54 protein-coding genes, 2 tRNA genes and 1 riboswitch (2 of these 57 running past the window's edge) are annotated in these 56,883 nt (G+C 57.1%); of the genes, 16 read left to right on the top strand and 40 right to left on the bottom strand.

What is annotated here, in order from left to right:
- The 3 genes from moaC to moaA all read right to left on the bottom strand — a co-directional run.
- Positions 1–203: the 5' portion of a cyclic pyranopterin monophosphate synthase MoaC gene (gene moaC, locus C6A40_RS02185; protein ID WP_021240990.1), read on the bottom strand. The gene continues 283 nt to the left of window position 1, outside the view; 203 of the gene's 486 nt are visible here — the first part of the coding sequence; it begins with the start codon at positions 201–203; the stop codon falls past the left edge of the window.
- Positions 204–206: 3 nt separating this feature from the next.
- Positions 207–719: a molybdenum cofactor biosynthesis protein B gene (moaB, locus tag C6A40_RS02180; protein WP_023292963.1), complete on the bottom strand. Its 513-nt coding sequence runs from the start codon at positions 717–719 to the stop codon at positions 207–209.
- A gap of 24 nt (positions 720–743) precedes the next feature.
- Positions 744–1,733 carry a GTP 3',8-cyclase MoaA gene (moaA, locus tag C6A40_RS02175; protein WP_045336681.1) on the bottom strand — a complete coding sequence of 330 codons (990 nt, stop codon included), beginning with the start codon at positions 1,731–1,733 and terminating at the stop codon, positions 744–746.
- A riboswitch (molybdenum cofactor riboswitch) is annotated at positions 1,721–1,855 on the bottom strand. (Overlaps the previous gene by 13 nt.)
- Positions 1,856–2,080: 225 nt before the next feature.
- Here moaA and yvcK point away from each other — a divergent pair.
- On the top strand, positions 2,081–2,989 hold the full coding sequence (gene yvcK, locus C6A40_RS02170) for a uridine diphosphate-N-acetylglucosamine-binding protein YvcK (RefSeq protein WP_023326942.1): 909 nt from the start codon (positions 2,081–2,083) through the stop codon (positions 2,987–2,989).
- A gap of 88 nt (positions 2,990–3,077) precedes the next feature.
- Here the strand turns inward: yvcK and uvrB are convergent, their stop codons facing one another.
- On the bottom strand, positions 3,078–5,093 hold the full coding sequence (gene uvrB, locus C6A40_RS02165) for an excinuclease ABC subunit UvrB (protein WP_008501138.1): 2,016 nt from the start codon (positions 5,091–5,093) through the stop codon (positions 3,078–3,080).
- A gap of 751 nt (positions 5,094–5,844) precedes the next feature.
- On the opposite strand from uvrB, the gene C6A40_RS02160 reads away from it, so the two are divergent.
- On the top strand, positions 5,845–6,567 hold the full coding sequence (locus C6A40_RS02160) for an ABC transporter ATP-binding protein (protein WP_008501137.1): 723 nt from the start codon (positions 5,845–5,847) through the stop codon (positions 6,565–6,567).
- Here the strand turns inward: C6A40_RS02160 and bioD are convergent.
- The 4 genes from bioD to bioB are packed head-to-tail and all read right to left on the bottom strand — an operon-like array spanning position 6,530 to position 10,157.
- Entirely contained in the window at positions 6,530–7,231 is a 702-nt protein-coding gene (gene bioD, locus C6A40_RS02155) for a dethiobiotin synthase (RefSeq protein WP_072204952.1), read from the bottom strand. The two genes, C6A40_RS02160 and bioD, sit on opposite strands and share 38 nt — an antisense overlap.
- A complete protein-coding gene (gene bioC / locus C6A40_RS02150; protein WP_045336678.1) occupies positions 7,224–7,979 on the bottom strand; it encodes a malonyl-ACP O-methyltransferase BioC in 756 nt (251 codons plus the stop codon). Before bioC ends, bioD begins: the two co-directional genes overlap by 8 nt.
- Positions 7,963–9,120, bottom strand: coding sequence for an 8-amino-7-oxononanoate synthase (gene bioF / locus C6A40_RS02145; protein ID WP_045336676.1), 1,158 nt, complete (start codon positions 9,118–9,120; stop codon positions 7,963–7,965). The genes bioC and bioF overlap by 17 nt, the downstream gene beginning before the upstream one ends.
- Positions 9,117–10,157: a biotin synthase BioB gene (gene bioB, locus C6A40_RS02140; RefSeq protein WP_008501133.1), complete on the bottom strand. Its 1,041-nt coding sequence runs from the start codon at positions 10,155–10,157 to the stop codon at positions 9,117–9,119. Before bioB ends, bioF begins: the two co-directional genes overlap by 4 nt.
- A gap of 86 nt (positions 10,158–10,243) precedes the next feature.
- Between bioB and bioA the strand changes: the two genes are divergently transcribed.
- Together bioA and C6A40_RS02130 are read left to right on the top strand one after the other, a co-directional pair.
- Complete coding sequence (gene bioA / locus C6A40_RS02135) at positions 10,244–11,533, top strand: adenosylmethionine--8-amino-7-oxononanoate transaminase (RefSeq protein ID WP_072204953.1); 1,290 nt, start codon at positions 10,244–10,246, stop codon at positions 11,531–11,533.
- A gap of 48 nt (positions 11,534–11,581) precedes the next feature.
- Entirely contained in the window at positions 11,582–12,058 is a 477-nt protein-coding gene (locus C6A40_RS02130; protein ID WP_021240999.1) for a kinase inhibitor, read from the top strand.
- Between the two features lie 85 nt (positions 12,059–12,143).
- Here the strand turns inward: C6A40_RS02130 and hutH are convergent, their stop codons facing one another.
- The 5 genes from hutH to hutI all read right to left on the bottom strand — a co-directional run bounded on the left by hutH (position 12,144) and on the right by hutI (position 18,388).
- Entirely contained in the window at positions 12,144–13,664 is a 1,521-nt protein-coding gene (gene hutH, locus C6A40_RS02125; RefSeq protein ID WP_023326936.1) for a histidine ammonia-lyase, read from the bottom strand.
- Positions 13,661–15,349, bottom strand: coding sequence for a urocanate hydratase (hutU, locus tag C6A40_RS02120; RefSeq protein ID WP_114191228.1), 1,689 nt, complete (start codon positions 15,347–15,349; stop codon positions 13,661–13,663). Before hutU ends, hutH begins: the two co-directional genes overlap by 4 nt.
- Before the next feature lie 126 nt (positions 15,350–15,475).
- The gene (locus C6A40_RS02115; protein ID WP_008501127.1) at positions 15,476–16,210 is read right to left on the bottom strand and encodes a histidine utilization repressor; all 735 of its coding nucleotides are present in this window, start codon (positions 16,208–16,210) and stop codon (positions 15,476–15,478) included.
- A gap of 19 nt (positions 16,211–16,229) precedes the next feature.
- Complete coding sequence (hutG, locus tag C6A40_RS02110) at positions 16,230–17,168, bottom strand: formimidoylglutamase (RefSeq protein ID WP_045336670.1); 939 nt, start codon at positions 17,166–17,168, stop codon at positions 16,230–16,232.
- Positions 17,165–18,388, bottom strand: a complete 1,224-nt coding sequence (gene hutI, locus C6A40_RS02105) for an imidazolonepropionase (RefSeq protein WP_045336668.1) — start codon at positions 18,386–18,388, stop codon at positions 17,165–17,167. Before hutI ends, hutG begins: the two co-directional genes overlap by 4 nt.
- 224 nt (positions 18,389–18,612) lie before the next feature.
- On the opposite strand from hutI, the gene C6A40_RS02100 reads away from it, so the two are divergent.
- On the top strand, positions 18,613–19,896 hold the full coding sequence (locus C6A40_RS02100; protein ID WP_045336666.1) for a putative acyl-CoA thioester hydrolase: 1,284 nt from the start codon (positions 18,613–18,615) through the stop codon (positions 19,894–19,896).
- Between the two features lie 123 nt (positions 19,897–20,019).
- Here the strand turns inward: C6A40_RS02100 and pgl are convergent, their stop codons facing one another.
- Positions 20,020–21,015, bottom strand: coding sequence for a 6-phosphogluconolactonase (gene pgl, locus C6A40_RS02095; protein ID WP_045336664.1), 996 nt, complete (start codon positions 21,013–21,015; stop codon positions 20,020–20,022).
- A gap of 140 nt (positions 21,016–21,155) precedes the next feature.
- Here pgl and C6A40_RS02090 point away from each other — a divergent pair, with 140 nt between their 5' ends.
- Entirely contained in the window at positions 21,156–21,974 is an 819-nt protein-coding gene (locus C6A40_RS02090; RefSeq protein WP_008501122.1) for a pyridoxal phosphatase, read from the top strand.
- Here C6A40_RS02090 and modC read toward each other — a convergent pair whose 3' ends face one another.
- The 4 genes from modC to C6A40_RS02070 all read right to left on the bottom strand — a co-directional run bounded on the left by modC (position 21,975) and on the right by C6A40_RS02070 (position 24,826).
- A complete protein-coding gene (modC, locus tag C6A40_RS02085; protein ID WP_008501121.1) occupies positions 21,975–23,033 on the bottom strand; it encodes a molybdenum ABC transporter ATP-binding protein ModC in 1,059 nt (352 codons plus the stop codon). It abuts the gene before it with no gap.
- A gap of 2 nt (positions 23,034–23,035) precedes the next feature.
- On the bottom strand, positions 23,036–23,725 hold the full coding sequence (gene modB / locus C6A40_RS02080; protein WP_023326931.1) for a molybdate ABC transporter permease subunit: 690 nt from the start codon (positions 23,723–23,725) through the stop codon (positions 23,036–23,038).
- Positions 23,725–24,498 carry a molybdate ABC transporter substrate-binding protein gene (gene modA, locus C6A40_RS02075; protein WP_045336662.1) on the bottom strand — a complete coding sequence of 258 codons (774 nt, stop codon included), beginning with the start codon at positions 24,496–24,498 and terminating at the stop codon, positions 23,725–23,727. Before modA ends, modB begins: the two co-directional genes overlap by 1 nt.
- 178 nt (positions 24,499–24,676) lie before the next feature.
- Positions 24,677–24,826: an AcrZ family multidrug efflux pump-associated protein gene (locus C6A40_RS02070; protein ID WP_008501118.1), complete on the bottom strand. Its 150-nt coding sequence runs from the start codon at positions 24,824–24,826 to the stop codon at positions 24,677–24,679.
- 127 nt (positions 24,827–24,953) lie between these two features.
- On the opposite strand from C6A40_RS02070, the gene modE reads away from it, so the two are divergent.
- From modE to gpmA, 7 genes are all read left to right on the top strand, one after another.
- Positions 24,954–25,742, top strand: coding sequence for a molybdenum-dependent transcriptional regulator (gene modE, locus C6A40_RS02065; RefSeq protein ID WP_045336659.1), 789 nt, complete (start codon positions 24,954–24,956; stop codon positions 25,740–25,742).
- Positions 25,743–25,809: 67 nt separating this feature from the next.
- Positions 25,810–27,282, top strand: coding sequence for a molybdate ABC transporter ATP-binding protein ModF (gene modF / locus C6A40_RS02060; protein ID WP_045336657.1), 1,473 nt, complete (start codon positions 25,810–25,812; stop codon positions 27,280–27,282).
- A gap of 201 nt (positions 27,283–27,483) precedes the next feature.
- Positions 27,484–28,500, top strand: a complete 1,017-nt coding sequence (gene galE / locus C6A40_RS02055) for a UDP-glucose 4-epimerase GalE (RefSeq protein ID WP_008501115.1) — start codon at positions 27,484–27,486, stop codon at positions 28,498–28,500.
- A gap of 9 nt (positions 28,501–28,509) precedes the next feature.
- Positions 28,510–29,556 carry a galactose-1-phosphate uridylyltransferase gene (gene galT, locus C6A40_RS02050; RefSeq protein ID WP_023343607.1) on the top strand — a complete coding sequence of 349 codons (1,047 nt, stop codon included), beginning with the start codon at positions 28,510–28,512 and terminating at the stop codon, positions 29,554–29,556.
- Between the two features lie 3 nt (positions 29,557–29,559).
- Complete coding sequence (galK, locus tag C6A40_RS02045) at positions 29,560–30,708, top strand: galactokinase (RefSeq protein ID WP_045336655.1); 1,149 nt, start codon at positions 29,560–29,562, stop codon at positions 30,706–30,708.
- Positions 30,702–31,742 carry a galactose-1-epimerase gene (galM, locus tag C6A40_RS02040; protein WP_045336653.1) on the top strand — a complete coding sequence of 347 codons (1,041 nt, stop codon included), beginning with the start codon at positions 30,702–30,704 and terminating at the stop codon, positions 31,740–31,742. The genes galK and galM overlap by 7 nt, the downstream gene beginning before the upstream one ends.
- 206 nt (positions 31,743–31,948) lie before the next feature.
- A complete protein-coding gene (gpmA, locus tag C6A40_RS02030; protein ID WP_008501111.1) occupies positions 31,949–32,701 on the top strand; it encodes a 2,3-diphosphoglycerate-dependent phosphoglycerate mutase in 753 nt (250 codons plus the stop codon).
- Positions 32,702–32,762: 61 nt separating this feature from the next.
- Here the strand turns inward: gpmA and aroG are convergent, their stop codons facing one another.
- Entirely contained in the window at positions 32,763–33,815 is a 1,053-nt protein-coding gene (gene aroG / locus C6A40_RS02025) for a 3-deoxy-7-phosphoheptulonate synthase AroG (RefSeq protein ID WP_008501110.1), read from the bottom strand.
- 304 nt (positions 33,816–34,119) lie between these two features.
- On the opposite strand from aroG, the gene C6A40_RS02020 reads away from it, so the two are divergent.
- Entirely contained in the window at positions 34,120–34,497 is a 378-nt protein-coding gene (locus C6A40_RS02020; protein ID WP_008501109.1) for a YbgS-like family protein, read from the top strand.
- A gap of 106 nt (positions 34,498–34,603) precedes the next feature.
- Positions 34,604–35,536, top strand: coding sequence for a CDF family zinc transporter ZitB (gene zitB / locus C6A40_RS02015; RefSeq protein WP_008501107.1), 933 nt, complete (start codon positions 34,604–34,606; stop codon positions 35,534–35,536).
- Here zitB and pnuC read toward each other — a convergent pair.
- The 17 genes from pnuC to mngA form a co-directional block, all read right to left on the bottom strand.
- Entirely contained in the window at positions 35,533–36,252 is a 720-nt protein-coding gene (gene pnuC / locus C6A40_RS02010; protein WP_023293003.1) for a nicotinamide riboside transporter PnuC, read from the bottom strand. The genes zitB and pnuC overlap by 4 nt on opposite strands.
- A gap of 22 nt (positions 36,253–36,274) precedes the next feature.
- Positions 36,275–37,318: a quinolinate synthase NadA gene (gene nadA, locus C6A40_RS02005; RefSeq protein WP_023293004.1), complete on the bottom strand. Its 1,044-nt coding sequence runs from the start codon at positions 37,316–37,318 to the stop codon at positions 36,275–36,277.
- A 191-nt stretch (positions 37,319–37,509) separates the two neighbouring features.
- Positions 37,510–37,585, bottom strand: a tRNA-Lys gene (locus tag C6A40_RS02000).
- Between the two features lie 24 nt (positions 37,586–37,609).
- Positions 37,610–37,685, bottom strand: a tRNA-Lys gene (locus C6A40_RS01995).
- 161 nt (positions 37,686–37,846) lie between these two features.
- Positions 37,847–38,644 (bottom strand): cell division protein CpoB, encoded by a 798-nt coding sequence (gene cpoB / locus C6A40_RS01990; protein WP_045335493.1) that lies wholly within the window; start codon positions 38,642–38,644, stop codon positions 37,847–37,849.
- 9 nt (positions 38,645–38,653) lie between these two features.
- Positions 38,654–39,175 carry a peptidoglycan-associated lipoprotein Pal gene (pal, locus tag C6A40_RS01985; protein WP_003858578.1) on the bottom strand — a complete coding sequence of 174 codons (522 nt, stop codon included), beginning with the start codon at positions 39,173–39,175 and terminating at the stop codon, positions 38,654–38,656.
- A 35-nt stretch (positions 39,176–39,210) separates the two neighbouring features.
- A complete protein-coding gene (tolB, locus tag C6A40_RS01980) occupies positions 39,211–40,503 on the bottom strand; it encodes a Tol-Pal system beta propeller repeat protein TolB (RefSeq protein WP_013097529.1) in 1,293 nt (430 codons plus the stop codon).
- A gap of 134 nt (positions 40,504–40,637) precedes the next feature.
- A complete protein-coding gene (gene tolA, locus C6A40_RS01975) occupies positions 40,638–41,906 on the bottom strand; it encodes a cell envelope integrity protein TolA (protein WP_008501102.1) in 1,269 nt (422 codons plus the stop codon).
- Between the two features lie 28 nt (positions 41,907–41,934).
- Positions 41,935–42,363: a colicin uptake protein TolR gene (tolR, locus tag C6A40_RS01970; RefSeq protein WP_003858589.1), complete on the bottom strand. Its 429-nt coding sequence runs from the start codon at positions 42,361–42,363 to the stop codon at positions 41,935–41,937.
- 3 nt (positions 42,364–42,366) lie between these two features.
- Entirely contained in the window at positions 42,367–43,059 is a 693-nt protein-coding gene (gene tolQ, locus C6A40_RS01965) for a Tol-Pal system protein TolQ (RefSeq protein WP_008501101.1), read from the bottom strand.
- Positions 43,056–43,460, bottom strand: coding sequence for a tol-pal system-associated acyl-CoA thioesterase (gene ybgC / locus C6A40_RS01960; RefSeq protein WP_003858593.1), 405 nt, complete (start codon positions 43,458–43,460; stop codon positions 43,056–43,058). Before ybgC ends, tolQ begins: the two co-directional genes overlap by 4 nt.
- A gap of 148 nt (positions 43,461–43,608) precedes the next feature.
- Positions 43,609–43,899, bottom strand: coding sequence for a cyd operon protein YbgE (ybgE, locus tag C6A40_RS01955; RefSeq protein ID WP_008501100.1), 291 nt, complete (start codon positions 43,897–43,899; stop codon positions 43,609–43,611).
- Positions 43,899–44,012: a cytochrome bd-I oxidase subunit CydX gene (gene cydX, locus C6A40_RS01950; RefSeq protein WP_003858598.1), complete on the bottom strand. Its 114-nt coding sequence runs from the start codon at positions 44,010–44,012 to the stop codon at positions 43,899–43,901. The genes ybgE and cydX overlap by 1 nt, the downstream gene beginning before the upstream one ends.
- Positions 44,013–44,026: 14 nt before the next feature.
- Positions 44,027–45,166: a cytochrome d ubiquinol oxidase subunit II gene (gene cydB / locus C6A40_RS01945; RefSeq protein ID WP_023293006.1), complete on the bottom strand. Its 1,140-nt coding sequence runs from the start codon at positions 45,164–45,166 to the stop codon at positions 44,027–44,029.
- A gap of 15 nt (positions 45,167–45,181) precedes the next feature.
- Complete coding sequence (gene cydA, locus C6A40_RS01940; RefSeq protein WP_008501098.1) at positions 45,182–46,750, bottom strand: cytochrome ubiquinol oxidase subunit I; 1,569 nt, start codon at positions 46,748–46,750, stop codon at positions 45,182–45,184.
- Between the two features lie 680 nt (positions 46,751–47,430).
- Entirely contained in the window at positions 47,431–50,061 is a 2,631-nt protein-coding gene (gene mngB, locus C6A40_RS01935) for a mannosylglycerate hydrolase (RefSeq protein WP_045335492.1), read from the bottom strand.
- A 23-nt stretch (positions 50,062–50,084) separates the two neighbouring features.
- Entirely contained in the window at positions 50,085–52,001 is a 1,917-nt protein-coding gene (gene mngA / locus C6A40_RS01930; RefSeq protein WP_045335491.1) for a PTS 2-O-a-mannosyl-D-glycerate transporter subunit IIABC, read from the bottom strand.
- Positions 52,002–52,171: 170 nt separating this feature from the next.
- Between mngA and C6A40_RS01925 the strand changes: the two genes are divergently transcribed.
- Positions 52,172–52,888: a GntR family transcriptional regulator gene (locus C6A40_RS01925; RefSeq protein ID WP_044596976.1), complete on the top strand. Its 717-nt coding sequence runs from the start codon at positions 52,172–52,174 to the stop codon at positions 52,886–52,888.
- 83 nt (positions 52,889–52,971) lie between these two features.
- Here C6A40_RS01925 and sucD read toward each other — a convergent pair whose 3' ends face one another.
- The 4 genes from sucD to sucA form a co-directional block, all read right to left on the bottom strand.
- Positions 52,972–53,841 carry a succinate--CoA ligase subunit alpha gene (sucD, locus tag C6A40_RS01920; RefSeq protein WP_008501094.1) on the bottom strand — a complete coding sequence of 290 codons (870 nt, stop codon included), beginning with the start codon at positions 53,839–53,841 and terminating at the stop codon, positions 52,972–52,974.
- Positions 53,841–55,007, bottom strand: a complete 1,167-nt coding sequence (sucC, locus tag C6A40_RS01915) for an ADP-forming succinate--CoA ligase subunit beta (RefSeq protein ID WP_006809579.1) — start codon at positions 55,005–55,007, stop codon at positions 53,841–53,843. Before sucC ends, sucD begins: the two co-directional genes overlap by 1 nt.
- A gap of 95 nt (positions 55,008–55,102) precedes the next feature.
- Positions 55,103–56,323, bottom strand: a complete 1,221-nt coding sequence (gene odhB / locus C6A40_RS01910; RefSeq protein ID WP_008501093.1) for a 2-oxoglutarate dehydrogenase complex dihydrolipoyllysine-residue succinyltransferase — start codon at positions 56,321–56,323, stop codon at positions 55,103–55,105.
- A gap of 14 nt (positions 56,324–56,337) precedes the next feature.
- Positions 56,338–56,883: the end of a 2-oxoglutarate dehydrogenase E1 component gene (gene sucA / locus C6A40_RS01905; RefSeq protein ID WP_008501092.1), read on the bottom strand. It continues 2,262 nt past the right edge of the window; the window shows 546 of its 2,808 coding nt (coding positions 2,263–2,808); the start codon falls outside the window, past its right edge; it ends in the stop codon at positions 56,338–56,340.

Below are 56,883 nucleotides of genomic sequence, written 5' to 3'. Positions count from 1 at the left end.
CGCTTGGCGGCCTGAATACCGGCGATGCGCGCGGTGGCAAAGACGTCTCCCTTATGGTGGCTGCCGTCGATGATCATCGCCAGCGTTTCCGGCAGCATGGTGACGTACGCTTCGGCGCGCGCTTCGCGCACCGTTTCCGCTTTGGCGGAGACGTCCACCATATGCGCTTCGCCAGCGGCGTTAATGTGGGTCAGTTGTGACATAGCTTATTTCTTTAAATGGGGATGGAAATTACACGGACGGGTACGGGCATCCAGCTGCGGGGCGATGATGTTTTCCCACGCGGTACGGCAGGCTTTGGTCGAGCCCGGCATGGCGAAAATCAGGGTGTTGTTCGCCACCCCGGCAACGGCGCGCGACTGCAGCGTGGAGGTGCCAATCTCTTCAAAGGAGAGCATGCGGAACACCTCGCCGAAGCCTTCCACCTCGCGGTCGAACAGCGGGATCAGCGCTTCAGGCGCCTGATCGCCTGCGGTAAAGCCGGTGCCGCCGGTGATCAGCACCACCTGCACCTCATCGCTGGCGATCCACTGAGAGACCTGCGCGCGAATGGCGTAGCGGTTCTCCTTCACGATCGCTTTATCGACGATGTGATGCCCCGCGTCATGGGCCGCCTCGCGCAGCCAGTGGCCGGAGGTATCATCCTCTTCGCCACGGCGGTCGGAAACGGTAAGGATAGCAATGCGTGTCGGGATAAATTCTGCGCTTACCTGACTCATCTTCTGATTCCTTCTTAAGCCTGATTACCCGCCGATGTAAGACAGGTTCTGAGTAATGCCGGTATTGCCCTGATGCAGGAAGTGGGTCTGTTTTTTATGCGTCAGCGCTTCAGAAATGCGCGCTTCAAGCGCCTCCTGCTGGGCATCGTCTGCCAGCAGATCGCGCAGGTCTACGCCGCCGTCCCCGAACAGGCACAGGTGCAGCTTGCCGACGGAAGAGACGCGCAGGCGGTTGCAGCTGGCGCAGAAGTCTTTCTCGTAAGGCATGATAAGCCCAATTTCGCCTTCGTAATCAGGATGGCAGAAGACCTGCGCCGGGCCGTCGCTGCGCTGGCGGATCTGGTGGATCCAGCCGCGTTTCAGCAGCGCGTCGCGCAGCACCATGCCGGAGATGTGATGACGGCGGAACAGCTCGCTGCCCTCGCCGGTTTCCATCAGCTCAATAAAGCGCAGCTGAATGGGGCGGGATTTGATCCAGGCGAGGAAGGTGTCCAGCTGGTGGTGGTTGACGTCGCGCATCAGCACCGTATTGACTTTGACCTTCTCGAACCCGGCGCTGAACGCCGCGTCGATGCCGTCCATCACCTGGCGGAATTTATCCTGGCCGGTAATGGCGTGAAACTGGCGGGCGTCGAGACTGTCCACGCTGACGTTAATGGCGGTTAAGCCCGCATCGCGCCAGGTGGCCACGTCGCGCACCATGCGGTAACCGTTGGTGGTCACGGCAATCTGGCGAATGCGGTCGTTTTCACGCACGGCAGCAATGATGTCCGGGAAATCACGGCGCAGAGAGGGTTCACCGCCGGTCAGACGCACTTTTTCGGTGCCGAGCTCAGAGAAGGCGCGCGTGACGCGGCGCACTTCATCCACGGAGAGAAAGCCGTTATTGGTGACGCTGCCCGGTTTGTAGCCGTCGGGCAGGCAGTAGGTGCAACGGAAGTTGCACACATCGGTAATCGACAGACGTAAGTAATAAAACTTACGCGCGAAAGCATCAGTAAGTTGTGAAGCCATGTACACCTTTCCAGATACGGGAGGCACAGTCATTTCTTTCTGTACCCTGGTGGCAAATTCGCCACGGCCAGAGCGCCATATCTTTCGACACAGGCACAAGGGCTAGAGTGTATGTTTTCAGTGTTGAAAACGTGGTTAAGGCGATAGTAGCGCGGAAAGTCTGACAGCGCCATTATCGCTTTTCGCTATATAATTACGTATATAGCGAATCAATCCTGCATTTTCGCTACAGAATACCTAAAAACTGCACTTTCACATTGATATACGTCATTTTGCTTCGGGTGAGGCATCGTCTTTTAGGGGTAGTTAGGTTACTGTTACGCGATCGAACGTGATAAGGAATACGTATGCGCAATCGCACTTTTGCGGATCTTGACCGAGTGGTCGCTCTTGGCGGAGGCCACGGCCTGGGCCGCGTTATGTCCTCTTTGTCGTCACTCGGCTCAAGGCTGACAGGGATAGTGACCACCACCGATAACGGCGGCTCAACCGGGCGGATCAGACGTGCCGAAGGCGGCATTGCCTGGGGAGATATGCGCAACTGCCTGAACCAGTTAATTACCGAGCCGAGCGTCGCATCGGCGATGTTTGAGTACCGTTTTGGCGGCAATGGCGAACTTTCCGGACATAACCTCGGAAATCTGATGTTAAAGGCGCTGGATCACCTGAGCGTAAGGCCTCTCGAAGCCATCAATCTGATCCGTAACCTGCTCAAAGTGGACGCATTCCTGATCCCGATGTCTGAACAACCGGTCGATTTGATGGCCATCGACGCCGAAGGGCATGAAGTGTACGGCGAGGTGAATATTGACCAGCTTCTGCTGCCGCCCAAAGAGCTGATGACTTACCCGAGCGTGCCGGCGACGCGTGAAGCCGTAGAAGCAATTGGCGATGCGGATTTAATTCTGATCGGCCCGGGCAGCTTTTACACCAGCCTGATGCCGATCCTGCTGGTGAAAGAGCTGGCGCAGGCGCTGCGCCGCACCCCGGCGCCGATGGTCTACATCGGCAATTTAGGGCGTGAGCTGAGTCCGGCCGCGGCGAGCCTGTCGCTGGCGGATAAACTCAGTTTGATGGAGCACTACGTCGGTAAGAAGATCATTGACGGCGTGGTGGTGGGGCCAAAGGTGGATGTATCCGCTATCGGCGATCGTCTGGTGGTGCAGGAGCCGCTGGAGGCCTCAGACATCAAGTACCGTCACGACCGCCACCTGCTGCGCGAGGCGCTGGAGAAAGCAATTCAGGCGTTGGGTTAACAAAAACCCCGGTGGCGCTGCGCTTACGGGGGCGACAAAAGACGCTAAACCTGTAGGCCCGGTAAGCGCAGCGCCACCGGGCAAAAACTCACGATGCCGCGATAAACAGATCCCGCAGCTGATGAAGCTGGTCGCGGATCTGCGCCGCCTCTTCGAACTCCAGGTTCTGCGCGTGCTGCATCATCTGCCCTTCCAGCTCGTGGATCTTCTGCTGCAGCGCCTTCGGCGTCAGCACGACGGTATCTTCTTCCACCACTGAACGCGCCTTGCCGCGGCCTTTCGCTTTGGTTTTGGCAATGTTCTGGCCCAGCGCCAGAATATCCACCACCTTCTTGTTCAGCCCCTGCGGGGTAATGCCGTGCTCTTCGTTGTAGCGCTGCTGCTTCTCGCGGCGGCGCTCCGTCTCACCGATCGCTTTCGCCATCGACGGGGTAATTTTGTCACCGTACAGAATCGCTTTACCGTTGACGTTACGCGCGGCGCGGCCGATGGTCTGAATCAGCGAACGCTCGGAACGCAGGAAGCCCTCTTTATCCGCGTCCAGAATCGCCACCAGCGAGACTTCCGGCATATCCAGACCTTCCCGCAGCAGGTTAATCCCCACCAGCACGTCAAACTCGCCCAGACGCAGGTCGCGGATAATCTCCATGCGCTCCACGGTATCGATATCCGAGTGCAGATAACGCACCTTCTCGCCGTGCTCTTCGAGATACTCGGTCAGGTCTTCCGCCATACGCTTGGTGAGCGTGGTCACCAGCACGCGCTCGTTAATGGCGGAACGGGCGCGGATCTCAGAGAGCAGGTCGTCTACCTGCGTCGCCACCGGACGCACCTCGATAATCGGGTCCAGCAGCCCGGTCGGACGCACTACCTGGTCAACCACCTCATCGCCCGATTTTTCCAGCTCGTAGTTGCCCGGCGTGGCAGAGACATAGATGGTTTGCGGCGCCAGCGCCTCAAACTCTTCAAACTTCATCGGACGGTTATCCAGCGCTGACGGCAGGCGGAATCCGTACTCCACCAGCGTCTCTTTACGCGCCCGGTCGCCGCGGTACATCCCGCCGATCTGCGGGATCGTGACGTGGGATTCGTCGATCACCAGCAAACCGTCGGCCGGAAGGTAATCAAACAGCGTCGGCGGCGGCTCGCCCGGCCCGCGCCCGGAGAGGAAGCGGGAGTAGTTTTCGATGCCGGAGCAGTAGCCCAGCTCGTTCATCATCTCCAGGTCGAACTGGGTACGCTGGCTGAGGCGCTGCTCTTCCAGAAGCTTATTGTTCGCCAGCAGCACCTTACGGCGCTCGGCCAGCTCCACTTTGATCTCTTCCATCGCCTGCACGATACGCTCGCGCGGCGTCACGTAGTGCGTTTTCGGGTAGATGGTGAAGCGCTGGATCACCGACTCAACGTGTCCTGTCAGCGGGTCGAAGAGCGACAGGCGTTCGACCTCCTCGTCAAACAGCTCAACGCGCAGCGCCATATCGTCCGATTCCGCCGGGAAGATGTCGATCACTTCGCCACGCACGCGGAACGTACCACGCTGGAAGGCCTGGTCGTTGCGGGTGTACTGCAGCTCCGCCAGACGACGCAAAATCGCGCGCTGGTCGATGATCATCCCCTGCGTCAGGTGCAGCATCATCTTGAGATAGAGATCCGGATCGCCCAGGCCGTAAATCGCCGAAACAGAGGCCACCACAACCACATCGCGACGCTCCAGCAGCGCCTTAGTGGCCGACAGTCGCATCTGCTCAATGTGTTCGTTCACCGACGCATCTTTCTCGATGAAGGTATCAGAACTCGGCACATAGGCTTCTGGCTGGTAGTAATCGTAGTAGGAGACGAAATACTCAACGGCGTTTTCCGGGAAGAACTCTTTCATCTCGCCGTAAAGCTGCGCCGCCAGGGTTTTGTTGGGCGCCAGCACCATCGTAGGGCGCTGGAGATCCGCAATCACGTTGGCAATGGTAAAGGTTTTACCCGAGCCGGTAACCCCGAGCAGCGTCTGGTGCGCCAGCCCATCCTCCAGCCCCTCTTCCAGACGACGGATCGCTTCAGGCTGATCGCCAGACGGACGGAAAGCAGAATTCAATTTGAACGGTTTACTCATGGGCGACAACCTGATGACGTTATAAGCGGCAGGTGAATAATTTTACTCCTTGTTGCCAGGAATGCCAGTAAAAAACACTGGATGAAAAACCAGTAGCATGTCAGGATATTTAGCATAGCGCCTGAATGATTAGCGCGATAGCGGCCAAAATTTGGACAGTGGCAACATAAAACACCAGTCAGGTCAGGTTATCCCCAGAACTTTTTCTTTTTTAACATTTGTCAAGCCAGGTAATGATAGTTTTATGGCAACGGGTGACACTTTCATGACGGGAATTGATTTTATCTAACCAATTAAAAAATAAACGATATTTTCTAAAGCCGCGTTTCGCGTCAATTTGGGCGTAAGCCGCGTCTTCTCTCGCTTATCGCGTGTTTTCTAACTCTAATGCACATGGTTATCCACAGGAATAGTGGATAACTGCTTCCAGCCCATACAGACTGGCGCTCTGCAAATTCCCGGATTTTCCCACGAGGCGGCAGCAAAAAATTTTTATAGCTCTTTTTTGCTGATTAACAGTCGCGTCATTCATAACCAACTGACGAGATCTTGCTCACATTTCCATCATTTCTGGCTCTGCACCACAACTCAACACCGTCGGCACCGTCGATGTGCAATCCCCCTTTTTATCCCCCGCGCTTCTGTGACTTATTCCTAAAAAAGACGCTTTTTTAATCACTTTCCGCTTTATGGCAGGGGTTTTGCAGTTTAACAACGAGCCACACCTACACACATTTTTAAGGAGAGAAAGATGTTGAGCCTGCGTGCAGTGAATCAGTTTTACGGAAGTCAACATACGCTATGGAATGTGGATTTAGATTTTCCGCAAGGGATGTGTACAGGCGTCGTTGGCCTGCCGGGGATGGGGAAAACCACCCTCATGAATTGCATCGCCGGGAAAGTGCCCGTCGAAAGCGGCAGCATCATCTGGTATGAGGCGGGCGCGCCGCCGCGCGATTTGCTCAATCCGCCGCCAGAACAGCGTTCCGGGCCGGGAATAGGCTATGTCTCGCAGGACAGGCGGATCTTCTCCCAGCTCACGATTGAGGAGAACCTGCATATCGCCATGCGGGCGACGGGGAAACCGAACCCGGAGGCGAAAAATGACGTTTACGACCTGTTCCCGGCGCTCTATGCCTTGCGACGAACCCGCGCCAACACGCTCTCTCCGGACGACCAGTATCAGCTGGCGCTGGCTAATGCGCTGGTGAACCGCCCTCACCTGCTGATCCTGGATGAACCGCTGCACGGCGCGGGGCACAGCGTTGCCCAGAAGCTGGTGCAGCTGCTGGGGCGCTTAAACCGGGAGTTAGGGATGACGGTGCTGTTAGCCGAGCAGCAGCTGTCGTTTATCCGCCGGGTGGCGGACCGTTTCTGTCTGCTCTATCGCGGGCGTAACGTGGCGCAGGGCCACGTTAACGAACTGGATGACGAGCTTATCGCTCACTGGATGTCGCGGGAAGCAAAACGCTGAGATCGAGATAACGTCCGATTTCGGCATTTTCTGCGCCGTCAGCCAGCCAGGGAATTTCCCCGAGGCACGGCGCGGGAAGGACGCGCCTGAGCGTCGCCAGATACGCCTGATGGCGTTTACCCGGCGCAACCACGTCGTTGGCTATCCAGCCCGCCAGACGCAGCCCTGCCTGCTGTACGGCCTGTGCGGTCAACATGGCGTGATTGATGCAGCCCAGCTTGACGCCGACGACAAGAATGACCGGAAGCTGCTCGGCCTGCACCCAGTCAGCAAACGTCTGCGTGTCTGAAAGCGGCGTAAACCAGCCGCCGGCCCCTTCCACCAGCACCCAGTCGGCCTGTCTTTCCAGCGTCCGCAATCCGGCGGACAGCACGGCGAAATCAATCGGACGGCCTTCATCAGCGCTGATAATGTGCGGCGAGGTCGGCTCGGCAAAGGTGTACGGATTCACTGCAGAATAGGCGAGTTCACGCGTGCTGTTACGCTGGAGCGCCAGCGCGTCGGTGTTGCGTAACCCTTCCGCCGTCATCTCGCTGCCGGACGCCACGGGCTTATACCCGGCGGTGTTTTTCCCGAGCAGCCGTGCCGCCTGCAGCAATGCCGTGCTGGCAACCGTTTTGCCCACTTCTGTGTCCGTGCCGGTGACAAAATAACGTTCAGTCACGTTCGATAACCCCATGAAAAAGTTGATAGGAGAGCGGGAAATGCCCCCGCTGCTGCGGCCAGGCCAGCTCAAGGCGCTGCAGCTGCCCCCGGGTAAGCGGTTTTTTCTCGCGTCCGGTATGCAGGTGCGTGGCGCCGATGCCCTTCAGCGAACGCATGGCGCTGAACGCATCGCTAAAATTGAGCGTGATGGTCTGCACCGTGCTGCGATAGCGCCAGCCTGCCAGCGCCTGCGTCACCTGCTCATGCGATAAAAACCGGTTAGCGTGCGGCTGTTCATCCACCGCTTTCCAGGCCTGATTCAGCTCCGGCAGCGAACTTTCCAGCAGGGTGGTAAAGGCCACCTTCCCGCCCGGCCGCGCCACGCGATAAAGCTCGCGCAGGGCCTGCGGCAGGCTGCTGCACCACTGAACCGCCAGATGGCTCCAGACCAGATCGAACTGCGCGTCCGCCAGCGGGATCGCCTCGATATCGGCCAGCAGATAACGATCTGCCGCCTGCCGCTGGCGTGCCTCTTCCAGCATCCGGGCTGAGAGATCGATAGCCGTCACCTGGCTTCCCGCCCCGCGCCAGTAGCGGCTGTTGCTGCCGGGACCACACCCGGCGTCCAGCACCTGTGGAAAACCGTTCTCGCCAAGGGCGGCCAGAAGCCCCTGCGCGCTCAGACGCTGCAGCTCATCATGCTGCGAATAGCTCTGCGCGGCGCGGCCAAATGCGGCAGCGATGGCCTGCTTATTCACCGGCATCATGGAGCGCCTCCAGCAACGTCTCAATATCCTGTGCTTCATGCGCCGCCGTCAGGGTTAAGCGCAGCCGCGCCGTGCCCGGTGGGACGGTGGGCGGGCGGATGGCCGTGACCCACATGTCGCGCTGGCGCAGCGCCTGTGCCAGTGCCAGCGCGCGGGCATTTTCACCGACAATCACCGGCTGGATAGCGCTCTGCGAGTCGGGACTGTGGAAAGGCAGCGCCGCGAGTCCCTGACGGAAGCGCGCAATATGCTCTGCCAGCCGCTGGCGACGCTCATCTCCTTCCGCGCTGCGTATCACCGCCAGCGACGCCGACAGCGCTACGGCCTGCGCCGGGGGCATGCTGGTGCTGTAAATCAGGTGTCGGGCAAACTGCAGCAGATAGTCGGCGACGGATTCGCTGCACAGCACGGCGGCCCCGCTGACGCCAAAGCCTTTGCCGAAGGTGACAATCAACAGCTCCGGCTTCACGTTTTGCTGGTATGCGCTCCCGCGCCCTTCGTCGCCCATCACGCCAGTGCCGTGGGCATCGTCCACCAGCAGCCAGGCATGCTGCCGCTTTGCGGCCTCGTGCAGCGCGGCAAGCGGCGCGCTGTCGCCGTCCATGCTGAACACCCCTTCCGTGACCGCCAGCTGTTGTCCGTCGCAGGGTTTATCCAGCAGCGCAGCAAGCTGCCCCGCATCGTTATGGGCAAAACGCCGCAGCTGCGCCGGGCTTAAATTTGCCGCCTCCAGCAGGGAGGCGTGGCTCAGGCGGTCGGCGACAATGCGATCGTCCTTGCCCATCAGGGCCGTGATGACCGCCTGGTTGGCGGCAAACCCAGAGATAAACAGCAGCGCGCGCGGGTAGCCCAGCCAGTCGGCAAGCGCCTCTTCCAGCGCCTGATGCGCCGTGGTGTATCCGCTGACGTGTCCCGATCCGCCGCTGCCCACGCCAAACCGCTCCGCGCCCTGCTGCCAGGCGCGGATAATGGCCGGATGCTGGCTCAGCCCGAGATAGTCGTTGCTGGAGAAATTGCAGAACTGCTGGCCTTCACGGGTAAGAAAACGGCCCGCGCCGTTTTCCACCACCCTGCGAACGCGAAATGCCTTTGCCGCCCGACGCTCGTCGAGCGCAGAGTTGATACGTGCCTGCCAGGTCATACAGCTGCCGCGTTGTAGAACTGGTCGGTGTCGGCGTTAAAAATCTGCTGCTCCAGCTGCTGCTGTTGCTCGTTATCGCCCGTCAGCACCTCGGTCTGGTGCGGGTTCAGCCCCAGCTTGCGGAACAGCTGAACGTCTTTGTCCTCTTCCGGGTTCGGCGTGGTCAGCAGCTTGCAGCCGTAGAAGATGGAGTTGGCTCCGGCCATAAAGCACATCGCCTGGGTCTGCTCGTTCATCTGCTCGCGGCCCGCTGAGAGGCGAACGTAAGACGTCGGCATCATGATGCGCGCCACCGCGATGGTGCGGATAAAATCAAACGCATCCACGTCCTCGTTATCCGCCAGCGGCGTGCCCTTAACCTTCACCAGCATGTTGATCGGCACGCTTTCCGGCGGGGTCGGCAGGTTCGCCAGCTGCAGCAGGAGGCCCGCGCGGTCTTTCACCGTCTCGCCTAAGCCCACGATGCCGCCGGAGCAGACCTTGATCCCCGCGTCACGCACCTTATCCAGCGTATCCAGACGCTCCTGGTAGGTACGCGTGGTGATGATGTTGCCGTAAAATTCCGGCGAGGTGTCGAGGTTGTGGTTGTAGTAGTCCAGCCCCGCCGCCGAGAGGCGCTGCGCCTGCTCCTCGTTGAGCGTGCCGAGGGTCATGCAGGCTTCGAGGCCCATCTCCTTCACGCCCTTCACCATCTGCTCCAGGTACGGCATGTCGCGATCGTGCGGGTTCTTCCACGCCGCGCCCATGCAGAAGCGGGTTGAACCGGCGTTTTTGGCCTTGCGCGCGGAGTCGAGGACCTGCTCGACCTCCATCAGGCGTTCTGACTCCAGGCCGGTTTTGTAGCGCGCGCTCTGCGGGCAATATTTGCAGTCTTCGGGGCAGGCGCCGGTCTTGATCGACAGCAGCGTGCTGACCTGAACATGGCGGGGATCGAAGTGCTGACGATGCACCTGTTGGGCTTCGAACATCAGCTCAAGGAAAGGTTTGTTGAATAATTCAGTAACTTGCGACATCGTCCAGCGTGCGTGGTGAGCCATCGGGCTTCTCCAAAGGGTTTTGTTAATTTTCGGTTCGGTTTATACTCGTAAACCTAAAACTTTTCAAAATGGTTTACAAGTCGATTATGACCCAGGACGATCTCGCCTTCGACAAGCAGCATATCTGGCACCCTTACACCTCCACCACCCGCCCCCTTCCCGTCTATCCGGTGGCCTCCGCCCACGGCTGCGAGCTGCACCTCGCCAGCGGCGAGCGGCTCGTTGACGGGATGTCCTCCTGGTGGGCGGCCATTCACGGGTACAACCACCCGCGCCTGAACGCGGCGATGAAGACGCAGATTGACCAGATGTCGCACGTGATGTTTGGCGGGCTCACCCACCAGCCCGCGGTGGATTTATGCCGTCGCCTGGTGGCGATGACGCCTGACTCGCTGGAGTGCGTGTTCCTGGCGGATTCCGGCTCCGTGGCGGTGGAAGTGGCGATGAAAATGGCGCTGCAGTACTGGCACGCTAAAGGCGAAACGCGCCAGCGTTTCCTCACCTTCCGCAACGGCTATCACGGGGATACCTTCGGGGCGATGTCGGTGTGCGATCCGGATAACTCCATGCACAGCCTGTGGAAGGGGTATCTGCCGGAAAACCTGTTCGCCCCTGCGCCGCAGAGCCGCTTCGACGGCGAGTGGAACGAGATGGACATGGTCGGCTTCGCGCGGCTGATGGCGGCACATCGCCATGAGATCGCCGCCGTCATTCTTGAACCGATCGTGCAGGGCGCGGGCGGTATGCGGATGTACCATCCGGAATGGCTGAGGCGTATTCGCAGGATGTGCGACCGCGAGGGCATTCTGCTGATTGCCGATGAGATCGCCACCGGCTTTGGCCGCACCGGCAAGCTGTTTGCCTGCGAACATGCGGGTATCGCGCCGGATATTCTGTGCCTCGGTAAAGCGCTGACCGGCGGCACCATGACGCTCTCCGCCACGCTCACGACCCGCCAGGTGGCCGACACCATCAGCGACGGTGAAGCCGGCTGCTTTATGCACGGCCCGACGTTTATGGGTAACCCGCTGGCCTGCGCCGTGGCGAGTGAAAGCCTTGCGATTCTGGAGAGCGGCGAGTGGCAGACGCAGGTTGCGGCGATAGAAGCGCAGCTGAAATCGGAGCTGAGCGCCGCCTCGGGCGCGAATTTCGTGGCGGACGTGCGCGTGCTGGGCGCCATCGGGGTGATTGAAACCACCCATCCGGTGAATATGGCGGCGCTGCAGCGCTTCTTCGTGGACCAGGGCGTGTGGGTCCGGCCTTTCGGCAAGCTTATCTATCTGATGCCGCCGTACAGCATCACGCCAGAGCAGCTTCGAAAATTAACCGACGCGGTTGTAACAGCCGTTAACATTCCCGCGCATTTCACGATTTAACCCAATGCATTACACTTGCTGAACGAGCGATCAACGAGGGTAAACCGTATGAAAATCATCAGTAAAGATCTGCGCGACGGTGAAAAGCTGCCGGAACGGCACGTTTTCAACGGCATGGGGTATCAGGGCGATAACATCTCCCCGCACCTGGCGTGGGACGAGGTTCCGGCAGGCACCAAAAGCTTTGTCGTGACCTGCTATGACCCGGATGCGCCAACCGGTTCCGGATGGTGGCACTGGATCGTGGCGAACCTGCCTGCCGACACGCGCGTGCTGCCGCAGGGTTCCGGTTCAGACCTGGTTGCCCTGCCTGAAGGTGCCATTCAGACGCGTACTGACTTCGGTAAAGCGGGCTACGGCGGCGCGGCGCCACCAAAAGGGGAAACCCACCGCTATATCTTCACGGTGCACGCGCTGGACGTGGAGAGAATTGAGGTCGATGAAGGCGCGAGCGGCGCGATGGTCGGGTTTAACGTGCATTTCCATTCCCTGGGGAGCGCGTCGATAACGGCGATGTATTCGTAAAAAAAGCCGGGTGGCGGCTACGCCTTACCCGGCCTGGATTTCGAACTCGTAGGCCCGGTAAGCGCAGCGCCACCGGGCAAAAAAATCACAGCACCGAAGGTAACAGCCCCACCAGCCGCCCTTCTTCCAGAAGCTGCATCGCCTTATCAATATCCGGGGCAAAAAAGCGGTCATCATCGTAATGCGTGACGTGCTCGCGCAGCACCTGGCGCGCCTGCTCCAGCAGCGGGCTGGATTTAAGCCCTTCACGCAGATCGATACCCTGACTTGCCGCCAGCCATTCCACCGCCAGCACGCCGCGGGTGTTGGAGGCCATCTCCCACAGACGACGCCCGGCAGCCGGTGCCATCGAAACGTGATCTTCCTGGTTTGCAGACGTTGGCAGGCTGTCCACGCTGTGCGGGTGCGACAGCGCCTTGTTCTCGCTTGCCAGCGCTGCGGCCGTCACCTGAGCAATCATAAAGCCCGAGTTGACCCCGCCGTTACGCACCAGGAACGGTGGCAGCTGGGACATATGTTTATCCATCATCAGCGCGATGCGGCGCTCGGACAACGCGCCGACTTCGGCAATCGCCAGCGCGATATTATCCGCCGCCATTGCCACCGGCTCGGCGTGGAAATTACCGCCGGAGACCACCTCGTTTTCCTGGGCGAACACCAGCGGGTTATCGGACACCGCGTTGGCCTCCACCAGCAGCACCTCCGCCGCCTGGCGCAGCTGCGTCAGGCACGCGCCCATCACCTGCGGCTGGCAGCGCAGGGAATACGGATCCTGCACCTTCTCACAGTTGTGGTGTGACTCCGCGATCTCGCTGGTGTCGGTAAGCACGTGACGGTACATCGCGGCGGCATCAATCTGTCCCCGCTGACCGCGCACCTCGTGGATGCGGGCATCGAACGGGCGACGCGAGCCCAGCACCGCTTCGGTGGTCAGCGCACCGCACACCACCGCCGAGGCAAACAGATCTTCCGCTTCAAACAGGCCGCGCAGCGCGAAGGCGGTCGATGCCTGAGTGCCGTTCAGCAACGCCAGCCCCTCTTTCGCCGCCAGCGTGATCGGCGTTAAGCCGGCTTTTTTCAGCGCCTCTTTCGCAGGCAGCCACTCGCCCTGCCAGCGCGCTTTGCCTTCGCCCAGCAGCAGCAGCGACATGTGCGCCAGCGGCGCGAGATCGCCGGAGGCACCGACGGAGCCCTTCGCCGGGATCCACGGATAGACCTCCGCATTCACCAGCGCCATCAGCGCCTGAATCACGCTCAGGCGAATGCCCGAGAAACCGCGCGCCAGGCTGTTGATTTTGAGCACCATCATCAGACGGACAATCTCATCGTCCAGCGGCTGACCGACGCCCGCCGCGTGCGACAGCACCAGCGAACGCTGCAGATTTTCCAGATCGTGCGTCGCGATGCGGGTCTGCGCCAGCAGCCCAAAGCCGGTATTAATCCCGTAAGCCGTGCGCCCTTCGGCAACGATGGCTTCAACGCAGGCCACGCTGTCGTTAATGGCGGCGTGGGCGCTTTCATCAAGCGACAGGGTGACCGGCTGACGCCAGACGTTACGCAGCTGCTTGAGCGTCAGTGAGCCGGGAGTGAGTGTTAACGCGTTCATTCATGCTTTCCTTGTGTGGCAGGGATCATCGGCAGGTTAAGTCCCTGCTCTTTGGCACAGTCAATGGCAATCTCGTAACCCGCATCCGCGTGACGCATCACGCCGGTGGCCGGGTCGTTGTGGAGCACGCGGGCGATACGCGCGGCGGCTTCATCGGTACCGTCGCAGACGATGACCATCCCGGAATGCTGGGAGAAGCCCATTCCCACGCCGCCGCCGTGGTGCAGCGACACCCAGGTCGCGCCGCTGGCGGTATTCAGCAGGGCGTTCAGCAATGGCCAGTCGGAGACCGCGTCCGAGCCGTCGCGCATGGCTTCGGTTTCGCGGTTCGGGCTGGCAACGGAGCCGGAGTCCAGGTGGTCGCGGCCAATCACAATCGGCGCGGAGACTTCACCGCTGCGCACCATTTCGTTAAAGGCGAGGCCGAGTTTTTGACGCCACTCCAGCCCTACCCAGCAGATACGCGCCGGCAGGCCCTGGAAGTTAATGCGCTCGCGGGCCATGTCCAGCCAGTGGTGAAGATGCTCGTCATCCGCGACGATCGCCTTCACTTTGGCGTCGGTTTTGTAGATATCCTCCGGGTCGCCGGACAGGGCAACCCAGCGGAACGGTCCGATGCCGCGGCAGAACAGCGGGCGGATATAGGCCGGGACGAAGCCGGGGAAGTCGAAGGCGTTACTCACGCCCATCTCTTTCGCCATCTGGCGAATGTTGTTGCCGTAGTCAAAGGTCGGAATGCCCATCTGGCTGAAGGCCAGCATCGCAGAGACGTGTTCCGCCATGGAGCGTTTCGCGGCAAGCACCGTGCCTTCCGGGTCGGTCTCCGCTTTTTGCTGATAGTCTTCCCACGACCAGCCTTTCGGCAGGTAGCCGTGCAGCGGATCGTGGGCGCTGGTCTGGTCGGTGACCAGATCCGGGCGCACGCCGCGGGCGACGAGTTCAGGAAGAATGTCCGCCGCGTTGCCGCACAGGGCAATCGACGCCGCTTTGCCTTCGGACGTGTACTTTTTAATGCGCGCCAGCGCGTCATCGAGATTCTCGGCCTGTTCGTCGACGTAACGGGTGCGCAGTCGGAAATCAATGCGGCTCTGCTGGCACTCAATGTTCAGCGAACACGCGCCGGCCAGCGTGGCGGCCAGCGGCTGCGCGCCGCCCATCCCGCCGAGACCGGCGGTCAATACCCAGCGGCCTTTCAGCGAGCCGTTGTAGTGCTGGCGACCGGCCTCCACGAAGGTTTCGTAGGTGCCCTGCACGATCCCCTGGCTGCCGATGTAGATCCAGCTCCCGGCGGTCATCTGGCCATACATCGCCAGCCCTTTCGCGTCGAGTTCGTTGAAGTGTTCCCAGGTGGCCCAGTGCGGCACGAGGTTAGAGTTGGCGATCAGCACGCGCGGGGCGTTTTTGTGGGTTTTAAACACGCCAACCGGCTTGCCGGACTGCACCAGCAGGGTTTCGTCGTTTTCGAGTTCGGTCAGTGCCTTAACAATGGCGTCATAGCATTCCCAGTTGCGCGCGGCGCGGCCAATGCCGCCGTAGACCACCAGCTCGTGGGGGTTTTCCGCCACCTCAGGATCAAGGTTGTTCATCAACATGCGCAGCGGGGCTTCGGTGAGCCAGCTTTTGGCGGTAAGGGTGGTGCCGCGCGCGGCGCGGACGTCCTGCTGGCGGTATTTACCTGACGACATTGTGTGCTCCTATACGGGACAGATGATGCATTTAGATATACTTGTATAGACAAGCACACACAAGGTCAGATTTAACAAAAAAGATACAATTTTGTTATATTGCGTTAGCGATCACGCTTATAAAACTTATGACATAAAGTGGCCCTGCAGCCGGTAACGGTTCCCCGGGAAAAGCAGCCGGGCATGTGACACGATGTGCGATGAGGACCAGGTTCGACGGCGGATCAGCAGGCACGGGTCGTGCTCTTTAATGCGCAGCCGTTCGCACTCCTGCGGCGTGGCGCGCACGGCTTCCACAATGTGCTCCCCTTCCGTCAGCGGTGCGACGAGCGAGAGATAGGCGTGCGGCGTGGTCTGGGTGTAATCCTGATTCAGATAGTCCGGTATCCGTTCAGCGTTCACGCAGCGATCTTCAATCTGCACCGGAATGTCGTTCTCAAAATGCACCATCACCGAGTGGAAGATGCGGCTGCCTTCTTTAACATTCAGCTCTACCGCCTGCTCGGCGCTGGCCTGGGTCTCTTCGAGCACCAGCACCTCACAGCGGTGCTGATGATTACGCGCGGCAATCTCGTCCGCAATGCTGCGGATTTCAAACAGGGCGGACTGCCCTTTCGGCTCCGCCACAAACGTCCCGACGCCCTGCAGGCGCACCAGAAGCCCTTCGTCGGTCAGCTCGCGCAGCGCCCGGTTGATGGTCATCCGGCTAAAGCCAAACTGCGCCACCAGATCGGCCTCCGAGGGAATGCGGTCGTGCGGCCGCCAGACGCCGGTGGCGATTTTTTCGCTGATCGCCTGCTTCACCTTTTCGTAGAAAGGCGCGGGAGGGCTCGACGGCGGCAGGGGTGAGCGTGAAAACATCGTGACTCCTTGAATAGTGTTATGCCCACCAGTGAGCAATTTGCCAGGCCAGACGGGCGGCAAGCTTTGCGCCCTGCCCGTCCCGATCGAACTGCGGGTTAAACTCTACCAGATCGGCGGCCTGTAGCTTACCGCTACGGCAGATTTGTTCGATAACGGGGAGGAGATCCAGTGCCGGTATGCCTAACGCAGCCGGAGCGGAAACGGCAGGCATTTCGCTGGCGGGCAGGACGTCCAGATCGATTGTCAGGTAGACGCGATCGGCCTGGGCCAGCACCTTTTCCAGCGCGGATAGCGCATCGCGCCTGAAATGGAGATCCTCCACCAGCGTGACGTTCAGGCGTTCAGCCTCATCCCACAGCGCCTGCGTGTTCGCCGCCCGGCTCACGCCAAAGCAGGCGTACTGAAATGCCCGCCCGCGCTCATCGCAGTAGTGCGCCAGCTGGCGAAACGGCGTGCCGGACGTCGCCCGGTCGGCCTTGCGCAGATCGAGATGGGCATCCAGGTTGATAATGACAACCCGCTCGTTCGGGAAGGCGTCCAGCACGCCGCGACCGTGCGCCCACGCGGTTTCGTGTCCGCCGCCAAAGACCAGCGTTCGCATCCCGGAGCGCTGGCAGGCTGTCACGGCATCGCTTAACGCCTGCTGTGCCGCTTCCAGGTCGTCACCTTCAACGTAAACCGACCCCATATCCGCCAGCCGCTCGTGTCCCGGATGGCTTGCCATATTTGCCAGCGCCTTGCGCAGCACATCAGGCGCCTGCACGGCGCCGGGCCTGCCCTGATTGCGTTTTACCCCTGCATCACATTCAAAGCCTATCAGCGCAATGCCGGATGCCAGCGGCGTGAACGCCCCCTGCTGCCGTATCGTCTGGAAAATACGCGTTGCGTTGCTGGCCTCGGCGCTGTCGTCGCGCCCCTGCCAGACCGTTTCGGCGACGGGCCGCCATAACCTCATACTGCCTCCCCACGGAAAATACGTTGATACAGCGGATTGCGTCCCGGCTCGTAGACCATCTCTACCGGATGATGCGCATCCCAGACGATAAAATCAGCGACAAACCCGGCTCGTAGCTGTCCGTGGGTTTCCCCGCGGCCCAGCGCCTGCGCGGCATGGCGCGTGACGCCAGCCCAGGCTTCCTCGGGCGTCAGGCCAAACTGGACGCAGGCCATGTTCATCGCCAGGTGCAGGCTGGCAAACGGGCTGGTGCCGGGGTTATAGTCGGTGGCGACCGCCATTGGCACGCCGTGTTTTCTGAGCTGTTCCACCGGCGGACGCTGGCGCTCCTGCAGAAAATAGAACGCGCCGGGCAACAGGACCGCAACCGTGCCGCTTTGCGCCATCGCCTGAACGCCTGCGTCGTCAAGATATTCGATATGATCGGCTGAGCGTCCTTCATACCGGCTGACCAGCGCCGCACCGCCCTGATTCGACAGCTGCTCGACGTGCCCTTTCACCGGAATACCGAGCGCGGTCGCCGCCTTGAAGAGGCGCTCGGTTTGCGACGGGGTAAAGCCGACGTTTTCACAGAACACGTCGACCGCTTCAAACAACTCTTTTTGCCACAGCGTGGGCAATATCTGATCGCAGACCAGCGTGAGGTAGGCATCCGGATCCTGTCGGTATTCCGGCGGAACGGCATGGGCCGCCAGCAGCGTTGGGCTGATATCGATCGGATTATTGAGGCTCAGCTGGCGTGCGACCTGCAGCATTTTCTCTTCGGCCTCGGCATTGAGGCCGTATCCCGATTTGATTTCAATCGTGGTCACGCCTTCATTCATCAGACGCTGAAGCCGCTGCTGTGCCAGATTAAGCAGGGTTTCGGGTGAACTGCTGCGCGTCGCCGTCACGGTCGCGTTAATCCCGCCCCCCTGGGCGCTGATGGTTTGATAAGAGACACCGTTCAGACGCTGCTCCCACTCCGCCGCGCGATCGCCGCCAAACACCAGGTGGGTATGGCAGTCAATCAGGCCCGGGGTGACCAGACGACCCTGAAGATCGACACAGTGAGTGTGTCCGGCCGGAATGTCAGATTCAGGGATCACGGCAAGGATAGTTTGACCCCGTATAACCAGGGCGTGATGATCTTTCAGTCCATAGGGCGCACGGACGTCCGGCGCCATCGTAGCCAGTCGCGCATTTCGCCATATCACATCGTCAGGATGAATCTGCTGCATGGGCTTTCCACTTGTCATGGGTTGTATAGACATTTATTTTCATCTGTTGTCTGCTGTCAACCGACTTTGCGGAAAATGTTATTTATTTGTGATCACTTACCCGCCGCTCCAGGGCTAAAAATGCAACTTTTACCCTTTTTATCTTCCCGTTTCGCTCAACTTAGTATAAAAAAGCAGGCTATTTCGTCTATCCCGTAAAGACTTGCATACCCAGGAGCTTCACCTTGAACATTTCCAGGATTTCCCGTCTGGCGTTAGCGCTCGCCTTTGGCGTGACCTTATCCGCATGCAGTTCAACCCCACCGGATCAGCGCCCTTCTGAGCAGGTCGCGCCCGGTACCGCCTCCCGCCCGATTTTGTCCGCTGATGAAGCGAAGAACTTCGACCGTGCGCACTACTTCTCGTCGATGGATCCTAACGCTGCGCCGTGGACCCCGTCTTCGATTAACCTGCCGAAACAGCCTGACTTCGTGGTTGGCCCGGCAGGTGCGCAGGGCGTAACGCATACCTCTATTCAGGCTGCGGTAGATGCTGCCATCACGAAACACAGCGCGTCTCGCCAGTACATCGCGATCCTGCCAGGCGAATATGAAGGCACCGTGTATGTTCCGGCGGCACCGGGCAGCCTTACGCTTTACGGTCTGGGCGAAAAAGCAATCGACGTAAAAATTGGCCTGGCGATCGATTCTGAAATCGACAGCAACACCTGGCGTCACCTGGTGAACCCGGCCGGTAAATATATGCCGGGCAAACCGGCGTGGTACATGTTTGATAACTGCCAGAGCAAGCGTTCCGCCACCGTTGGCGTGATGTGCTCAGCGGTATTCTGGTCCCAGAATAACGGTCTGCAGCTGCAGAACCTGACCATCCAGAATACCCTGGGCGACAGCGTTGACGCCGGTAACCACCAGGCCGTCGCGCTGCGCAGCGATGGCGATAAGGTGCAGATTAACAACGTCAACATTCTGGGTCGTCAGAACACCTTCTTCGTGACCAACAGCGGCGTGCAGAACACCCTGCAGAATAACCGTCTGACCCGTACGCTGGTAACCAACAGCTACGTTGAAGGTGACGTGGATCTGGTCTCCGGCCGCGGCGCGGTGGTATTTGATAACACCGATTTCCGCGTGGTGAACTCACGTACCCAGCAGGAAGGTTACGTGTTTGCTCCGGCAACCCCGTCGAACCTCTTCTTCGGCTTCCTGGCCGTGAACAGCCGCTTTAACGCTGCCGGTGACGGCGTGGCGCAGCTGGGACGCTCCCTGGACGTGGACGCGGCGACCAACGGTCAGGTTGTGATCCGCGACAGCGTGATCAACGAAGGCTTCAACATGGCGAAGCCGTGGGCGGATGCGGCGATCTCTAAACGTCCGTTCTCCGGCAATACCGGTGCGGTGGACGATAAAGGGAACGTGCAGCGCAACCTGAACGACGCTAGCTTCAACCGCATGTGGGAGTACAACAACCGCGGTCTGGGTAGCAAAGTGGTTGCTGAGCCGAAGCAGTAAGCTGTCCTTTTGCCGGGTGGCGGCTTTGCCTTACCCGGCCTACAGGTTATGTAAGCCCGGTAAACGCACTGCCACCGGGCATAAAAAAACCTCGCATTCGCGAGGTTTTTTGTTTTAAGCCGCTTAGTGAGCGTTAACCACCACCCACATCGGCCCCTGGCCTACGGCGTAGCGCCCTTTCTCTTCCAGCAGCCCCTGCTCGCCTTTGATTTCATACAGCGCGATATGGTGGGATTTCTGCCCCGCCGCAATCAGGTATTTGCCGCTGTGATCGATATTAAAGCCGCGCGGCTGGGTTTCCGTCGGCTGGAAGCCTTCAATCGCCAGCACGCTGCCGTCTTCAGAAACGCTAAACACGGTGATCAGGCTGGAGGTGCGGTCACAGGCGTACAGATGGCGGCCATTTGGCGTAATGTGAATATCCGCCGCCCAGCGGGTGTCGGAGAAATCAGACTGCATCATGTCCAGCGTCTGCACGCACTCAATCTGACCGTTTGGATCTTTCAGCTCCCATACGTCCACGGAGCTGTTCAGTTCGTTGACCACGTAGGCGTACTGCTGGTTCGGATGGAAGACCATATGACGCGGGCCCGCGCCTTCGACCGTCGTGACTTCAGCCGGATTCTGCGCCACCAGGTGACCATCGTCGCTCAGGGTGAACAGGCAGATACGATCCTGCTTCAGGGCAGGCACCCACAGCGTGCGGTTATCCGGAGAGATATTCGCCGAGTGGCAGCCTTCCAGCCCTTCCACCACATCCACGGTTTCGACCGGAATGCCATCTTCCAGACGCGTTACGCTGACGCAGCCCGCATTATACGAGCCGCTGAAGACAAAGTTGCCTTTACGATCGGTTGAGATATGGGTTGGACTGCCCGGCAGCGGCGCTTCGGCAGTGTAAGTCAGCGCGCCGTCGTCCGGAGAGATGCGATAGGCCAGCACGCGAAACTCCGGGCGCACACCCACGTACAAGAAACGTTTATCCGGGCTGATGACCATCGGCTGTACCTGGCCTGGCACATCAACAACCTGAACCAGCGTGAGTGTCCCTTCGGTATTTAAGCGCCAGACGTGGATCTGCTGGCTTTCAGGACTGGCGGTATAAACGGTTTGTTTCATGAATATTCACTCCTCACTGCGCATGAAAGTAATTAACTTTTGACGGTGAATGCTGAATTGTCGACAGGAATTTTGAAGCATTCGCCTCTCGGTGTACCATCCCATCAAAACGTAAATTCAATATTAACCCGGGAAAACAGATGACCTCGCGTGTGATTGCTCTGGATTTAGACGGTACCTTACTGACGCCGCAAAAAACCCTTCTCCCCTCCTCCCTTGAAGCGCTTAAACGCGCGCAGGAAGCGGGATATCAACTCCTTATCGTAACGGGTCGACATCACGTAGCCATTCACCCTTTTTATCAGGCACTGGCGTTAGATACACCTGCAATTTGTTGTAATGGCACTTATTTGTATGATTATCAGGCAAAAAAGGTTTTAGCCTCCGACCCGCTGCCGGTTCCCCAGGCGCTGCAACTGATTGATCTGCTGGATGAGCATGCCATTCACGGCCTGATGTATGTGGATAACGCAATGGTCTACGAGCGCCCTACCGGCCACGTGGTGCGCACCAGCAACTGGGCGTTGTCCCTGCCTGAAGCGCAGCGTCCGGTCTTTACCCAGGTTTCCTCCCTGCGTCAGGCAGCCCAGGACGTTGAGGCTATCTGGAAATTCGCCCTGACGGATGAAGACACGACCAAACTGAATACCTTCGCGAAGCACGTCGAGGAAACGCTGGGGCTGGAGTGCGAGTGGTCCTGGCACGATCAGGTGGATATTGCCCGCAAAGGCAACAGCAAAGGCAAGCGTCTGACGCAGTATGTGGAATCACAGGGCTGGTCAATGCAGGACGCGATCGCCTTCGGCGACAACTACAACGACATCAGCATGCTGGAAGCCGTCGGTACGGGCGTGGCGATGGGCAATGCCGACGACGCGGTAAAAGCGCGCGCTAACGTGGTGATTGGCGACAACACCACCGACAGCATCGCGCAGTATATTTATACCCACCTGCTGTAATCAGGCGGTGATCGAGACGCTCTTAATTTGCGCGTAAAGCCACAGGCCGGGTTTGATCCCTAACTCATCCCTGGCCCACGGGCTGATGCGCGCCCAGAGCGTTCGGCTTCCCACCTCGAGCTTCACTTCCACCTGGCCGTTATCATCAAAACACTCCGCGACTTTGGCGCGCAGGATATTTCGAATACTGGTTTGCAGCGGCGGCTGCAGCACCAGCGAGACGTCTGATGCCTGAATACGAATACGCAGCGCGGACTGCAACGGCTTGTCGATCTTATTGACCCACAGGTGCTGATCGCCCAGCGCCAGCGCCGTCATCGCGTAGTGCGGATGGTGTTCCAGCACGCTCACCTTCAGGATGCTGCTCTGCTGTTCCCGGGGTAACCACGGGTGCATTACGCTGCTGCCCCAGACCTCTTCCAGGTTGCCGAAGGCCTTGACGCTGCCCTCTTCCAGCACCAGCACTTTGTCGGCCAGATGGAGGATCTCATCCAGCGAATGGCTGACATAGAGCATCGGAATATTAATTTCTCGCGTCAGGCGCTGCAGGTAGGGCAGGAGCTCACGTTTGCGCGGAATATCCAGCGAGGCCAGCGGTTCGTCGAGCAGCAGCAGTTCGGGCGCGGTCAGCAACGCGCGGCCAATGGCCACGCGCTGTTTTTCTCCGCCGGAAAGCGACGAGGGCAGTCTGTCGAGCAGTGGCTCAATGCCTAAAAGCGTCACCAGCTTATCAAACTGTCCGGCCATGCTTTTCGCCATGCCGTAACGCAGGTTGCCGCGCACGCTGTAGTGCGGGAATAAGCGCGCGTCCTGGAAAACATAGCCAATGCGGCGTTTATCCGGCGTGAGATAAACCTTGTTTTCCACGTCGTTTAAGACGCGGTTATTCAATACAATCCGTCCTGACTGCGGGCGCGTCAGGCCGCTGATGGCATTTATCAGCGACGTTTTTCCCGCCCCCGAGACGCCGAAGATGGCGGTGATACCGCTTGCAGGCAGCGTCTCGTTAAGCGTCAGGGTATGGTTTCCCAGCGTCTGGGTGAAATTCAGTTCCAGCATGCTTATTTCCCCATCCGCTCGCGGCTCAGCCGCGCCAGCCATTCCGACACCAGCAGCGATACCAGGGCTAGTACGATTGAGATGATACACAGCCGCGCCGCCGCGCCCTCTCCGCCCGGCGTTTGAATCAGGGTATACATGGCCGACGGAATCGTTCGCGTCTCGCCGGGGATGTTCGAGACGAAGGTGATGGTCGCGCCAAACTCGCCCAGCGAGCGGGCGAACGCCAGTACCGTCCCGACAATAATGCCGGGTAACGTCAGGGGAAGCGTGATGGTGAAAAAGACGCGCCAGCGCCCGGCACCGAGCGTACGGGCCGCCTGTTCGAGCTTCATGTCCACGCCTTCCAGCGCGAGGCGGATCGCCCTCACCATCAGCGGGAATGACATTACCGCCGCCGCCAGTACCGCTCCGCGCCAGCTAAACGCAAAGGTCAGCCCAAACCAGTCGTAAAGTTTTTCGCCAATAAAACCGCGTCGCCCCATGGAAATTAACAGCAGATAACCGACCACCACGGGCGGCAACACGAGCGGAAGATGAAGCACGCTGTCGAGCAGCGCTTTGCCGGGAAACCGACAGCGAACCAGTAGCCAGGCAAAGAAGATCCCAAAGGGCAAACTCAGCGCAACCGCCAGGGAAGAGACTTTAAGGCTCAGCAGAACAGCCTGCCATTCAGGATCGGTCAATATCATCAGTGAGTCGTAAATCCGTAACGTTTAAAGATCGCGGACGCTTCCGGCCCCTTCAGATAATCGCGGAAGGCCGTCACGGTCGCATTTTTATGTCCATCAACAATCGCAACAGGATATTCCACTTTCTTGTGGGAGTCTTCCGGGAACGTTGCCACCACTTTCACACCCTTACTGGCAACGGCATCAGAGCCATACACAATGCCCAGCGGGGCTTCGTTGCGTTCCACCAGCGCCAGCGCGCCGCGGACATCTTCCGCCGGGGCCAGCTTCGGTGACAATGTCTCCCATGCGCCCAATTTTTGCAGCGCTTCTTTGGCGTAGATCCCGGCCGGAACGTGCTCCGGATCGCCCACCGCCAGACGCCCGCCGTTCAGCAGGCTTATCCAGTGGGTCTCTTTGTTGATGGTGAAGTCAGCCTGGGCGCTGGCTTTTGGCGCCACGACAACCAGGCTATTCCCCAGCAGCGTTTCGCGGGTTGCCGCATCAATCGCTTTTTTCTCCGCCGCGTAATCCATCCACTTCTGGTCAGCCGAGATGAACAGATCCGCCGGCGCGCCCGCTTCTATCTGGCGCGCGAGCGTCGAGGAAGAGGCAAACGAGGAGACCACCTCGACGTTTTTCTCTTTTTTATACGCCGCCGCGATATCCTGCAGCGCGTTAGTCAGCGACGCCGCCGCAAAGACCGTGATTTTACCGTCGTCCGCCAGCGCGTGTCCGGTAAGGGAAAGCGTCAGCGTTGCGCCTGCGAAAAGGCGTACCCAGGTACGTGCCATCTGTAACTCCTGTGAGTATCGTTATATACAAATTAATATAACGGTAACGTCAGGGAGATCCCAGCGTTTAATCGTACCGCTGAAGAGGTAAACCGGCGTGGTGCGTTAAAGAGTATCGGCGAAAATGGGAAAATCTTGAGAGCAAAACGCCCGGACAAGCCGGGCGTTTTGGGGGGAATCAATGCTGCTTTTTAGCCTGGTCTCTGTGACCAATGTTCGAAAAGACGTTGAACACTTCACCCAGGCCGTAGATGGCACCGAGGATGATGGCCATCACTACTGGTACCATGATCACGGCGAATACCAGACTTTTCAACAACTCTAACATGGTTTTCTCCAGATATTGTGAACAGCTTATTCTACCCTTTCAACTGAGAAAAACATCCCCTTTTGTGCGGTACCCTTTGCGCCCTGCACCATTTGGGTCACAATACCCTTTTTGCCAGGACACTGTTATGCAGGCCGAAATTCTTCTCACACTCCGACTTCAGCAAAAGCTTTTCGCCGATCCGCGACGTATCGCCCTGCTTAAACAAATAGAACAAACGGGCTCGATTAGCCAGGGGGCGAAAAACGCGGGCATCAGCTACAAAAGTGCCTGGGACGCCATCAACGACATGAACACCCTGAGCGAACAGCCGCTGGTGGACAGAGCCACGGGCGGCAAAGGCGGCGGCGGTGCAATCGTGACGCGTTATGGCCAGCGCCTTATTCAGCTTTACGATCTGCTGGCCCAGATTCAGCAAAAAGCGTTCGATGCGTTAAGCGATGACGATCACGTTCCGCTGGACAGTCTGCTGGCCGCCATTTCCCGCTTCTCGCTACAAACCAGCGCCCGCAACCAGTGGTTTGGTACGGTGACGGCGCGCGACAATCTGCAGATACAGCAGCATATTGAGATCCTGCTTGCCGATGGCACCACCCGTCTGAAGGCCGCCATAACGGCGCAAAGCGCGGAACGTCTTGAACTGGATGAAGGGAAAGAGGTGCTGGTGCTCCTGAAGGCGCCGTGGGTCAGTATTACACGCGATCCCGACGCGGCAAAGACAGCAGATAACCAGCTGCAGGGCACCATCAGCCTTATTGAACGCGGCCAGACGCAGTGCGAAGTGCAGATGACCCTGGCAGATGGACAGCCGCTTTGCGCGACCGTACCGCTCAGCGAGTCGGACAACTTAGAAGAAGGTGCTGCCGTCACCGCGTATTTCAACGCGGACCGGGTGATTATCGCCACTTTGTGCTGAGCACATTGACAATCGTACCGACAGTGCGTATCCCTGATATCTGGTGCTGCAAAAACAGGGATAAACCATGTCATCATTGCATATTTCGCAAGGCACGTTTCGTCTTAGCGATACCCGAACGCTGACGATTGCTGATTTGACGCTACGCGCGGGTGAAAGCTGGGCGTTTGTCGGCACAAACGGCAGCGGTAAATCCGCGCTGGCCCGCGCGCTGGCCGGAGAGCTCAACCTCCTCAAGGGCGAATACCAGAGCGACTTTACGCGCCTGACGCGCCTGTCGTTTGAACAACTGCAAAAGCTGGTCAGCGACGAGTGGCAGCGCAACAACACCGATTTGCTCAGCCCTGGCGAAGAGGATACCGGCCGTACGACGGCGGAAATTATTCAGGATGAAGTGAAGGATCCCGCCCGCTGCCAGCGCCTGGCAGAACAGTTCGGTATCACCCCTCTGCTGAACCGGCGCTTTAAATACCTTTCGACCGGCGAGACGCGAAAAACGCTGCTTTGTCAGGCGCTGATGAGCGAACCTGAACTGCTTATTCTGGACGAACCGTTCGACGGTCTTGACGTGCAGTCCCGGGCGCAGCTGGCGTCTCTGCTGGCGTCGCTTAATCAGCAGGGATATACCCTCGTGCTGGTGCTTAACCGTTTTGATGAAATTCCGGGCTTTATCCAGCACGCGGGCGTCCTGGCCGACTGTAACCTGACAGAGACCGGCGAAAAAACCGCGCTGCTTAAGCAGGCGCTGATTGCCCAGCTCGCGCACAGCGAACAGCTCGACGGTATTACCCTTCCGGAACCCGACGCCCCGTCGGCGCGCCACGCGCTTGATCCCCACCAGCCGCGCATCGTGCTGCGCGATGGGGTGGTCGCTTATGACGATCGCCCGATCCTTAATCACCTCAACTGGACGGTCAATCCAGGTGAGCACTGGCAGATTGTTGGCCCCAACGGCGCGGGAAAATCCACGCTGCTGAGCCTGATTACCGGCGATCATCCGCAGGGCTACAGCAACGACCTCACGCTGTTCGGTCGGCGTCGCGGCAGCGGCGAAACCATCTGGGATATCAAAAAACATATCGGCTACGTCAGCAGCAGCCTGCATCTGGATTACCGGGTCAGTACCACGGTACGCAACGTGATCCTCTCCGGGTATTTTGACTCCATCGGCATTTATCAGGCGGTGTCGGACAAACAGCACAAGCTGGCCCAGCAGTGGCTGGACATTCTGGGCATGGACAACCGGGTTGCTGACGCGCCGTTTCATAGTCTTTCGTGGGGGCAGCAGCGTCTGGCGCTGATCGTTCGCGCGCTGGTGAAACACCCTACGCTGCTGATCCTCGACGAACCGCTGCAGGGACTCGACCCGTTGAACCGCCAGCTTATCCGCCGCTTTGTGGATGTCCTGATTAGCGAAGGTGAAACGCAGCTGCTGTTCGTTTCACATCATGCCGAAGATGCCCCCTCCTGCATCACCCATCGCCTGGAGTTTGTTCCGGACGGTGAGCACTATTACTATCGGCAAAGCAAAATCGATTAATCCCCGGAGGGCACCGCCCTCCGTTTTTCAGATAACCTGCACTAATACATTGCTATCCCGTTGATCTACAATGCCCCACGGTAGCTGAAAATCGGATTTTAAAAACAGTGTAAACGATTCCACTATTTTATCCCATGTCACACTTTTCGCGTCTCTGTTATGCTATGGTTATTACATACCATAAGCCCAATGGAGCGAAATATGCGAGTTCTGGTAACAGGTGGTAGCGGTTACATCGGTAGTCATACCTGCGTGCAGCTGCTGCAAAACGGCCATGACGTCATCATTCTCGACAACCTGTGCAACAGTAAGCGCAGCGTGCTGCCTGTGATTGAACGTCTTGGCGGTAAACACCCGACGTTCGTGGAAGGCGACATCCGTAACGAAGCGCTGATGACCGAGATCCTTCACGACCACGCCATTGAAGCGGTGATCCACTTCGCGGGTCTGAAAGCGGTCGGTGAATCCGTTGCTAAGCCGCTTGAGTATTACGATAACAACGTCAACGGCACCCTGCGTCTAATTTCCGCCATGCGTGCGGCCAACGTCAAAAACTTCATCTTTAGCTCTTCCGCCACCGTCTACGGCGATCAGCCTAAAATCCCTTACGTTGAAAGCTTCCCGACCGGGACGCCGCAGAGCCCGTACGGCAAAAGCAAGCTGATGGTGGAGCAGATCCTGACCGACCTGCAAAAAGCCCAGCCGGAGTGGAGCATCGCGCTGCTGCGCTACTTCAACCCGGTCGGTGCGCATCCGTCTGGCGATATGGGGGAAGATCCGCAGGGCATTCCGAACAACCTGATGCCGTATATCGCCCAGGTGGCCGTAGGCCGCCGCGAGTCGCTGGCGATTTTTGGCAATGACTACCCGACCGAAGACGGCACCGGCGTGCGCGACTATATCCACGTGATGGATCTGGCCGACGGCCACGTTGCGGCCATGCAGCAGCTGGCGGATAAACCGGGCGTGCATATTTACAACCTCGGCGCTGGCGTCGGCAGCAGCGTGCTGGACGTGGTTAACGCCTTCAGCAAAGCCTGCGGCAAGCCGGTGAACTACCACTTCGCACCGCGTCGTGAGGGCGATCTGCCTGCTTACTGGGCCGACGCCACCAAAGCCGACAAAGAGCTTAACTGGCGTGTCACGCGCACGCTTGATGAAATGGCACAGGATACCTGGCACTGGCAGTCACGCCACCCGCAAGGCTATCCGGACTAAGGATCCGTCATGACGCAATTTAATCCCGTCGATCATCCGCATCGTCGTTTTAACCCGTTAAGCGGGCAATGGATTTTAGTTTCTCCGCATCGCGCCAAGCGCCCCTGGCAGGGGGCGCAGGAGACGCCTGCAAAACAGACCCTGCCGCAGCACGACCCGGACTGCTTCCTCTGTCCGGGCAACACGCGCGTCACCGGGGATAAAAACCCGGACTACAAAGGCACCTTCGTGTTTACCAACGATTTTGCCGCCCTGATGACCGACACGCCGGACGCGCCGGAAAGCCACGATCCGCTGATGCGCTGTGAAAGCGCGCGCGGTACCAGCCGCGTGATCTGCTTCTCCCCCGATCACAGCAAAACGCTGCCGGAGCTGAGCGTTGAGGCACTGAAAGAGGTGGTCAGCACCTGGCAGGCGCAAACCGCCGAGCTGGGTCAAACTTACCCATGGGTGCAGGTGTTTGAAAATAAAGGTGCGGCCATGGGCTGCTCTAACCCGCACCCGCACGGCCAGGTCTGGGCGAACAGCTTCCTGCCTAACGAAGCCGAGCGTGAAGACCGCCTGCAAAAAGCGTATTACGCAGAAAACGGCTCATCGATGCTGGTGGATTACGCGCAGCGTGAGCTGGCCGACGGCAGCCGTACCGTGGTGGAGACCGAACACTGGCTGGCCGTCGTGCCTTACTGGGCCGCCTGGCCGTTTGAGACGCTGCTGCTGCCGAAAGCGCACGTGCAGCGCATCACCGAACTCAGCGACGCGCAGCGCGACGACCTTGCCCTGGCGCTGAAAAAGCTGACCAGCCGTTACGACAACCTGTTCCAGTGCTCCTTCCCGTACTCCATGGGCTGGCACGGCGCACCGTTTAACGGGGAAGAGAATCAGCACTGGCAGCTGCACGCCCATTTCTATCCGCCGCTGCTGCGCTCTGCGACGGTGCGTAAATTTATGGTGGGCTACGAAATGCTGGCAGAAACCCAGCGTGATCTGACGGCGGAACAGGCGGCTGAACGTCTGCGTGCCGTTAGCGACGTCCACTATCGCGAATCAGGAGTCTAAAAGATGAGTCTGAAAGATAAAACACAATCCCTGTTTGCTGAGAAATTTGGCTACCCTGCCACCCACGTAATTCAGGCACCTGGCCGCGTCAACCTGATTGGTGAACACACCGACTATAACGACGGCTTTGTGCTGCCGTGCGCCATCGATTACCAGACGGTCATCAGCTGCGCGAAGCGCGACGACCGCCAGGTTCGCGTGATTGCGGCGGATTACGGTAATGAGACGGACGCGTTTTCCCTCGATGCCCCGATTGTGACGCACGACAGCCAGCAGTGGTCTAACTACGTGCGCGGCGTGGTGAAGCATCTGCAGAAGCGTAACAAAAACTTCGGCGGCGCCGATTTGGTCATCAGCGGCAACGTGCCGCAGGGGGCGGGCTTAAGCTCCTCTGCGTCTCTGGAGGTCGCCGTCGGCACCGTGTTCCAGCAGCTCTATCATTTGCCGCTGGATGGCGCGCAAATCGCCCTGAACGGCCAGGAAGCGGAAAACCAGTTCGTGGGCTGCAACTGCGGCATCATGGACCAGCTGATCTCCGCGCTGGGCAAAAAAGAGCACGCGCTGCTGATCGACTGCCGCTCGCTGGGCACCAAAGCCGTTCCCCTGCCAAAAGGCGCGGCTGTCGTGATCGTCAACAGCAACTTTAAACGCACGCTGGTGGGCAGCGAGTACAACACCCGCCGCGAGCAGTGCGAAACCGGCGCCCGCTTCTTCCAGCAGCCCGCACTGCGCGACGTCACGCTCAATGAATTTAACAAAGTGGCGCACGAGCTGGACCCGATTGTCGCCAAACGCGTTCGTCACGTGCTGACGGAAAATGCCCGTACCGTTGAAGCCGCCTCCGCGCTGGCGAAAGGTGATCTGAAACGCATGGGTGAGCTGATGGCAGAATCTCACGCCTCCATGCGCGATGATTTCGAGATTACCGTTCCGCAAATCGACACCCTGGTGGAGATCGTCAAAGCGGTCATTGACGACAAAGGCGGCGTACGCATGACGGGCGGCGGTTTTGGCGGCTGCATCGTTGCGCTGGTGCCTGAGGAGCTGGTCCCTGCTGTACAGGACGCCGTGGCGAAGCAGTACGAAGCAAAAACAGGTATCAAAGAAACCTTCTATGTTTGCAAAGCATCACAAGGAGCCGGACAGTGCTAAACGAAACACCTACCCTCGCACCGGATGGTCTGCCGTATCGCCTGTTAACCCTGCGCAATCGCGCGGGGATGGTGGTTACGCTCATGGACTGGGGTGCAACCCTTCTTTCAGCACGCGTACCGATGCCGGACGGCAGCGTGCGCGAAACCCTGCTCGGCTGCGCATCGCCCGAGCAGTATGTTAATCAGTCTGCCTATCTGGGTGCATCCGTAGGGCGCTATGCGAACCGCATCGCGAAGAGCCGTTTTGAACTCGACGGCGTGCAGTACACCCTGCTTCCAAGCCAGGGTGAGAACCAGCTGCACGGCGGCCCGGACGGGTTTGATAAACGCCGCTGGAAGATTGTTCGTCAAAACGACGGCGAAGTCCTGTTCTCGCTGGATTCGCAGGACGGCGATCAGGGCTTCCCGGGTAACCTTATCGCCTCCGCGCGCTTTACATTGACCGATGACAACCGTATCGCCATTGAATACCGTGCGACGGTCGACAAGCCGTGTCCGGTCAACCTGACCAATCACGCGTACTTTAATCTGGACGGTAACCAGTGCGACGTGCGGAACCACAAGCTTCAGATCCTGGCGGATGCGTATCTGCCGGTTGATGAGATGGGCATTCCGTACCAGGGCCTCAAAGACGTGAGCGGCACCAGCTTTGACTTCCGCAGCGCGAAATCCATCGCCCAGGATTTCATGAGCGATGACGACCAGCGCAAGGTGAAAGGCTACGACCACGCGTTCCTGCTGCAGGCTAAAGGCGATGTGAAACAACCTGCCGCACAGGTCTGGTCCACCGATGAGAAGCTGCAGATGACGGTTTATACCACTGCCCCTGCCCTGCAGTTCTACTCAGGTAACTATCTCGGCGGCACGACGGCGCGCGAACACGAAGAGTACAGCGACTGGCAAGGCCTGGCGCTGGAGAGCGAGTTCCTGCCGGACAGCCCGAATCATCCGGAATGGCCGCAGCCGGACTGCGTGCTGCGCCCGGGTGAAGAGTACGTTAGCGTGACGGAATATCATTTTATTCCACATTAATATTCAGCCCTCCTTCTGGAGGGCTTTTTTCTGTGCGCCTTGCTGAAAATAGCGCCGATCGCAGACAAAATCATAACCCTGGATTCACAAGCATCTTACACTCAGAGACTATTTTCGCTATGGTTAGGGTTAAGCGTTGCTGCTGGCACGGCCACGGCAATATAATGAGAATTGTTATCATTCTAAAAATGCTTGAGGAGTAAGAGATGGCTATTACTAAGCTGGTTCTGGTGCGTCACGGCGAAAGCCAGTGGAACAACGAAAACCGCTTTACCGGTTGGTACGACGTTGACCTGTCCGAGAAAGGCGTAAGCGAAGCAAAAGCAGCAGGTAAACTGCTGAAGGAAGAAGGCTTCAGCTTTGATTTTGCTTACACCTCTGTGCTGAAACGTGCCATCCATACCCTGTGGAACGTGCTGGACGAACTGGACCAGGCCTGGCTGCCGGTTGAGAAATCCTGGAAACTGAACGAGCGTCACTACGGTGCGCTGCAGGGCCTGAACAAAGCGGAAACCGCTGAGAAATACGGTGACGAGCAGGTTAAACAGTGGCGTCGCGGCTTCGCGGTCACCCCACCAGAGCTGACCAAAGACGACGAGCGCTACCCGGGCCACGACCCGCGTTACGCGAAACTGACCGACGCTGAGCTGCCAACCACCGAGAGCCTGGCGCTGACCATCGACCGCGTTGTGCCTTACTGGAACGAAACCATTCTGCCACGTCTGAAAAGCGGCGAACGCGTGATTATCGCCGCTCACGGTAACTCCCTGCGTGCGCTGGTGAAATACCTGGACAACATGGGTGAAGACGAAATTCTCGAACTGAACATCCCAACTGGCGTACCGCTGGTGTATGAGTTCGACGAAAACTTCAAGCCAATCAAACACTACTACCTGGGTAACGCGGACGAAATCGCAGCGAAAGCGGCGGCCGTTGCGAACCAGGGTAAAGCGAAGTAATTTTCGCTGACCATAAAAAAAGCGCGGAACCGTCCGCGCTTTTTTATTTGAGCCGTCAGAATTAACCGCGACGCGCTTTCACCGCATTCGCCAGCTGGCGCAGGATGGCGTCGGTGTCATCCCAGCCGATGCAGGCATCGGTCACGCTCTTGCCGTACACCAGCGGCTCGCTGCCTTCCAGGTTCTGGTTACCTTCAACCAGATGGCTTTCGATCATCACCCCAATTACCGCCTTCTCACCGCCGGCAATCTGCTGACAGACGTCTGCGCCCACTTCCATCTGCTTTTTAAACTGCTTGCTGGAGTTGGCGTGGCTGAAATCGATCATCACCTGCGGTGGCAGCCCGGCTTTTTCCAGCCCGACTTTGACTTCGGCCACATGCTTTGCGCTGTAGTTCGGCTCTTTGCCGCCGCGCAGAATGATATGGCAGTCACCGTTACCGCTGGTGTTAACGATGGCGGAGTGGCCCCATTTGGTCACGGACAGGAAGCAGTGCGGTGCGCCCGCTGCGTTGATGGCGTCGATAGCCACCTTAATGGTGCCGTCAGTGCCGTTTTTGAAGCCAACCGGACAAGAGAGACCGGACGCCAGCTCGCGGTGAACCTGAGATTCAGTAGTGCGGGCACCAATTGCCCCCCAGCTCATCAGGTCTGCCAGATACTGGGGCGTAATCATATCCAGGAACTCACCGGCCGCAGGCAGCCCGCTGTCGTTAATCTCCAGCAGCAGCTTGCGCGCAATGCGCAGGCCGTCGTTGATCTGGAAGCTGTTATCCATGTGCGGATCGTTAATCAGCCCTTTCCAGCCAACGGTGGTGCGCGGTTTTTCAAAATAGACGCGCATCACGATTTCCAGCTCATCCTTCAGCTCTTCACGCAGGGTGAGCAGACGGGCTGCGTATTCTTTCGCGGCAGCAGGATCGTGGATAGAGCATGGGCCAATCACCACCAGAAGACGATCGTCATTACCTTTCAGGATCTTATGGATCGCTTTACGAGCATGAGAAACCGTGTTTGCGGCATTTTCAGTGGCGGGGAATTTCTCAAGGAGTGCTACAGGAGGTAATAACTCATTGATCTCTTTAATACGTAAATCGTCGTTCTGATAATTCATCTTCGTTCCAGCTCTGCCATATCTTTAGTAATGAAAGCAATCCTTTCAATCTATCTTGTCGCTCAGGAAGTGTAAACACGGTTTTACACTTCACGCAGATAATTCCTGGAATTCGCCTAAAAATCGCCACAAAATAGCGAAAAACGAGATCTAACCTAAGCTTTTTAACTGTAACAACCATTTTTACACGCTTAAACGCGATTCCCGACTGACGTAAGTCCGTATGGCGGAATCTTTCGCCTCTGAAAAAGATGCACTGTTGGAAAATGTTATCCAGCGTAACGACAAGAACAGGAGCACCATGATGAAAATGACAAAACTGGCAACCCTCTTCCTGACTGCCACCCTCACCCTGGCCAGCGGTAGCGTTCTTGCGGCCGAAACGGGCTCATCGGGTAACGGTGATGCAAACGCGGCTGCGTCAGCAGGCCAGGTCGCCCCTGATGCCAAACAGAACGTCGCCCCGAACAATGTCGATAATAGTCAGATCAATAATGGAAACACCAACACCGGCGGCACCATGCTGCACCCCAACGGTACCGACTCCGGCACCATGAATCATGACAGCATGAGCAAAGATGAAGTTCATAAGAACTCCATGTGTAAAGATGGCAAATGTCCCGACCCGAATGACAAAGTGGGGGATGATGCCAATACCAAAACAGATGGTACGACTCAGTAACCGGCTGTGAAATTAATGATAAAAGGAGAGCTAAGGCTCTCCTTTCTTTTTGAGTAACCTATTAAAAACGCTACACTAAAAACGATAACGAATCAGGAAAGATAACATGGCACACACACATTCCCACGCCGCCGGCGACGACAACGCTAAACGATTGCTGCTGGCCTTCGGCGTCACCGCAACCTTCATGATTATTGAGGTCATCGGCGGTCTGGTCTCCGGCTCTCTGGCGCTACTGGCTGACGCCGGGCATATGCTTACCGATGCAGCGGCGCTACTTTTCGCCCTTCTGGCCGTCCAGTTTGCCCGTCGTCCCCCCAATACACGCCATACCTTCGGCTGGCTGAGGCTGACGACCCTTGCCGCCTTTGTTAACGCGATTGCCCTGGTGGTCATTACCATTCTTATCGTCTGGGAGGCCATTCAGCGCTTCAGACATCCTCAGCCGATTGCCGGGGCGACAATGATGGTGATTGCCGTGGCAGGGCTGGTGGCGAATATCCTGGCCTTCTGGATTTTGCACCGCGGCAGCGAGGAAAAGAACCTCAACGTGCGCGCGGCGGCTCTGCATGTGCTGGGGGATTTGCTCGGTTCAGTCGGGGCGATTGTCGCCGCGCTGGTGATCCTCTATACCGGCTGGACGCCTGTCGATCCGATTCTGTCCGTGCTGGTGTCGTGTCTGGTCTTGCGCAGCGCCTGGCGGCTGCTGAAGGAGAGCGTGAATGAACTGCTTGAAGGGGCTCCGGCATCCATGGACATCGACGAGCTGAAGCGCAACCTGCGCCGTACTGTTCCGGAAGTCCGCAATGTCCACCACGTGCACGTCTGGCTGGTGGGGGAGAAACCGGTCATGACGCTCCATGTCCAGGTGATCCCGCCTCACGACCACGATGCGCTGCTCGATCGCATCCAGCACTTCCTGGAACATCACTACGACATTAGCCATGCCACCGTTCAGATGGAGTATCAGCCCTGTAGCGGACCGGACTGCCACCTTAACGAGGCGCAGTCCGGTCATTCACATCATCATGACCACTAGCTGGAAAGCGCGCGAGAGCCTCGCTCACGCGCGCTGTTAATCCACATCCGGCTACCGTTCAGCGCGATGAAGGTCAGCAACAGATATTCCAGCGACATGGCATAGACGCCCTGCAGGGCGAAGATCGCCACGCTGATAACGTTGATGATGACCCACAGCAGCCAGTTCTCAACGTATTTACGGGTCATCAGAATCATCGCCGCAATCGACAGCACCATCATGCAGGAATCCCAGAACGGGAAAGCATCCGGCTGGAGTTCTGGCATCGTCACGTTCAGGCCGATGCCGGACATGACCGAAACGGCAATGCGGGTCAGGAACGCAAATACCGGATTGATGAAGACGGTCATTAAGCCAATAGCCACCACGCAGGCGACAAACCAGGCGATGGCTTTCGGCAAGGGCAGCCAGCGAATCTGCAGCTCTGCCTCCTGCTGGCTGTTCTGACGCGACCACGCATACCAGCCGTAAATATTGGCGGCGAAGAAGAACAGCTGCAAAAGCAGGCTGGCGTACAGCTGGATCTGGAAGAAGATAATCGCAAACAGCGTGACGTTAATCAGCCCGAACGCATAGTTGCTGATCTTCTCAAGGCTTGCCAGCCAGATACACAATAGTCCCGCCAGCGTACCAACGGCCTCAATCCATGACAGGTCATAGCCACCTGCACCAATCGGTATATGAACCAGAATGTTCTGTGTGCTAAAAAAATCCATCTTTTCCCCGGGGCGTAGTGAATTAAGTACGTAGTGTAGCCGCAAAATCCAGCATGCGGTTAAGCGGAATTAACGCGCCTTCACGCAGGCCAGCATCCACGTGGATTTCATGCGCCGCACCACCGGTTTCTAACCCTTCGGCAATCGCTTTCAGGCCGTTCATCGCCATCCACGGGCAATGCGCACAGCTGCGGCACGTTGCCCCCTCGCCTGCGGTAGGCGCTTCGAGAAGCTCTTTCTCCGGCACGGCCTGCTGCATCTTATAGAAGATACCGCGATCGGTCGCCACGATAAGCTGCTTGTGAGGTAAAGTCCTGGCCGCGTTAATAAGCTGGCTGGTTGAACCCACCGCATCCGCCATGTCGACAATCGACTGCGGAGATTCAGGATGCACAAGAATGGCGGCGTCAGGATAAAGCGCCTTCATGCGCGCCAGCGCCTGCGTCTTGAACTCATCATGAACGATACAGGCGCCCTGCCAGCAAAGAACGTCAGCCCCCGTCTGCTTCTGAACATAATTGCCGAGATGACGATCAGGCGCCCAGATAATCTTCTCACCCAGGCTATCCAGATGTTCAATCAGCTCAACGGCGATGCTTGACGTGACCACCCAGTCTGCCCGCGCTTTCACTGCTGCCGAGGTGTTCGCGTAAACCACCACGGTCCGGTCAGGGTGGGCATCACAGAAGGCCGTGAATTCGTCAATCGGACAGCCGAGATCCAGGGAACACTCCGCGTTAAGCGTGGGCATGAGAATGGTTTTTTCCGGGCTCAGGATCTTTGCCGTTTCGCCCATAAAACGCACGCCGGCCACCAGCAGCGTGGAAGCGGGATGCCGTGCACCGAAGCGCGCCATCTCCAGTGAGTCAGAAATGCAGCCCCCGGTCTCTTCCGCCAGCTGCTGAATTTCCGGGTCGGTGTAGTAATGGGCCACCATCACCGCGTCGCGCTCTTTAAGAAGACGTTTAATCTTCTCGCGGTAGAACTGCTTTTCGTCCTGGCTCAGCGGGACAGGCTTAGGCGGAAACGGATAGATTGCGGCTTCAGGATCAAACATCACACTCATTATGGCTTCTCGTTTTACGGGCTTAACAATATTGCCTTTCATTTGCCTGACATAGCAAAACGCGTGGCAATTGTGTTTTGTATACTAAACAAGATAGCGAATCTGGCGTGAAAAGTCACCGGGAATAGATGGGCGGAGCATTTGTTGTACCGCAGATAGCAAAAAGGCGCCTTTAGGGCGCCTTTCTACACTGGTGGGTCGTGCAGGATTCGAACCTGCGACCAATTGATTAAAAGTCAACTGCTCTACCAACTGAGCTAACGACCCCTTGCGGGATTTTTTTCTTCGAAGTGGTGGGTCGTGCAGGATTCGAACCTGCGACCAATTGATTAAAAGTCAACTGCTCTACCAACTGAGCTAACGACCCACTTTTATGCTGCTTTCACGTTGTTTGATATCCCGTGGCAACGGCGGCATATATTACTGATTTAAGAATTCTGCGCAACAAAAATTTCGATGAAGATCACTTAACTGCTTAGTAATCATGCTGCACGACCAGAAATAACGCGATTTCTGGTCATGCGATAATCATCCCATCGAATTCAGACGTTTTTGCGCCTGCTTAGCACCTTCGGTACCCGGGAATTTTGCGACCACCTGCTGATAAACCGCTTTGGCTTTCGCCGTGTCGCCTTTGTCCTGCATGATCACGCCAACCTTATACATCGCATCTGGCGCTTTCGGCGATTTTGGGTAATTTTTCACCACCGAGGCAAAATAAAACGCCGCATCGTCCTTTTTACCCTTGTTGTAATTCAACTGACCGAGCCAGTAATTGGCATTTGGCTGATAAGTGGAATCAGGGTATTTCTTAACAAAGCTCTGAAACGCAGCAATCGCGTCATCCTGACGAGATTGATCCTGCACCAGGGCAATGGCCGCATTGTAGTCCGTATTCGCGTCACCGCTCTGTACAGGCGCGCCTGTTGAGGCAGACGTATCAGCAGATGGCGCTGGCGTAGACGTCGCCGTACCGCTCTGATCGCCTGCGGCTGGCTGCGCTGCTGCACCACCACCGCTGCTCAGGCTATCTATCTGCAACAAGATTTGCTTCTGACGTTCAACAACCTGATTAAGCTGATACTGGCTTTCCTGAATCTGACCGCGGAGAGAGTCAATATCATTCTGGTTATCGGAAAGTTGTTGCTGGAGTTGGGTTAAAAGCTGGCTGTGAGCGTTAGAAATACGCTCGAGTTGAGTGACCCGGTCTTCTACCGAGCCTGAGCCGACACTACTGATTGGTGCCTGAGCAAAAGCGGCCCAGGGGGCCGCTATTCCAACCAGTAACGACAGACTCAACAGATGATGTCTGAAGTTACTGCTCATGCAATTCTCTTAGTAAACCAGTACGGCACGACGGTTTTTGGAGTAAGCCGCTTCGTCGTGACCCAGTACTGCAGGTTTTTCTTTACCGTAAGAAACGATGGAGATCTGGTCAGCAGAAACGCCTTTACCCTGCAGGTACATTTTAACAGCGTTAGCACGACGTTCACCCAGGGAGATGTTGTACTCTGGGGTACCACGTTCGTCCGCGTGACCTTCTACGGTGACTTTGTAAGATGGGTTGCTACGCAGGAAGTTAGCGTGCGCATCCAGCATCGCCGCGAAGTCAGAACGGATGTCGTATTTATCCAGATCGAAGTAAACGATGTTGTTCTGCTGCAGCTGCTGCATCTGAAGACGCGCCTGCTCTTCAGAAGACATGTTGCCATTGCCGTTCGCGTCCATACCGGTGCCGGCACCCATCATGCCTTCGCCGCTCTGGTCATTGCTGGCGTTCTTGTTAGAAGAACACGCTGCGATTGCCATTACAGGCAGAGCGATCATCAGCCCCTTCAGCACTTTGTTCAGTTGCATTTCTATGATTCCTTTAGTAATCAATTAATTATTATTTACAGATACGGCGACCAGGCAGGTGATTTTACCTGTCCATCAGTTGCCGGAATACGCGCTTTGAAACGCCCATCTGTAGAAACCAGATTCAGCACAGATCCCATCCCCTGAGAAGAGCTGTAGATTACCATAGTGCCGTTAGGTGCCAGACTTGGCGTTTCATCCAGGAACGTTGACGACAGAACTTGCACGCCACCCGCTACCAGATCTTGTTTGGCAATGTGCTGCTGCCCGCCGTTGGAGCTGACCATTACCATAAATTTACCGTCGCTGCTCACGTCTGCGTTCTGGTTCTGAGAACCTTCCCAGGTAATACGCTGCGGAGCACCGCCGTTGATGTTGACTTTGTAGATTTGTGGACGGCCGGCCTGGTCAGAGGTAAACGCCAGGTTTTGACTGTCCGGGAACCATGAAGGTTCGGTGTTGTTGCTGCGACCGTCGGTCACCTGACGGATCTGGCCAGAGCCAATGTCCATCACGTACAGGTTCAGGCTACCGGTTTTAGACAACGCAAAGGCCAGTTTAGAGCCGTCTGGAGAGAACGAAGGCGCACCGTTGTGACGTGGGAAAGACGCCACCTGACGAACCGCACCGTTTGCCAGCGTCTGGATAACCAGCGCAGAACGGCCGCTTTCGAAGGTGACATACGCCAGCTTAGAACCGTCCGGAGACCAGGCTGGAGACATCAGTGGCTGCGAGGAGCGTTTCACCAGGAACTGGTTGTAGCCATCGTAATCAGATACGCGCAGCTCATACGGGAACTGACCACCGTTGGTCTGCACCACGTACGCGATACGGGTACGGAACGCGCCTTTAATGCCGGTCAGTTTTTCAAATACCGCATCGCTGGCAGCGTGTGCCGCGTAGCGCAGGTACTGCTTAGTGACCTTGTAAGAGTTCTGGGCCAGAACGGTACCTGGTGCACCGCCGGTATCCACCAGCTGCCAGGCCACGTTGTAAGAACCGTCCGGATTAGGGGTAACCTGACCCACAACCACGGCATCAATACCCAGTGCAGACCATGCTGCAGGCTGAACTTCCTGCGCGCTACCCGGCTGCTGTGGCAGGCGAGAACGATCTAACGGGTTGAATTTACCGCTGTTACGCAGGTCAGCCGCCACGATGCCACCGGCATCTTCAGGTGCAGCGCCAGGACCGGCCCACTGGAACGGAACAACACCGATTGGGCGTGCCGAGTCCACCCCCTGGGTGATCTCGATACGTACTTCTGCGTGCAGTACTGCTGCCCACAGCATTAAAAAACTAAATGCTACACGTAATGCCTGCTTCATCATATCTCCCTTATCCGGGTAACCTTACCCACGATAATTTAGCAGAATGTTAACAAACTCAAATAGACAAAACTACCCGAACCCTGTGACTAAACCTGGTCTATTTTTCCCCGTTTGCACGGGGAAAATGTAACTTAAGGTTTGAAGTCCAGCGGCGCATTTTTGAAGACTTCGTAGACTGCCTGCGAAGGCGGTTTAGGCATCTTCGCCTGACGCGCTGCAGCCAGGGCCGCAGTACATAAAGCCGGGTCGCCACCTTCAGACTTAATATCCAGCAGCATGCCGTCCGGAGCCAGTTTTATACGCAACGTACACGTTTTACCGGTATAGGAAGACGCATCATAGAATCGGCTTTCAATAGCGGATTTAATCTGCGCGGCATAACCGTTGATTTCAGCCCCTGTCGCACCGTTACTCTTAGTGTTACCACTTCCGGTCGGCGCTGCGTTGTTTCCTTTCGCCCCACCGCCCGTTTTCGGCGCATTCTTACCGGAGCTCAAATCGCCGAGCAGATCATCAACCCCTGCGGCAGCAGCGGCTTTTTCAGCGGCGGCAGCCTTTTTAGCAGCCGCTTTTTCAGCTGCTGCTTTCTTATCGGCAGCGGCCTTCTCAGCTGCAGCTTTTTTGTCAGCAGCGGCTTTTTCGGCGGCTGCCGCTTTTTCTGCCGCGGCTTTTTCTGCTGCTGCTTTCTCTGCAGCAGCCGCTTTCTTCGCGGCCTCGGCAGCAGCTTTCTTCTCTGCTTCCTGAGCGGCCTTCTTCGCGGCTTCCGCTTCTGCTTTCTTCTGAGCATCAGCTGCGGCTTTCTTCGCGGCTTCGGCTTCCGCTTTCTTCTGAGCATCAGCGGCCGCTTTCTTCGCCGCTTCGGCTTCCGCTTTCTTCTGGGCGTCGGCAGCCGCTTTCTTCGCCGCTTCTGCCGCTAATTTCGCCTGGGCATCAGCCTGTGCTTTCGCGTCCGCTGCGGCTTTTGCTGCCGCCTCTTCCGCCTGCTTTTGCTGTTCCTGTGCTTTTTTCGCGGCCTCTTCGGCTTGTTTCTGCTGCTCTGCCTGCGCTTTCGCGGCTTCCTGCGCCTGCAAACGTTCTTTCTCCAGCTGCTTCAGACGCTCCTGCTCTGCGGCCTGCTTTTCACGCAGTTCTTCCGCTTGCTGTTGCGCCTGTTTTTCACGCTGCTCTTCAGCCCGTTTTGCACTCGCCTTCTGCTGCTGTTGGCGATTATAGTTCTGTACTACCGCACCGGGATCCACCATGACGGCGTCAATGGAAGATCCTCCACCGCCGCCGGCTGATGCATCAATATGCTCGTCGAACGAACTCCAGATCAGCGCTGCAAAGAGAATAACGTGCAGCACTGCGGAGACGATTATCGCTCGCTTAAGCTTGTCGTTCTGTTCGGTTGCCTTTGACACTATCGGTTCCCAAAAACTACGCGGATGATCAAATAGGTTGGGTCATTAAGCCAACTGACTTAACACCCGCACTATGTAGCAAGTTCAGCGCTTTAATAATTTCATCGTAGGGTACGTCTTTCGCGCCACCGATTAAGAAGACCGTTTTCGGATTTGACTCCAGGCGACGCTGCGCTTCGGCAATAACCTGCTCAGGTGGCAGCTGATCCATACGATCTTTTTCTACCACGACGCTGTATTGCCCTACGCCGGAAACCTCAATGATAACCGGAGGATCGTCATTGGTGCTCACAGCCTGTGATTCTGTCGCATCCGGCAGATCCACTTCCACGCTCTGGGTAATGATTGGCGCTGTTGCCATGAAGATCAGCAGCAGTACCAGCAGGACGTCCAGCAGTGGAACGATATTGATTTCGGACTTGAGCTCGCGACGACCTCGTCCACGCGATCTGGCCATGGTTTACCCCTTGTTGCTCTCGGTGCTGGTAAACGCCTGACGGTGCAGAATCGCAGTGAACTCTTCCATAAAGTTGTCGTAGTTCAGTTCCAGTTTGTTCACGCGCTGGTTCAGACGGTTGTAAGCCATAACCGCAGGAATTGCCGCAAACAGACCGATAGCGGTCGCAATCAGTGCTTCAGCGATACCCGGTGCAACCATCTGCAACGTGGCCTGCTTCACCGCGCCCAGCGCGATAAAGGCGTGCATGATCCCCCACACGGTACCAAACAGGCCGATATACGGGCTGATGGAACCGACAGTACCGAGGAAAGGAATATGCGTTTCAAGGTTTTCCAGCTCGCGGTTCATCGAAATGCGCATCGCACGCGAGGCACCTTCCACCACCGCTTCCGGCGCATGATTGTTTGCACGATGCAGACGGGCGAACTCTTTGAAACCGCTATAGAAAATTTGTTCGGAGCCGGTCAGGTTTTCACGACGTCCCTGGCTCTCCTGGTACAGACGAGAAAGCTCAATGCCCGACCAGAACTTATCTTCAAACGCTTCAGCCTCACGGCCAGCGGCATTGAGGATACGCGTTCTCTGGATGATGATGGCCCAGGATGCGATTGAAAAACCAATCAAAATCAACATGATAAGTTTAACCAGAAGGCTTGCCTTCAGGAACAAATCAAGGATATTCATGTCAGTCACTGCTTAAACTCCGCGACAATAGACTTAGGAAGCGCACGAGGCTTCATTATGGTTGGATCAACACAAACAATCAGCACTTCAGCTGAGTTCAGTACGGTATTCTCTGCGTTGACTATCCGCTGCGTGAAAACCAGTGAGGTCCCGCGCATTGATGTAATTTCAGTTTGGACTTCGAGCATATCGTCGAGTCTGGCAGGCGCAAAATACTCAAGCGTCATCTTGCGTACCACGAAGGCAACTCGCTCAGCCAACAGCACCTGTTGACTAAAGTGATGATGGCGCAGCATCTCTGTGCGTGCCCGTTCATAAAAAGCAACGTAGCTGGCGTGGTAAACCACACCACCGGCATCGGTATCTTCGTAATAGACACGAACCGGCCATCGAAACAGCGTTGTATTCACTTTACATCCCAGTAATGCAACAAAAGTTAGAGCTTTTAAACTTCGCTACTATACGCGCGGGAAAGATGGTTTGGAATGGGGGAAAGTAAACGGAGAGTAAATTTTTATGGGCTCGGGTAAGCCCATAACGTTAACGGACATTTCTTATTCAGAAGAAGAAGAAAATCAAACCGGCGAGTAGCACCAGATCGGCGATTAGCGGGCAAAAAATTCCCTGCCAGTGAACGGCTTTCGGACGAAAGCCCACGCCGTGGATCACACCTGCGCACACCGCCCACATAATGAGGAAGCCGTGCCAGATTTCAAGCTCGCTGGTTTTCGCTGCAAAGCGCGAAGGGTCCCAGAAGATACAGCCTGCCAGCAGTAATGCCATCACTAAAGAAAGCGCCCGTAACGGGCGCTTATCCATTACCGCGTAAAGTTTCGCGATAATATTCATCAGTGTTTTTCTTCACCCGCTTTGGTCGCTTCTACGTGCTCAAGCGCCAGGGCAGTGATGACACCAAATGCACAGGCAAGAAGCGTCCCTAAAATCCATGCGAAATACCACATATTCAGCTCCTTACTTAATACATAGAGTGGGTGTTGCTTTCGATATGTTCTTTCGTGATGCGGCCGAACATTTTCCAGTAACACCAGATGGTGTAGGCCAGAACAATCGGAACGAACACGCAAGCAACATACGTCATCAGGTTCAGCGTCATATGGCTGGACGTTGCATCCCACATGGTCAGGCTAGCATTCAGCATGGTGCTGGATGGCATGACGAATGGGAACATCGCAATACCCGCCGTCAGGATGATGCATGCCAGAGTCAGTGAAGAGAACACGAACGCCAGCGCGCCTTTTTCCAGACGAGACGTCAACATGGTCAGCAGCGGCAGCAGCACGCCCAGCGCCGGGATCGCCCACAGCACAGGGGTATTGTTGAAGTTCACCAGCCATGCTCCCGCCTGACGCGCCACTTCTTTGGTCAGCGGGTTAGACGGTGCGGTGTGGTTAATGGCAGACGTCACCACGTAGCCATCAATGCCGTACACCACCCACACACCGGCCAGCGCGAAGCAGACCAGCGTAACCAGCGCAGCAACCTGAGCCGTCGCGCGGGAGCGCAGATGCAGCTCGCCTACGGTACGCATCTGCAGGTAGGTTGCGCCCTGAGTGATGATCATCGCCACGCTGACGACACCGGCCAGCAGACCAAACGGATTCAGCAGCTGGAAGAAGTTACCGGTGTAGTAAAGACGCATGTATTCGTCCAGGTGGAACGGTACGCCCTGCAGCAGGTTACCGAACGCCACGCCGATCACCAGCGGTGGAACGAAGCTACCGATGAAGATGCCCCAGTCCCACATGTTGCGCCAGCGGGTATCTTCAATCTTCGAACGGTAGTCGAAACCGACCGGACGGAAGAATAAAGAGGCCAGCACCAGAATCATCGCCACATAGAAACCGGAGAACGCAGCCGCGTAGACCATCGGCCAGGCAGCGAACAGCGCGCCGCCTGCGGTGATCAGCCACACCTGGTTACCGTCCCAGTGCGGGGCGATGGAGTTGATCATGATTCGACGCTCGGTGTCATTACGACCGAGGAAACGGGTGAGCATCCCCACCCCCATGTCGAAACCATCCGTGACGGCGAAACCGATCAGCAGAACGCCAACCAGCAGCCACCAGATAAAACGCAATACTTCATAATCGATCATTTGATGACTCCTGTCTTAGCGTGCCGGCTGAGTAGTCGCAGTGGACTGCTCGTAGTGATAGCGACCGGTTTTCAGGCTGCTTGGGCCAAGGCGCGCGAACTTGAACATCAGGAACAGTTCAGCCACCAGGAACAGGGTGTACAGACCACAAATCAGCAGCATGGAGAAGATCAGGTCGCCTGCGGTCAGGGACGAGTTCGCTACCGCCGTTGGCAGCACCTCACCGATCGCCCATGGCTGACGGCCATATTCCGCCACAAACCAGCCGGACTCAATCGCGATCCACGGCAGTGGAATACCGTACAGCGCGGTGCGCAGCAGCCATTTTTTCTCGCCGATGCGGTTGCGAATCACGGACCAGAAGGACGCCGCAATGATCAGCAGCATGATGATGCCGCAGCCCACCATGATACGGAATGCGAAGTACAGTGGCGCAACGCGTGGAATTGAGTCTTTGGTTGCCATCTGGATCTGCGCTTCCGTCGCATCAGAAACGTTCGGGGTATAACGCTTCAGCAGCAGACCGTAACCCAGATCTTTCTTCACGTCGTTAAACTGATCGCGAACGGCCTGGTCGGTAGAACCGGCACGCAGCTGTTCCAGCAGCGAGTAGGCTTTCATACCGTTACGGATACGCTCTTCGTGCTGCACCATCAGCTCTTTCAGACCCGTCACCTGCTTATCAACAGAACGGGTGGCGATGATACCCAGCGCGTAAGGGATTTGAATAGCGAAGCGGTTTTCCTGCGCGTCCTGATCGGGAATACCGAACAGCGTAAAGGCAGCAGGTGCCGGCTGGGTTTCCCATTCGGCTTCGATAGCGGCCAGTTTGGTTTTCTGCACGTCGCCCATTTCGTAACCGGATTCATCACCCAGAACAATAACAGAGAGAATCGCAGCCATACCGAAGCTTGCAGCGATAGCAAAGGAGCGCTTGGCGAACGCGAAGTCACGACCGCGCAGCATGTAGTAAGAACTGATACCCAGTACAAACATCGCGCCGCACACATAGCCAGAGGCGACGGTGTGAACGAATTTAACCTGAGCAACCGGGTTCAGGACCAGCTCGGCAAAGCTGACCATCTCCATACGCATGGTTTCGAAGTTGAAATCAGACGCGATAGGGTTCTGCATCCAGCCGTTCGCGACCAGGATCCACAGCGCGGACAGGTTCGAACCTAATGCCACCAGCCAGGTCACCGCCATATGCTGGACTTTACCCAGACGGTCCCAACCGAAGAAGAACAGACCTACAAAGGTGGATTCAAGGAAGAATGCCATCAGACCTTCAATGGCCAGCGGCGCACCGAAGATATCCCCTACATAGTGGGAATAGTAAGACCAGTTAGTCCCGAACTGGAACTCCATGGTCAGACCGGTTGCCACGCCCAGTGCGAAGTTGATACCAAACAACTTGCCCCAGAACTTGGTCATATCTTTATAAATCTGTTTGCCGGAGAGAACGTATACCGTTTCCATGATGGCCAGCAGGAACGCCATACCGAGCGTCAGTGGCACAAACAGGAAGTGGTACATCGCGGTCAAGGCAAACTGTAAGCGCGACAGTTCGACTATATCTAACATCATGACTCCTTGCTCATCGCATGAAGACTCCGAGAGTGAACCCCGTCAGAAAGAGATCCACACGCATGCCCCAATACAAATTATTCGCATCCTTGTCGTCGTTATTACCCTGAAGGAGGATAAAAACGATGACGTGAGGTTACAAATACGTTAATAAAAAACTCAAATTGATACCGCAAATATAATACGCTGCAAAACCCTTACAATAAACAGGTTTTTATTGAATCACATTTACGTTTTTCGACGGTGATCAATTTATAGCAAAATTACCACTTTTCGGCCATTTTGATCGGGAACAATTTAGCGCTTTTCAGCACCTTTTTCCAAGGATTAAACTTTGATTTAAATCAAAAACAAACCTTGATGTTAACTATGTTTAATCGTGGTGAGAATGGTAAAAACCATGTTAATGATATGTGCATGTAAAGATGTGATTGGTTATCGAAGACGAAAAAAAATATAAACAGTAGTGATTTTAATTAACGCGAAACAAAAGCCTCATTTCGATGCGCAGCAAACAATAAAGCATAGTCGGGCCGGGTTATTTTTCCACGGCATTTATGCAACCCTTCGCAATTACATTTATTTTACTTTTGCCACCCCATAACTTAACACCGCGGCGTGACTATTTAATGAAAAAGGCCGCAAACAGTGCAGCCTTTTAATGATATCAGCGGTTCTCAGGCAAGAAGAAGGCTAAAGGTTCGCGACTGTCCCGGTCTGAACGCCCCGACAATCCCTTCGTCTTCACCGTGGTCCATCTGCCGTTCATTCATGTCCGTTTCGCAGCACCGCTTCACCGCCGGATTGACGGATAGCGTCGCGTCACATGCACTGGACTGTGAAGGGTTGAACAGACGAAGAATGAGCTCATCACGATCTTCCGCTTTTTTGATCGCACTGAGTACGCATCCCGTTGGCGAAAGCGCTAACAGGCTGTAACTTTCCGGCGTGGTCAACGACGCGCGATTCAGCTTCATTGCATCCCAGGGGATCTTGTTATAACACTGCACCGGCGTTAACCACGATTGAGCCTGCTGCGCGACACCCGCGTTTTCCGGCGTGCCGCTGAAGCTGAAGAGGCTAAAGCGGCAGCTTAGCGGACCACGCACCTGAGCGTCCGGGACCGGCATTTTGATACCGGATGGTCTGCCGGGGCGCAGGAGCAGATCTTCTTTGCCGAGTACCCCCACGCCGCGCAGCAAGGTCAGAGCAAATGCCTTTTGTTCATCGCCCACGACTTCAAATTCACGCAGCCCCTCGGTAAATAGCGCAAGCCCGTTTCGTTTTTCCTGCAGGACGGCGTAGTTGAGTAAATTCCAGACGGGAACCGGCGCTTCTTTCCACCCCTCCTCCTGCCAGTTTTGCATCGCCGCGTCCTGCACCGGACGAGAGATCGTGCCAAACTGCGTATCCGCTAACACCTCCCGGGTCGCAAACGGCGTTGGGATGAGCACGCGAACGCGGTGGTCGTCGGCCTGATTATCCAGGCGCACCGCCACGTCAATGCGTCTGCTGTTGCGGCTTAGCGTAATTTCAAATTCAGCGTCGAGGTAGCCGTTTCGCTGGCGCGCCGCGCGTTCCGCCAGGTTCGCCGGAACGGCGATTCGATGGCGGATAACTGCCCTGCTCTGCCAGCCTTCATGCGTAACCTCAAATTCATGCTCGCCCTGCGCGGAAGTGAGTCTCCACTCTTCCCGCGAAGGCGAGTAGTCGTACTCATCGCCATCATCCGAGCTCTCTTCGATTTCCAGCACGCGGTCATAAATAAGCCCGGTTTCTTTGTCGCGCAGGCGCAGCGAACCGTCGTCATTTACGTCAATCTGCCAGAAGGCGTTTTCAAGTAGGGAGGCGGTATTTTCCCCCGGAGAGAGCGCCTTCCCGGCCACGTTAGGTTCGATAAACAGCGTACGGTAGCCCATCGACGGCAATATCTGGCTGAGCTGAATATCAAACTCCATAAACGGTTCGTAATTGCCGTAGTGAACAATCTGTCGGTCAATGAGGCCCGGGTCGAGCTCGCGCGCGCTGCGGACGAAATACGGGATCTCGTTGCCTTTGTCATCCCGCAGACGGAACTGGCTGGCGCGCAGTCGAATCGTGGTGTTCATCACCTCTTCACGCGGCCAGGGCATCAGGTTGAACATCACCAGCTTATCGGCATCGCTTTGCGGCATGTTGTCGACAATCTTGCGCATATAGAAACGCGCCAGGTTATCTGCCATGTCCTCAGCCAGCTCGAAGCGGGAGACAATCTCGCGATGCACCTTGTCGCTGCAGCAGCAGCCGATGCTGTCGTGAGCGTGGTTTTTGAGGATCTCTTTCCACATCTTCTCCAGCAGGCCGTGGTGGTAGTCGAAGCCCAGCGTCCAGGCAAGCGTCGCCAGCGGCTCGAGGATGTTGACAATTTTGTTCTCAATACGCGCATGGGCGATTTTGATATCCATGCGCGTGGAGCCGATGGTCCGGTGCACGCGCATGTATTTCCCGTCGATAAACTCACCTTTTAAGGTCGCCAGATCGTCGCGGTGCGCGTCGATGCGATCAAAGACCTCCTCAAACCGGCTCATCACAAATTGACGCTGCGGATAGATTTCACGCAGCTTCTCCATCACCGCGAAAATGTTCTGCTGCAGCGGCATCTGGTCGTGTCCGTTGGGCAGCAAAATCGCTTTGGTGACGGACGCCTTTTCCAGAACCTCGAAATAGCTGTCGAGCCGTTTTCGCAGCCCCGCTTCGTCCTCCGGTAAGTACTTACCAATCGCGTAGCCCAGCGGCAGCACCTGTGCCGTCACTTCACTGCCGTCCTGGCTCTGCCAGAGAAATTCGGTTTTATCGGTCCCGTGGCGTTCAGAACAACCGCGCCAGAACATCGTGCGGGTAATGCCAAACCCGTTATAGATATGCGGAAGCTGGCCGGACATGCCAAACGAATCCGGCAGATAGCCGATCTTCATCGGCTCGCCGAAGGCCATACAATCCCGGATGCCGTACATCAGGTTGCGGACAATCGACTCGCCGCTCACGATCGTGGTATCGGTCTGGGTATACCAGGGGCCGATAATCAGCTTTCCGCGCTCGACAAGCGCCTTCACGCGAGAGCGGTTTTCGGGCACAACGGCAAAATAATCCTCCAGAACAGCCGTCTGTCCATCGAGAACATAGTATTTGTACTCATCATCCTGCTCCAGCCGGGTCAGGATTTCTTCCATATTATTGACCAGAAGAATACGCGACTCTTCGGTGGTGAAGTACCACTCACGGTCCCAGTGCATATGCGGCGTGATATGAACGCGAGATACAGCTTTCATCTTCGTTTCCTGTTTGTGCGTTTTTACGATAAGGCGTCTTCAGTGACGTAGTTGCCCTTTTTTACCGCCTGGCGTCGCCAGAGCAGCAGAACCAGGGTGGAGATAGCGGTACCCACCAGCGCCGCGCCAAACCAGCCCGCCGCGGCAACCACACCGCCCAACCCGGCATCGTGAAGTAAAAAGAGAGAGAAAATCCCGGCCCCCGGCGTAGACAACCCGATCCCCATCGCACCGACAGCCGCGCCCGTCACCATGGATCCGAGTACAAATGAGCCAATGACGCGAAGCGGATCTTCAATCGCCATCGGAATCGCCCCTTCGGTAATGCCCGCGAGGCCGAGCAGCCAGGTCGATTTACCGGTTTCAATTTCAAACGACTTAAACAGCTTCGGTGCCAGCATCGTTGACGCCGTGACGGTGAAGGCTGAGACCATTTTGACGGAAGCAAAGATGGCATAGGGACCGTATACCCCGTTCGCCATCGCCCCCAGGCAGAACGCGTAAGAGGCTTTGTTGACCGGGCCACCCAAATCGAATGAGCACATAAACCCGAGGATTGCCCCCAGAAGCAGCGCATTCGCGCCGGACAGACCGTTAAGCCAGACGGTGAGCGTGTTATTGAGCCAGGCCACCGGTTCGCCAATCACAAACAGCATCAGGCTGCCCGCGCCCAGCACGCCAATCACCGGATAGAGATAAAAAGTCAGAAAGCCGTTGTAGCGGCTACTGAGCCGGATGTGGTTTTTCACCCAGCGCATCAGATAGCCCGCGATCAGCCCACCGACGATAGCGCCGAGAAAACCGGAGCCGATCATGTTGGCAGCCAGACCGGCCGCAAAGCCCGGCGTCAGCGCGGGTTTATCCGCCAGCGAGTAGGCGGTGTAGGCCGACAGGACAGGCACCATCAAAATGCCGAGCATGCCGCCGCCAAGCTTGCGGTACATCCACAGCCACGAGTTTTCCTGGTCAAACAGGTGCTGCAGGCCAAGGATTTGCGCCAGCAGTACCGATACGGCCAGCACCGTACCGCCGGCGACGATCAGCGGCACCGCAAAAGAGATGCCGCTGAGAAGCGCCTGCTTGAGTTCAGTTTTAACGCGCTTTTTCGTTTCGGTATCGGCCTGCGCATGGCGCGCATCGGTAGAAGGCTTTAGCGCCAGCGCGCGCTCAATCAACGCTTCAGCATGACGCAGGGGTTCCGCAACGGGCACGGAAATGGCGGGGATCCCCTGAAAGCGCTCGCTCTCTTTGATCGCCACTTCTGCGGCAAAAATACACGCTTTCGCCTCCAGCAACTGCTGGGCAGTAATGCGCCCTTCTATACCATTCGCCCCCTGCTTTTCGACCACCACGTTGACGCCGAGCTTACGTCCCGCTTTTTCCAGGTACTCTGCGGCCATATAGGTATGCGCGATCCCCGCCGGACAGGCAGTGACACAGACGACGGTTGGTGCATTCACCGGCGTATCAGCCTCGTCTTCCTTCGAGACACCGTTCAGCGCATCAAGCAGATCCTCCGCCGTCGCTGCAGCCATAACGCGTTCCCGGAGGACATCATCGGCCAGGCGAGACGTCAGCGCCGTCAGCACCTGGATATGCGTGGATCCCGCTTCAGCTGGCGGGATGGCAAGCAGGACGATCAGCTCTACGCGTTCAGGGCTGTCCACCCCCTCCCACTCCAGCGGTTCGCGCAGCGTAGCAACCGCAAAAGCCGCTTCGTTCACCGCGCTCGATTTACCATGCGGGACAGCCAGCCCTTCACCCAGCGCGGTCGGCCCCTGAGATTCGCGGCGGTAGACCTCCGCCAGAAATGCATCGCCATCGGTAATTTTGCCCAGCGCCACCAGCCGCATTGTAAGCTGGCGGATGGCCTCATCACGGCTGGCATAGTGTGCCTGCACGCAGACAGCACTGGTGTGGGTCAGAGTCGTCAGGTTCATAAGATCCTCACACATACGTTGTTATTGTCTGGCGGCAATTTTGGCAGGTCATACAATACATTTATGTGATCATTTTCACTAATAACGCAAATTTGTATTTAAGTTGTATTATTTACAAATTTTAAGTGGGAGGCATAATTCCATGAAAAGGTATTAGAAAGGCAGATTCGATGGGTAACAAACCGATGTACCGGCAAATAGCCGATGCGCTTCGCGAAAAAATCAGTGCGGGAGAGTTAAAGCCTGGCGATGCGTTACCGACGGAATCCAGCCTTCAGGAGGCATTCAACGTGAGTCGCGTCACGGTGAGACAGGCGCTGAAGCTGCTTACGGAAGAGCAGATCGTCGAGAGCATTCAGGGCAGCGGCACCTACGTAAAAGAAGAGCGCGTCAATTACGATATTTACCAGCTCACCGGGTTTTACGAAAAACTGGCGGACCGGAACGTGGATACCCACAGTGAGGTGAGCATTTTCGAAGTGCTGAAAGCCGATGCAAAACTTGCCGAAAAGCTGAATCTCTCTCATGACGATAAAGTCTGGCACGTCAAACGCGTCCGCTTTATCAAACAAAAACCGGTAAATCTGGAAGAAACGTGGATGCCGCTGGCCCTGTTCCCCGACCTCACCTGGGAAGTGATGGAGAATTCGAAATACCACTACGTTGAGCAGATCAAAAAGCTGGTTATCGATCGCAGCGAGCAGGAGCTGGTGCCGATCATGCCTTCAGAGGAGGCGATCGCCGCGCTGTCGCTCGATCCGACAAAGCCGATCCTGGAAAAAGTCTCCCGCGGGTTTCTGAAGGACGGACGGGTATTTGAATACAGCCGCAACGTGTTCAATACGGACGATTACAAGTTCACGCTAGTCGCCAGACGCAGGCAATAAAAAAGGCCGCTTTACAGCGGCCAACCATGTCGAAACGGACATTTTTATACTGCAACGCCCCCCTTTCGGGGAGCAGAGAGGACTTACTTAATGATGGATTTCAGTGCTTCGCCGATATCCGCCAGGCTGCGAACGGTCTTCACGCCTGCGGCTTCCAGCGCTGCGAATTTCTCATCAGCCGTACCTTTACCACCGGCGATGATCGCGCCTGCGTGACCCATACGCTTGCCTTTCGGCGCGGTCACACCCGCGATGTAGCCCACAACTGGCTTGGTCACGTGTTCTTTGATGTAAGCAGCCGCTTCTTCTTCCGCGCTACCACCGATCTCACCGATCATCACGATCGCTTCGGTCTGTGGATCTTCCTGGAACAGCTTCAGGATGTCGATGAAGTTAGAACCCGGGATTGGGTCACCGCCGATGCCCACGCAGGTGGACTGGCCGAAACCGTAGTCGGTGGTCTGCTTAACCGCTTCATAGGTCAGGGTACCGGAACGGGACACGATGCCCACTTTACCCGGCTTGTGAATGTGGCCCGGCATGATGCCGATTTTGCATTCGCCCGGGGTGATAACGCCTGGGCAGTTCGGGCCGATCATACGCACGCCAGCTTCATCCAGCTTCACCTTCACGGTCAGCATATCCAGCGTCGGGATGCCTTCGGTGATGGTGATGATCAGTTTGATGCCTGCGTCGATCGCTTCCAGAATAGAGTCTTTGCAGAACGGCGCCGGAACGTAGATCACGGTCGCGGTTGCGCCCGTCGCTTCTACGGCTTCACGCACGGTGTTGAACACCGGCAGGCCCAGGTGGGTGGTGCCGCCTTTACCTGGCGTTACGCCGCCAACCATCTGCGTGCCGTAGGCAATCGCCTGTTCGGAGTGGAAAGTCCCCTGGCTACCGGTGAAGCCCTGGCAGATAACCTTGGTATCTTTATTAATTAAAACTGACATTATTTCCCCTCCACTGCGGCAACAACCTGCTGAGCTGCATCCGTCAGACTTTTCGCTGCAATAATATTCAGGCCGCTGTCAGCCAGTTTTTTCGCGCCGAGTTCAGCGTTGTTACCTTCCAGACGCACAACCACCGGAACGTTAACACCCACTTCTTCTACCGCACCGATGATACCGTCGGCGATCAGGTCGCAACGGACGATGCCGCCGAAGATGTTAACCAGAACGGCCTTCACGTTGTCGTCGGAGAGAATGATTTTGAACGCTTCGGTTACGCGCTCTTTGGTTGCGCCACCGCCCACGTCGAGGAAGTTCGCTGGCTCGCCGCCGTGCAGCTTAACGATGTCCATGGTGCCCATCGCCAGGCCCGCACCGTTAACCATGCAGCCGATGTTACCGTCCAGCGCCACGTAGTTCAGCTCCCACTGAGCAGCCTGTGCTTCACGCGGGTCTTCCTGAGACTGGTCGCGCATTTCGCGCAGATCCGGCTGGCGGAACAGCGCGTTGCCGTCAGCGCCCAGCTTGCCGTCGAGGCAGATCAGATCGCCCTGGGTCGTGATCACCAGCGGGTTGATCTCGATCAGCGCCAGATCTCGCTCCAGGAAAATGGTCGCCAGGCCCATGAAAATCTTGGTGAACTGCTGAACCAGCTTGCCTTCCAGACCCAGTTTGAACGCCAGCTCGCGACCCTGGTAAGGCATTGGGCCTGCCAGCGGATCGATAGCCACTTTGTGGATCAGGTGCGGGGTCTCTTCCGCCACTTTTTCGATTTCCACGCCGCCTTCGGTAGATGCCATGAACACCACGCGACGGGAGCTACGGTCAACCACCGCGCCCAGGTACAGCTCTTTCGCGATGTCGGTTGCCGCTTCAACCAGGATCTGGTTAACCGGCTGGCCGTTCGCATCTGTCTGGTAGGTTACCAGACGCTTGCCGAGCCAATGTTCAGCAAACGCACGAATCTCTTCTTTGCTCTTAACAACCTTCACACCGCCCGCTTTACCACGGCCACCAGCGTGAACCTGACACTTAACTACCCACGGGCCGGAACCGATTTTAGATGCGGCTTCTTCTGCTTCACGCGGGGTAGTACAGGCATAACCCACCGGAGCCGGTAAGCCATACCGGGCAAACAGCTGTTTGGCCTGATATTCATGTAAGTTCATGTGTTCTATCCATCCTTCAGGGTAATCGTTATCTTCAAACCTGTAGACCGGCGCAGCGTGTGCCGGTCTACGGGGCAGGTGATGCTAAATCGTGACTAGACGTCCAGCAGCAGACGCGTTGGATCTTCGAGCAGCTCTTTAATGGCTACCAGGAAGCCCACGGACTCGCGGCCGTCGATCAGGCGGTGGTCGTAAGAGAGCGCCAGGTACATCATCGGCAGGATCTCAACTTTACCGTCTACCGCCATAGGACGATCTTTGATGGCATGCATACCCAGGATCGCGCTCTGCGGCGGGTTAATGATCGGGGTAGACATCAGCGATCCGAAGACGCCGCCGTTGGTAATGGTGAAGTTACCGCCGGTCAGGTCGTCTACGGTCAGCTTGCCGTCGCGGCCTTTCACAGCCAGCTCTTTAATGTTTTTCTCGATGTCGGCCATACCCAGGGTATCCACATCACGCAGAACCGGGGTCACCAGGCCACGTGGGGTAGAAACCGCCATGCTGACGTCGAAGTAGTTGTGGTAAACCACGTCATCGCCATCAATGGACGCGTTCACTTCCGGGTAGCGTTTCAGCGCTTCAACCACCGCCTTCACGTAGAAGGACATAAAGCCCAGACGGATACCGTGACGTTTTTCGAACGCGTCACCGTACTGCTTACGCAGGTCCATGATTGGCTTCATGTTCACTTCGTTGAAGGTAGTCAGCATCGCGGTAGAGTTTTTCGCTTCCAGCAGACGCTCGGCCACGCGCTTGCGCAGGCGGGTCATTGGCACGCGTTTTTCGCTGCGGGCACCCAGAGCAGGCTGTGCTGCCGGTGCTGCCGCAGGGGCTTTCGCTTCCGCCTGAGCAGGCGCTTTCGCCAGATGCTTGTCGATGTCTTCACGGGTCAGACGACCGCCCACACCGGTGCCTTTAATGGCTGCCGGGTCAAGGCTGTGTTCCGCCAGCAGGCGACGGATCGCCGGGCTGAGGGCGTCATTAGACTGCTCTTCCAGAGAGGCCTGCTGGCGCTGCGCTGGCGTAGAGGCTTTCTCTTCAGATTTCGCGCTGGACTCTTTGCCCGCGCTGTTGCCTTCACGCAGGCGACCCAGGATCTGACGAGAGGTGACGGTGGTGCCTTCATCTTCCAGCACCGCGTCCAGAACGCCATCCGCCGAAGCCGGTACTTCCAGTACCACTTTGTCAGTTTCGATTTCTACCAGCACTTCATCGCGCTTAACGGCATCGCCTGGTTTTTTGTGCCAGGTAGCGACGGTCGCATCTGCTACAGATTCAGGCAGGTCGGGAACAAGAATATCTACGCTACTCATTATGTATCCTTTAATTAATCGACGTTCAGCGCGTCATTGACCAGATCTTGTTGCTGCTTCTGGTGAACGGACATATACCCTACCGCCGGAGAGGCGGAGGCCGGGCGACCTGCATAGCGCAGGGCTGACCCAAATGGAATCACTTCACGGAAATGATGCTGGCTGCAGTACCATGCGCCCTGGTTGAGCGGCTCTTCCTGGCACCAGACAAAATCATGAACGTGAGCGTACGGTTTCAGCGCTTCCTGCACCGCCTGGTGCGGGAACGGATAAAGCTGTTCGATACGCACGATGGCGACATCTTTCTGATCGTTCTTACGGCGCTGTTCCAGCAGGTCGTAATAAACCTTACCAGAACACATCACCACACGCTTCACGGCCTGTGGATCCAGCTCGTCAATTTCACCGATGGCTGGCAGGAAGGTACCGTTGGCCAGCTCTTCCAGGCTGGACACCGCCAGCGGGTGACGCAGCAGGGATTTCGGCGACATGACCACCAGCGGACGACGCATACCGCGCAGCGCCTGACGACGCAGCATGTGGTAAACCTGAGCAGGGGT

Origin of the sequence: Enterobacter sp. GER_MD16_1505_Eko_090, assembly GCF_003331015.1 — a bacterium.
Classification (GTDB): Bacteria; Pseudomonadota; Gammaproteobacteria; order Enterobacterales; family Enterobacteriaceae; genus Enterobacter; species Enterobacter roggenkampii.
The sequence above is the reverse complement of the archived record's forward strand: the minus strand, read 5'-3'. Positions and strand labels throughout refer to the sequence as shown.

What these genes read in the sequence shown, in the direction of transcription:
- moaB (WP_023292963.1), bottom strand. Translation starts at nt 719, where the DNA reads ATGAGTCAGGTAAGCGCAGAATTTATCCCGACACGCATTGCTATCCTT.
- moaA (WP_045336681.1), bottom strand. Translation starts at nt 1,733, where the DNA reads ATGGCTTCACAACTTACTGATGCTTTCGCGCGTAAGTTTTATTACTTA.
- yvcK (WP_023326942.1), top strand. Translation starts at nt 2,081, where the DNA reads ATGCGCAATCGCACTTTTGCGGATCTTGACCGAGTGGTCGCTCTTGGC.
- uvrB (WP_008501138.1), bottom strand. Translation starts at nt 5,093, where the DNA reads ATGAGTAAACCGTTCAAATTGAATTCTGCTTTCCGTCCGTCTGGCGAT.
- C6A40_RS02160 (WP_008501137.1), top strand. Translation starts at nt 5,845, where the DNA reads ATGTTGAGCCTGCGTGCAGTGAATCAGTTTTACGGAAGTCAACATACG.
- bioC (WP_045336678.1), bottom strand. Translation starts at nt 7,979, where the DNA reads ATGATGCCGGTGAATAAGCAGGCCATCGCTGCCGCATTTGGCCGCGCC.
- bioF (WP_045336676.1), bottom strand. Translation starts at nt 9,120, where the DNA reads ATGACCTGGCAGGCACGTATCAACTCTGCGCTCGACGAGCGTCGGGCG.
- bioB (WP_008501133.1), bottom strand. Translation starts at nt 10,157, where the DNA reads ATGGCTCACCACGCACGCTGGACGATGTCGCAAGTTACTGAATTATTC.
- bioA (WP_072204953.1), top strand. Translation starts at nt 10,244, where the DNA reads ATGACCCAGGACGATCTCGCCTTCGACAAGCAGCATATCTGGCACCCT.
- C6A40_RS02130 (WP_021240999.1), top strand. Translation starts at nt 11,582, where the DNA reads ATGAAAATCATCAGTAAAGATCTGCGCGACGGTGAAAAGCTGCCGGAA.
- hutH (WP_023326936.1), bottom strand. Translation starts at nt 13,664, where the DNA reads ATGAACGCGTTAACACTCACTCCCGGCTCACTGACGCTCAAGCAGCTG.
- hutU (WP_114191228.1), bottom strand. Translation starts at nt 15,349, where the DNA reads ATGTCGTCAGGTAAATACCGCCAGCAGGACGTCCGCGCCGCGCGCGGC.
- C6A40_RS02115 (WP_008501127.1), bottom strand. Translation starts at nt 16,210, where the DNA reads ATGTTTTCACGCTCACCCCTGCCGCCGTCGAGCCCTCCCGCGCCTTTC.
- hutG (WP_045336670.1), bottom strand. Translation starts at nt 17,168, where the DNA reads ATGAGGTTATGGCGGCCCGTCGCCGAAACGGTCTGGCAGGGGCGCGAC.
- hutI (WP_045336668.1), bottom strand. Translation starts at nt 18,388, where the DNA reads ATGCAGCAGATTCATCCTGACGATGTGATATGGCGAAATGCGCGACTG.
- pgl (WP_045336664.1), bottom strand. Translation starts at nt 21,015, where the DNA reads ATGAAACAAACCGTTTATACCGCCAGTCCTGAAAGCCAGCAGATCCAC.
- C6A40_RS02090 (WP_008501122.1), top strand. Translation starts at nt 21,156, where the DNA reads ATGACCTCGCGTGTGATTGCTCTGGATTTAGACGGTACCTTACTGACG.
- modC (WP_008501121.1), bottom strand. Translation starts at nt 23,033, where the DNA reads ATGCTGGAACTGAATTTCACCCAGACGCTGGGAAACCATACCCTGACG.
- modB (WP_023326931.1), bottom strand. Translation starts at nt 23,725, where the DNA reads ATGATATTGACCGATCCTGAATGGCAGGCTGTTCTGCTGAGCCTTAAA.
- modA (WP_045336662.1), bottom strand. Translation starts at nt 24,498, where the DNA reads ATGGCACGTACCTGGGTACGCCTTTTCGCAGGCGCAACGCTGACGCTT.
- C6A40_RS02070 (WP_008501118.1), bottom strand. Translation starts at nt 24,826, where the DNA reads ATGTTAGAGTTGTTGAAAAGTCTGGTATTCGCCGTGATCATGGTACCA.
- modE (WP_045336659.1), top strand. Translation starts at nt 24,954, where the DNA reads ATGCAGGCCGAAATTCTTCTCACACTCCGACTTCAGCAAAAGCTTTTC.
- modF (WP_045336657.1), top strand. Translation starts at nt 25,810, where the DNA reads ATGTCATCATTGCATATTTCGCAAGGCACGTTTCGTCTTAGCGATACC.
- galE (WP_008501115.1), top strand. Translation starts at nt 27,484, where the DNA reads ATGCGAGTTCTGGTAACAGGTGGTAGCGGTTACATCGGTAGTCATACC.
- galT (WP_023343607.1), top strand. Translation starts at nt 28,510, where the DNA reads ATGACGCAATTTAATCCCGTCGATCATCCGCATCGTCGTTTTAACCCG.
- galK (WP_045336655.1), top strand. Translation starts at nt 29,560, where the DNA reads ATGAGTCTGAAAGATAAAACACAATCCCTGTTTGCTGAGAAATTTGGC.
- gpmA (WP_008501111.1), top strand. Translation starts at nt 31,949, where the DNA reads ATGGCTATTACTAAGCTGGTTCTGGTGCGTCACGGCGAAAGCCAGTGG.
- aroG (WP_008501110.1), bottom strand. Translation starts at nt 33,815, where the DNA reads ATGAATTATCAGAACGACGATTTACGTATTAAAGAGATCAATGAGTTA.
- C6A40_RS02020 (WP_008501109.1), top strand. Translation starts at nt 34,120, where the DNA reads ATGAAAATGACAAAACTGGCAACCCTCTTCCTGACTGCCACCCTCACC.
- zitB (WP_008501107.1), top strand. Translation starts at nt 34,604, where the DNA reads ATGGCACACACACATTCCCACGCCGCCGGCGACGACAACGCTAAACGA.
- pnuC (WP_023293003.1), bottom strand. Translation starts at nt 36,252, where the DNA reads ATGGATTTTTTTAGCACACAGAACATTCTGGTTCATATACCGATTGGT.
- nadA (WP_023293004.1), bottom strand. Translation starts at nt 37,318, where the DNA reads ATGAGTGTGATGTTTGATCCTGAAGCCGCAATCTATCCGTTTCCGCCT.
- cpoB (WP_045335493.1), bottom strand. Translation starts at nt 38,644, where the DNA reads ATGAGCAGTAACTTCAGACATCATCTGTTGAGTCTGTCGTTACTGGTT.
- pal (WP_003858578.1), bottom strand. Translation starts at nt 39,175, where the DNA reads ATGCAACTGAACAAAGTGCTGAAGGGGCTGATGATCGCTCTGCCTGTA.
- tolB (WP_013097529.1), bottom strand. Translation starts at nt 40,503, where the DNA reads ATGAAGCAGGCATTACGTGTAGCATTTAGTTTTTTAATGCTGTGGGCA.
- tolR (WP_003858589.1), bottom strand. Translation starts at nt 42,363, where the DNA reads ATGGCCAGATCGCGTGGACGAGGTCGTCGCGAGCTCAAGTCCGAAATC.
- ybgE (WP_008501100.1), bottom strand. Translation starts at nt 43,899, where the DNA reads ATGAATATTATCGCGAAACTTTACGCGGTAATGGATAAGCGCCCGTTA.
- cydX (WP_003858598.1), bottom strand. Translation starts at nt 44,012, where the DNA reads ATGTGGTATTTCGCATGGATTTTAGGGACGCTTCTTGCCTGTGCATTT.
- cydB (WP_023293006.1), bottom strand. Translation starts at nt 45,166, where the DNA reads ATGATCGATTATGAAGTATTGCGTTTTATCTGGTGGCTGCTGGTTGGC.
- cydA (WP_008501098.1), bottom strand. Translation starts at nt 46,750, where the DNA reads ATGTTAGATATAGTCGAACTGTCGCGCTTACAGTTTGCCTTGACCGCG.
- mngB (WP_045335492.1), bottom strand. Translation starts at nt 50,061, where the DNA reads ATGAAAGCTGTATCTCGCGTTCATATCACGCCGCATATGCACTGGGAC.
- mngA (WP_045335491.1), bottom strand. Translation starts at nt 52,001, where the DNA reads ATGAACCTGACGACTCTGACCCACACCAGTGCTGTCTGCGTGCAGGCA.
- C6A40_RS01925 (WP_044596976.1), top strand. Translation starts at nt 52,172, where the DNA reads ATGGGTAACAAACCGATGTACCGGCAAATAGCCGATGCGCTTCGCGAA.
- sucD (WP_008501094.1), bottom strand. Translation starts at nt 53,841, where the DNA reads ATGTCAGTTTTAATTAATAAAGATACCAAGGTTATCTGCCAGGGCTTC.
- sucC (WP_006809579.1), bottom strand. Translation starts at nt 55,007, where the DNA reads ATGAACTTACATGAATATCAGGCCAAACAGCTGTTTGCCCGGTATGGC.
- odhB (WP_008501093.1), bottom strand. Translation starts at nt 56,323, where the DNA reads ATGAGTAGCGTAGATATTCTTGTTCCCGACCTGCCTGAATCTGTAGCA.